Genomic DNA, 54702 nt, shown 5'->3' on the forward strand with positions numbered 1-54702 from the left:
CCGGGCTGGTGTTGGCGCGGCCCCGGCGCCCGCGACGACGTCGCCCGCGGGGGTCGCTCGAACACGAGCCACAAGGGGGCCGCGAACACCCAGCGCCGCAGGCGCTGGCAAAAGACTCAGCTCTTCACGCCGCCCGCGGTGAGGCCGGAGATGATCCGGCGCTGGAAGATCAGGACCATGACGACCAGCGGGATGGTGACGATCGTGCCTGCCGCCATGATCGCCGCGTACGGCTGCACCAGCGGGTTGTTGCCGGAGAAGCGGGCGATGGCGACGGTCACCGGCTCGGTCTTGTCGCTGGAAAGCAAACGGGCGAGCAGGTATTCGTTGACCGCCGCGATGAACGCGAGGATCGCGGTGGTGAACACGGCGGGAGCGGCCAGGGGCAGCATCACCAAGCGGAAGGCCTGCAGTTTGGTGGCGCCGTCGATCCGCGCGGCTTCTTCGAGTTCCCACGGCAGTTCGGCGAAGAAGGACGCGAGGATGTAGACCGTCATCGGCAGCACGAACGAGATGTTCGGAATGATCATCGCCTGGTATTCGCCGATCCAGCCGAGGTTGGTGAAGAGCTGGAACAGCGGGGTCACCAGGACGACCACCGGGAACATCGAGGCGCTGAGAATCAGTCCGGACACCACGTACTTGCCGTGGAAGGTGAGCCGGGCCAGCGCGTACGCGGCCAGCACGCCGATCCCGAGCGCGATCACCGTCGTGATGGAGCCGATGACGAGGCTGTTGACCAGCGCCTTGCCGAAGTCGTTGCCGCGGCTGGTGTCGAACGCGTTGCGGAAGTTCTCCAGCGTCACGTGGGTCGGCCACGGAGTGTTGTCGAAGGTGTAGTCGGGATCGCGGAACGCGGTGACCGCCATCCAGTAGAACGGCGCGAGCCCCCACACCAGCACGATCAGCGCGCCCAGGTACAGCCGTACCGAGCCGATGCGTTTGGTCCACGGCACCGGCGCCGCGGCGGATTCGCTCGTCACGGCCTGCTCCGCCGTCTGCACGGACATCAGTGCGCCTCCCGCTGTTCTTCCTGGGTACGAACCGCGTTGGCGCCCAGGATCTTCACCAGCACGAACGCCACGGCGAAGATCAAAAGGAAGGTGATCGTGGACAACGCGGCCGCGCTGTTGGGGCCTTGCCGGACCTGATCGACCACCAGGATGGACACCGTGCGGGTGGCGGGGTTGCCCAGCGTCATGATCGCGGGCAGGTCGTACATCCGCAGCGCGTCCATGGTCCGGAACAGCACCGCGACCAGCAGGGCCGGCTTCAGCAGCGGCAGCGTGATCTGGGTGAACCGCTGCCAGGCCGACGCGCCGTCGACGCGAGCCGCCTCGTAGACGTCGGCCGGAATGACTTGCAGGCCTGCCAGCAGCAGCAGCGCCATGAACGGCGTGGTCTTCCAGACGTCGGCCGCGATCACCGCGATCCGGGCGGGCCACGGGTCCGAAGTCCACAGGATGTGCGTGCCGAGCACGCGGTTCACCACGCCGTCGTACTGGAACATGAATTCCCACAACCGCGCGGTGACGGCGGTCGGGATCGCCCACGGGATCAGCACGGCCGCGCGCAGCAGCGCCCGGCCACGGAAGGTCTTGCCCATCACCATGGCCATGCCGAGGCCGAGCGTGGCCTCCAGCGCGACGGTGACGACCGTGAAGAACAGCGTGACCCCGATGGCCAGCCAGAATTGCGAGCCGAGATTGCCGGTCGGGCACGGCACCGTCTCGCCGGTCGCGATCTGGCACTGTTGCAGCAGCCAGTGCGTGTAATTGTCGAACCCGGCGTTGCCGCCTTCGACGAACATGCCGGTCGCCGGGTCGAGTCCCGAGTCCTTCTGGAAGGACATCCACAGCGCCCGGAACACGGGATAACCGATGACGACCGCGAGCGCGATCAGGACGGGGGTGACGAACAGCCAGGCTTTCCCGGAGCGACGCAGCTCCGAGGCCAGCCTGGCGGCGAAGCCGCGCCTGGCCGGAACGAATTCGTCTTTCGGCACGCTAGTCGCCGTTCCCGAAGGATCCGACACCGTTTCTCTCCTGCGGGTTCGTCGGGTCCGTTGCGTTCAACCGCTCACGATCCAGCGGTTTCGATGCCCTTTTGCATACCGGTGATCGCGTCGTCGACGGACTTGGTTCCGTTCAACGCAGCATAGGCGTTGTCCTGGATGGCCTTGCTCACGGCGGGGTAGAACGGCGTCACCGGGCGCGGTACGGCGCTGGCGATGGAGTCCTTGAGCGCGGGCAGGTACGGCATCTTCGCGATCAGCGCCGGGTCGTCGTACATGGACGCGCGCACCGAGGGCAGCGCGCCCGCGGCGACGATGTGCTGCGCGTCCTCGCTGATCAGGAAGCGCAGGAAGTCCAGCGCGGTCGCCTTGTTCTTGGAGTACGCGCTGATCGCCGCGTTGTAGCCGCCGAGGGTGGAGGCGCCGACGCCGTTCTCCCCCGGCAGGGGGGCGACCGCGAACTTGTCCTTCACGGCGGAGGCCTCGCCGCCGACGTCACCGAAGGTGGACGGCCACGAGCGCAGGAACATCAGCTTGCCCGTCGCGAAGGCGTTGCTGGACTCGGGCTCCTTGAAGGTGATGGCCTCTTTGGGGATGTCGCCGTTGTTGTAGGCGTCGACCAGGACCTTCAGTCCGGCGCGGGACTGCGGGCTGTTCACCGTGGGGGTCTTGCCGTCGGCGCCGACGAAGCTGCCGCCGTAGGCGTTGATCACCTCGGCCGCGTTCACGGTCAGACCCTCGTAGGGCGCGAACTGACCCGCGTAGCAACCGATGTTCTGCTGGCGCGCGATGGGGCACTGGGCCAGCAGCTCGTTCCAGGTCTTGGGCGGGTTCGGCACCAAATCCTTGCGGTAGAACAGCAGGCCGCCGTTGGTGTTGCGCGGCGCGGCGTACAACGTGTTGTTGTAGGTGGCGCTGGCGACCGGCGGGGACAGCAGCGCGCTGGTGTCGATGGCGAAGGAATCCTTCAGCGGCTGGATCCAGCCCTTGGCGGCGAACTCGGCGGTCCACGGCACGTCCAAGGCGACCACGTCGTAGTTGGACTGCTTGGAACGCATGTGCTCGACCAGGTCGTCGTACTGCTGCGAGGCGTCGTTCGACTGCTCCTTGAACGTCACCTGCTCGTCCGGGTGCGCGGCGTTCCAGCGCTCGATCAGCTGCTTCACCGCGCCGGTCTCGGTGGTGTCCTTGCCCTCGACGTAGGTGATCGGGCCGCGACCGGTGAGATTCTGGCTGATCGGGCTCCCGCTGCTGTCGCTGGAGCAGGCGCTGGTGAACGTCGCGGTCAGCAGCCCGACCGACGCGAGGGCCACCGCGGCCCGCGGTACGAGCGACGAACGTAGGGACGTCACCTTCTTCACAGCCATCGCAAACACTCCAGGATCGTTCGTGAGCGGCAGCACACCCTGCCGGTGCACAAGGCAAGATACATGGTGCCGATCCGGCGTGCGGGACAGTGGCTGGAACTCGCCCACTAGGCTGGGGCGCGATGTCTTCGCCCAACGCGGTTCCCGATCGGATGCTCACCCGCATCGGTGGGCTGCTGCGCAAGGCCGAGTGCACGGACAACGAACACGAGGCCGAGGCGTTTCTCGCCGCTGCTCAGCGGCTGGCCACGAAGTCGTCCATCGACCTCGCCGTGGCGCGGGCGCACATCGCGGGACGCGAGCGCAGGCCCACACCGGTGCAGCGGATCATTCCGATCGGCGAGCCCGGCAAACGCGGGTTGCGCACCTATGTCCAGCTGTTCGTAGCGATCGCGGCCGCGAACGACGTGCGCTGTGACGTCGCCCGGACTTCGACGCAGGTCTACGCCTACGGGTTCGACTCCGACATCGACACCTGCGAGGCGCTCTACGCCAGCCTGCTCGTGCAGATGGTGCGCGCGTCCGACCAGTACATCAAGTCGGGGGCCTACCGATCGGCCACCGTCGAGAAGATCGTGGTGGAGAAGCGGTGGGGTCGCCAGGTGCGGCGCCGGGTGCAGGCGCCGGTCGCCGGTGTGACGGCGCGGCTGAATTTCCAGATGGCGTTCGCCGCGCGGATCGGGCGGCGGCTGTCGGAGGTCAAGGCCGAAGTGGAAGCCGAAGTGTTGCCGCGCGACGCCGAGGTGTCCGGGACGGCGCTGGCCCTGCGGAACAAGGAGATCGAGCTCACAGACTTCTACGCGAAGACGTCGGAGGCGCGCGGCACCTGGCGCGGGCCGCAGGAGTCGGCGGGACATTCGGCGGCGGCGCGGGCGGCGGGGGACCGGGCGGGGCGGGCCGCACGGATCGGTAACTCGCCCGAACTGCCCGCCGCGCGTAAGAAGTTGAACTCTTCCGAGGGCGGTTGACCGGCGTGGACGTCACGGGCCGAACCGGGCGAGCGGCTGCCGCGCTTCGGTCTGCGCAACTCGGCGACCGGCCGATGCCGCCCGTGGGATCGGCCGCGCGGCGATGACCGTCCGTGACAACCAGCGTGCCAAGGTCTACGACGCCGAGCAGTTGGTACGGGGAGTGTTCGATCGCGCGGACGAGCACGGTGTGCGCACCGTCGAACTCTATGGTTCGCAGCTCACGTTGCCGATCGAGCGCCGCTTCGCCTCGGTGGAATCCGTACAGAGTTATACGGACAAGGTGCTGGCGCTCAATTGGGTGCGGGCGCGCTGGGAGCGGGCCGCCGTGGCGGTGCGCGTCCGTTCTCGCGCCGGAACAACGGCCGCGCACTACGAGGCGGCCGGGAACGTTCTGGCGGTTCCGCTGCACACCGGCGGCACCGCGTGGGCGCTGCGGGAACTGGTGATCCTGCACGAACTGGCGCATCACCTGGAATCCGACCACGGGTCGGTGGCCGCGCACGGCCCGGAATTCTGCGACCGCTACGTGGAACTGGTCGACGGCGTCGTGGGCCCGGAAGCGGCGCTGCTACTGCGTACCACCATGCTGGGCTGCGGCGTGCGGATCGGGTGAGCCCGCCGCTCACCCTGCGAACAGCGAGCGAAGTGCCGTCGGCTGGGTGCCGTCGCGCTCTGCGTGCGGCGATGGTGTCCGCCGCGGTGCGCGATCGGATCCACCGTCGGACAGACGGCGTCGAACGCAACGGTTCTCACGCTATTGCGCGGGCGAGACCAGGGCAGCGACCCGCGCGAATCGATCCTGCCACCACGCGGTGCGATCGGCATCCGGCTGCCGATGGCTTTCCAGCAGTTCCGGTTCCGGCTCGGGTGGGGTGCGCAGAACCGGGAGGTAGCCGTCGACCGCACGCAGGGATCCGCGCGTCACGTCCCCGGTGAGCAGGCTCAGCGTGCCCAGGCCGCAGGCGAAGTCGAGTTCGGGCAGCGCGCCGGCCAGCGCCAGCTGTGCGGCTAGGCCGACGCTGGTCTCCAAGGCGGAGGAGACCACGCAGGGCAGCCCGGCTGCCTCGGCCACCTGCAAGGCGCGGCGGACTCCGCCGAGCGGCGTGCATTTGAGGACGGCGATGTCGGCGGCCCCGGCGACCGCGACCCGCATCGGGTCCTCGGCGCGGCGGATGGATTCGTCGGCGGCGATGCGCACGTCCACGCGGCGGCGCACCGCGGCGAGTTCCTCGATGGTGCGGCACGGCTGTTCCACGTACTCCAGCCCGCCCGCGGCCTTATCGATCAGCTCGATGTGGCGCACCGCGGTGTCGATATCCCAGACCGCGTTGGCGTCGACACGGATCGCGCCGTTGGGGCCGAGCGCGTCGCGGACCGCTTCCACCCTGGCCAGATCCTCGGCGAGCGATTCCGGGTGGTCGGCGACTTTCACCTTGGCGGTGCGGCAGCCGGAGCGGGCCACGATCGCGTGTGCCTGCCGCGGGTCGACCGCGGGCACGGTGCAATTGATCGGAATGCGGTCCCGCACCGGTTCGGGCCAGCCGGTGGTCACCTGCTCCACGGCGGTGGCCAGCCACGCGGCGGCCTCCCGGTCGTCGTATTCGGGAAACGGACAGAACTCGCCCCAGCCGAGCGGCCCGTGGATCAGCATGCCCTCGCGCACCGTGATGCCACGGAAGCGGGTGCGCATCGGAATGGCGTAGACGACGTTCTGCGCTGCGGAGTCGCTCATCGCCGACCAGCTTATGCGGCTGCGGCGGCCGATCGCGGGATTGCGCATGCGGACTCGAGTAGTTTCCCCGAGTCGGCCCGGCGCGCGAGACGGGATCGTTGGCGTCATGATCCACACCGGCACCCCGCAGCCTTGGCCGTACGGCACGCCGCCCGTTGGGCAGCGGCCGGTGCGGACCTGGGATGTCGTACTCGCCGTCGTGCTGTACTCCGTTGCCGTAGTTCTGGGTGCGGCCGCCGCCTATTTCACCGTCTTCTTCGCCTTCGCCTCAGATCCGTGCGGTCAGGACAACTGCCGCACCGAATACCTCGGCTGGGCGTTCGCGGTGTCGTGGGGCGGGACGGCGACCGCGATCGTCGGGGTTACCGCGATCCTTGTTCTGGCCGCGATCAAGCGTTGGTACATGTGGTACTGGCCGGTGCTGGCGATGGCGCTCATCGTCCTGTCGTTCGCCGGCGGCGTCGCGCTGGCTTCCCAGGTCTACATAGGCGCTTGAGATGCCCTGCGGCCGTTGACCGGTCATGCTGAAGCAATGGCGTGGCACATCCGGCGACGAACGGCCGATGCCTTGCGCGTGGCGCTGGGGTCGGTGATCGTCCTCGGATTCGGCTGGGTGATGGCCGCTTTCGTCCCGCTCTACGAAGTGCTCCTGCGCGACGGACACGAGGGCCGAGGCGTCGGGTATCTGCCGTGGGCGCAGGTCATCGCCTGGGCGGGCATCGTGGCGTCGGTGCTCGCAGCGGTCGTCTCGGCCCTGGAGAAGGTGCGCGACCGGAGGCCGATCGCTTGGACTCCGCTGATCGCGGTCCCACTGATCCTCGAATCCTGGCTGGTCGGCTTCCTGATCGCGGTCGTGCTGGTCTCGTATTGATCTGCCGCTGCTCCGCGTTCGATCTGCCCAGGTGTGGGCAGTTTTCGAGCGGAGGGTGCCGGTCGATCTTCTTCATACTGACCGGGTGGGTCTGGAAATAGAACTTTGTGTGGTGGGACTCGGTCCGACGGGTCGCGCGCTGGCGCATCGGGCGATGCGCGCAGGGCTCTATGTCACGGCGATCGATTCGCGGCCGGAGCGCTTGTGGACGCCTACTTATGCCTGCTGGGTCGACGAATTGCCGCAGTGGTTGCCGTCGAGCGTGATCTCCGCACGTGTCGAAGCCATGACGGCGTGGGCCGGCACCGAGCACCGCATCGAACGGCCCTACTGCGTGCTCTCGAACCAGGGACTGCGGGATGCGTTGCCGCTCGACGACGCTACGGTGCTGGCCGGCCGGGCGACTCGAGTGGACGCGCACGAGGTGGAACTCGCGGACGGCAGGATCGTTCGCGCGGCGGTGGTCGTCGACGCCCGCGGGCTTCATCGGGTCGAACAGCGCCGTGCGGTGAGCGCGCACGGAATTTTCGTGTCCGCCGAAACCGCGGCGCCGATGCTCGCCGAGGGCGAGGGACTGCTCCTGGATTGGCGCCGCGACAATGGTGCGGGCCCGGACGAGCCGCCGTCGTTCCTGTACGCGGTGCCGGTGGGCGATGGCACAGTGGTTTTCGAGGAGACCAGTCTCGGCCTTCGTGGCGGTATGCCCCAGCACGAACTGCGCAAGCGTTTGCGGAATCGGCTCGCCGCGCATGGCGTCCAGGTGACCGGTGCGGAGCCGTGCGAGGCCCCGCACTACCCGCTGGATCAGCCGCCACCGAAGAAGGGGTCGGGCGCGGTGATTCCCTTCGGCTCGCGCGGCGGCATGATGCACCCGACTACCAGTTACAGCGTGGCCGACTCGCTGGCGCTGGTGGACACCGCGGTCAGTGCGGTGTGCGATGAGCGCGATCCGGTTGCCGAATTGTGGCCATGGCAGGCTCGGCTGGTCTACTGGATGCGGATGCGCGGGCTGTGGGGTCTGGGCCGGCTCACCACCGACCAGTCGATCGCGATGTTCGAGTCCTTCTTGCAAACCTCGCCGCGCGGACAGCGGGCGTTGCTGTCCGCGCACGACGACTACGCCGCGCTGGCAGCCGTGCTGTTCGACACGGTCGCACGCGTGCGTCCGTTCCGGTGGCGCTACGACCTGGTCGGCTGGACCAACCGGAACCGCTGGGCGGGATACGCCTTCGAACGGCAGGCACACCGGAGGAGTGGTCGTCCTCGCGGCGGGCCGGCCGAACTCCTCGACGTATCCACTGTGCCCGGGCGGAATCCGTAGACGGCGTTCGAGCATCAGCGTGTGCCCGATCATTTCTTCTGCGCCAACGGCAGATTCGGCCGTGGACTCGGATGGGACAGAAGCGGATCAGCCCAGCCGCTCCACGATGGTGGCGTTCGCCAGACCGCCTGCCTCGCACATGGTTTGCAGGCCGTAGCGGGCGCCGCGGTCCTGCATGGCGTGGACCAGCGTGGTCATCAGGCGTGCGCCGGACGCGCCGAGGGGGTGCCCGATCGCGATCGCGCCGCCGTTGACGTTGACCTTCGCCAGGTCCGCACCGGTGTCGTGCGCCCAGGCCAGGACCACCGGCGAGAACGCTTCGTTGATCTCGATCAGGTCGATGTCCGACAGCTGCAAACCGGCCCGCTGCAAGACTTTTCTGGTCGCCGGGATCACCGCGGTGAGCATCAGCAGCGGGTCGTCGCCGGCCACCGCGAAGCTGTGCAGCCGGGCGAGCGGCTTCAGCCCGAGTTCCTTCGCGCGCTCGCCGGTCATGATGAGCACCGCCGCGCTGCCGTCGCTGACCTGGCTCGCGCTCGCGGCCGTGATCGCCCAGCCGATCTGCGGGAAGCGGGCGGCCATGGCCGGGTCGTAGTAGGCGGGACGGAGTGCGCCCAGCGTCTCCAGCGTGCTACCGACCCGGATGCCCTCATCGGTGGCGAGTCCGTTGATCGGCGCTAGTTCCCGCGCGAACAGGCCGTTCTTGGTGGCGAGCGCGGCCTTCTCGTGGCTGGCGAGCGCGAACTCGTCCAGCTGGGTACGGCTGAGTCCCCATTTCGCCGCGATCAGCTCCGCGCTGATGCCCTGCGACACCAGGCCTTCCGGGTAGCGCTCGGCGAAGCCGACGCCGGAGATGTCGTCCGATCCGACCAGATTGGCGCCCATGGGAATCCGGCCCATCGACTCCACGCCCGCGGCGACCACGATGTCGTAGGCGCCCGCGATCACGCCTTGCGCGGCGAAGTGGATCGCCTGCTGGCTGCTGCCGCACTGCCGGTCGACGGTGGTGGCCGGGACCGATTCGGGATATCCGGCGGCCAGCGCGGCCCGCCGTGTCATATTCGCCCCCTGCTCGCCGAACTGGGTGACGACGCCGCCGATCACGTCATCGATGAGGGCGGGATCGATGCCGCTGCGGTTCACCACCTCGCGCAGGCTGTGGGCCAGCAGATCAACCGCATTGACGTCGTGCAGTGCTCCGTTCGGCTTGCCTTTGCCGATCGGCGTGCGTACCGCTTCGACGATCACCGCGTCTCTCATGGTGCTTCCTTCCGGACCGAGAGCCGGGCCGCCATGCCTGGCTCTATCAACACATAGTCAGATTACACCTGGCAATAGTCGACACAAGTCAGCGCCGGTATGATGTTCGTCATGGCAGCAGTGATGGAAGGACCGTTGGCCGATCTCAGCGCGTGGAAGGCCGAGGAATGCTCGATCGCCAAGGCGATGGACATCGTCGGTACGCGCTCGGCGGTGCTCATCCTGCGCGAGGCGTACTACGGGACCCGGCGGTTCGACGGGTTCGCCAGCCGGGTCGGCATCACCGACGCGGCCGCCGCGGCCCAGTTGCGCAAGCTCACCGAGGCGGGCTTGCTGGCGAAACGGCCTTACCAAGAGGAAGGCAAGCGCACCAGGCACGAATACGTGCTCACCCGGATGGGACGAGATCTACTGCCCGCCGTGCTGGCGCTCATGCAGTGGGGCGACGCCTACTTGCAGCCGGGGCCTGCCCCACTGCTCTTGGTCGAGGAGTCGACCGGCGCCCCGGTGCGGGTGCAGGTGCGCAGCGAGTCCGGCCGCGAGATCGAACTCGAGGAACTGGGCGTACGGCTCAACGAGGAGTACGCCCAGCAGCGGCGCGAGCGCCGTCGAGTGGACGCGACAGACTGATGCCTGCTCGCGGCGCTGTGCCGAGCGCGCCGTCAACCTGCGGTGCCGGGACCACACCTGAGCTGCCGAGCCGCCGGCGGCGACCGCCTCGCGCTGGATCGAGCCGAGAGCCGAAGCCGTGCGGCCCACCCGGCGGCGTGCTCAGTTGAGCCTGCGTCCTTCGGTGTCGAAGAAGTAGACGTGCTCCGGCGCGGTGGCCAGCCGCAGCCGGGCGCCCTTCGCAGGCGGATTGCGCCAATCCGCGCGCGAGACGATGGTTTCCCCGGCGCCGTCGGTCCCGCCTTCGGCGACGGTGCGGCCGTAGATGTAGGCGTCGGAACCGAGTTCCTCCACCACGTCGACTTCCATCTCTATGCCGGAGCCATTACCCAGTTCGAAATGCTCCGGGCGGATACCGACCGTCACGGTGTTCCCCGCCTCGTCCGCGACCGTGCGCGGCAGCGCGATCGCGTGCCCGCCCAGCTCCACCCGGCTATCGGTGACCGGAAGCGTGAACAGGTTCATGGCAGGCGAACCCATGAACCCCGCGACGAACACGTTGGCCGGATCGCGGTAGAGGTCGCGCGGAGTGGCGCACTGCTGCAACAGGCCGTCCTTCAGCACGGCGACCCGATCGCCCATGGTCATCGCCTCGACCTGGTCGTGGGTGACGTACACCGTGGTGGTGCCGAGCCTGCGCTGCAACTGCGCGATCTGGGTGCGGGTCTGCACGCGCAGCTTGGCGTCCAGGTTGGACAGCGGCTCGTCCATCAGGAACACCTGCGGCTGCCGCACGATCGCGCGGCCCATCGCCACCCGCTGACGCTGGCCGCCGGACAGCGCCTTCGGCTTGCGATCCAGGAAGGGCTCCAGGTCCAGCAGCTTGGCCGCCTCCAGGACCCGCTTCTCCTTCTCCGCCTTGGCCACCTTGGCCAGCTTCAGCGCGAAGCCCATGTTCTCCGCGACGGTCATGTGCGGGTAGAGCGCGTAGTTCTGGAACACCATGGCGATATCGCGTTCCTTCGGCTCGGCGTGCGTGACGTCGTTCTCGCCGATCAGGATGCGTCCGCCGTCGACCTCCTCCAGCCCGGCGAGCATGCGCAACGAGGTCGATTTCCCGCAGCCGGAGGGACCGACCAGGACGAGGAATTCGCCGTCCTCGATCTCCAGGTTCAGCCGATCCACCGCGGGTTTGGCGGAACCGGGGTAGAGCCGCGTCGCGTTGTCGAAGGTCACAGTGGCCATGACGAATTCACATCCCATCCCGGCAGGAACGTGCCGGACGATCCGAGTAAGGGTGCGGCGATCCTATCGGGCGGGCCGGCGACGAGCCACGTCAGCGGGTGCGCGCCTCGAAGAACGCGCGCGGGACGTCGACGAGCATGGTGTCGATCTGCTCCTCCGTGACATCGCGTTCGAGCACGTAGGGGAACACATCGTCGAACAGGTGGGTGTAGTGCCACTGCGGCAGGGCGGCCATGGCGGCGGGCTCGATCCAGTCGATGTAGCAGCTCGCGTCCTGGGACAGCACCATCCGGTCGGTGTAGCCGCGGCGGACCATCTCGATCAGGGTGTCGGCGCGGGCTTCGAAGGTGGTGTCGAGGTTGATGCCGAAGCGGTCCATGCCGAGCACGAAGCCGGCGTCGGCGAGTTCGGCGAGGTGATCGCAGTCGGTGGTGTCGCCGCTGTGCCCGAGCACGATGCGACCCGGGTCGACGCCTTCCTCGTCGCACATCACGCGCTTCACGTCGAGCCCGGCGCGTGACTCCGGATGGGTGTGCACCGTGATCGGCACGCCGGTCTCGAGATGGGCCCTTGCGACCGCGCGCATGACCCGTTCGACGCCCGCGGTCAGCCCTTGCTTGTCGATCGCGCACTTGAGCATGCCCGCCTTGACCCCGGTGCCCGCGATGCCGTCGCGGATGTCGCCGACGAACATGTCGACCATCGGGTCGGGGACCTGCGCGCCGACGATCTCGTTCAACGCGGGGCCGCGGTAGTGGAAGAAGAACGGGACATCCCCGTAGGTGTAGATGCCGGTGGCGACCACCAGGTTCAGCGGCACCTGCTCGGCGATCCGCTGGATCCGTGGGATGTAGCGGCCCAGCCCGACCACCGTCGGGTCGACGATCGTCCGCACCCCGGCGTCGTAGGCGACCCGCAACCGTCGCACGGCATCGGCGATGCGTTCGTCCTCGGAGCCCCATTCGGCCGGGTAGTTCTGCTGGACGTCCCCGGTGAGCACGAAGACGTGCTCGTGCATAAGTGTCACTCCGAGCTCGGCGGAATCGATCGGCCCGCGCACGGTTTCCAGCGTCGACACAGCGATTTCTCCTCATCTGAGCTGCGCATTCGCAGGAATCGTACGAACCGGTATGTGAGGTGGGCCATATTCGCCGGTGCTGAATCTTCGTACAACTTTCGTGCGCATCGCACAGAAGGACGCGGCTCAGGCCGCCGGGCACGGTTGCAGCACCGCCGGTCCGAACCAGCGGGCGGCTTGCAACGCCAGATGCAGGTGCAGCGTGCGATCGTGATCGTCGAAGTCGTGGCCGGTCAGGTCGAGTGCCTGCCGCACCCGGTACTGGACGGTGTTGCGGTGCACGGCCAACTCCTGCGCGGCCGCGGCGTAGCTGCGGTTGTTGGCCAGGAAGACGCGCAGGGTTTCGCGCAGCCAGAGATTGCGCTGGTTGCCGGTCGCGAGTTCACCCAGGCAGTCGGCCACGTACTGGCGCAGTTCTTCGATATCGCCGCCCAGCAGCGCGACGGCCGCCACCTGGTCGTGCGACACCGCGCGGGGCGCGTCGGGACCGGCCAGCAGCACGAGTTCGCGCACCCGATCGGCTTGCCGCAGGCTGCGGCGGAATCCCACGACGCCGGAGCCGCGGCCGCCCACCGCCACGCGCACCGGCAACGCCAGTGCCGACAGGGCACGCTCGATGGCCTCGGCATCGATGGTCGTGTCCCGAGCGATCGAGAACCACAGCCGCACTTCGCGTTCGTCGGTCGGCACCAGCAGCGCCCGGCGGGGGTGGCCGAGCAACGGAACCAGCGCCGCGCGCACGGCGTCCAGGACATCCACCGCGGCCCGTGCGGACAGCTGCGGCTCGGTCCAGGCGTTCACCGCGACGTGCCGGCCCGACAAGGGATAGCCCAGCACTTGCTCGGCCTGGCCGATGTCGTCGGCCGAGCCGTCGAGCACCCGCGCCACCCATTCCTGACGCAGGCCGCCGCGACTGCCCACCCACCGGTCGCGTTCCTGCTCGTAAGCGATGCCGACGTGCTCACACACCCGGTCGATGTACACCGCGGAGCGATGGACGATCCTGATGATCGCCGCCGCGCTGTCGGAGCCACCCAGTTCCGCCGCGTAGCGCATCGCGATGTCGAGGAACCCGGCATGTCCCACCCGATACGCCCGCATCAGCGCCGACAGCGGGACGTCGCGCTGCGCGAGCGTGCGCGCGTACACCAGCGCCCGCGCCGGGGCGTGCACGTCGTGCTCGGCGGCGTCGTTCTGCACGAAGTCGAGGACGGACATCAGATTGTCGGTGGTGCCCGCCTCGAACAGGCCCCGCAGCCGGGTATCCAGGTCGAGCGCCGCGACTTGCGCGCGCATCACCGCCGACAGCTCGGCGATCAGCTGATCGCGACCGCGCAGCATCGTCGAGACGACCGCGCGAACCACTTCGTTCTCGCCGTCGGCCACTCCGACACCTCCCTTCGCCGGGCTCGGCATCGGGTCTCAACCTAGCCCGCGCCGGACGCGCCGGAAGCATCGTGCGGCGACCTGCGGGAACCCCACCGCGCCGGTAGCCTCGGGGCGGGGGCGGGCCGAGCGACGAGGAGTAATGCCATGAGTCGTCCAGTTCGTATCGGAGTTCAGCTACAACCGCAGCACGCGCCGGAGTACCGGCTCATTCGTGACGCGGTGTTGCGGTGCGAGGACGCGGGCGTCGACATCGTGTTCAACTGGGACCACTTCTACCCGCTCACCGGCGATCCCGACGGCGCGCACTTCGAGTGCTGGACGATGCTGGGCGCGTTCGCCGAACAGACCGAACGGGTGGAGATCGGCGCGCTGGTCACCGGCGGCGGCTACCGCAATCCGGATCTGCTGGCCGATATGGCGCGCACCGTCGACCACATCAGCGGCGGGCGGCTCATCCTCGGCATCGGCGCGGGCTGGTTCGAGAAGGACTACGACGAGTACGGCTACGAATTCGGCACCCCGGGCAGCAGGCTCGAGTTGCTGAAGGAGACCCTCGCCCGGATCAGCGCTCGGCTGCCGAAGCTCAATCCGCGCCCGACTCGCGACCTGCCGATCCTGATCGGCGGCGGTGGCGAGAAGAAGACCTTGCGGCTGGTCGCGCAGTACGCCGACATGTGGCACACCTTCGCCGACCTGGACGTGCTCGCGCACAAGAACAAGGTGCTCGCCGAGCACTGCGCCGCCGTCGGCACCGATCAAGCGCGCATCGAGCGCTCGGTGCAGTGGCCGGGTCTGGAGAAGGCGCCCGCTTTCGTCGAGGCGGGGGTGACCACCTTCACCATCGGGGCCAGCGGACCGGATTACGACCTGAGCGAGGTCGCGAAGGCCGTGCGGTGGCGCGACGAAGTCAACCCGGAACCGGTGAGCGGGCTGGCCTGATCCGGATCGCCCGGCGACTGTTGCGCGAGGGCGGTGTGGAGTTCGAATCACCGTGATCGCAACTCTGGACCGCCGCAGCGGCATGGATTCCGGCAATTCCGGCCCTGGGGTAGCCGTGAGTTAGCAGAATTCCGCCGCTAGGGTTGTCCGTCATGGCTGTTCTGCCCGCTGTTCGGTCTCGTGCGTTGATCGCCGTGATATTGCTTGCCGTCGGTCTCAGCGCGACGGCGTGTGGTTCCGGCTCCGACGACACGAGCACCGAGCGCAACCTCTGCGCACCGCCCGGCCCGGCCGCCGCCTCCGCCGCGCCGACCAACCTGGCCTCGTCGGCCGCCGCGGGCAGCGACCGCTACACCACCGCGACCACCGCGCCGCTGACCTCGATCGACGTCTCGAAGCTCGGCTTGATCACGCCCGGCAAGCTCAGCGTCGGCACGCTCTCGGACGCGCCGCCGAGCATCTGCGTCGACCGGCAGGGCACGTTCACCGGCTTCGACAACGAGCTGCTGAAGGCGATCGGCGCGAAGCTCGGCCTCCAGGTGGAGTTCTCCGGCACCGAGTTCGCCGGGCTGCTCGCCCAGGTGTCCGGCGGTCGCTTCGACGTGGGCTCGTCCAACATCACCACCACCGACGCGCGCCGCCAGCTGGTCGGCTTCACCAACGGCTACGACTTCGGCTACTTCTCCCTGGTGGTGCCGAGCGGCAGCGCCATCAAGGGGTTCGCCGACCTGAACCGGAGCACACGGATCGCGGTGGTGCAGGGCACCGTGCAGGACGAGTTCGTCGTGAACCAGCTGCATCTGGACCCGGTGAAGTTCCCCGACTACAACACCGCCTACGCCAACTTGAAGTCCGGCCAGGTGGACGCCTGGGTGGCTCCGTCCGCCCAAGCGGAAGGCGCGATCAAGCCGGGCGACGGAACATCGGTGTCGCAGAACACCTTCAGCCTGGACAACTTCGTCGGCTACGCGGTCGCCAAGAACAACCAGCCGCTGATCGACGCGCTCAACAGCGGCCTGGACGCGGTGATCGCGGACGGCACCTACGCCAAGCTCTACACCGACTGGGTGCCACGGGAGCTGCCGCCGGGCTGGAAGCCGGGCTCGCGGGCCGCGCCCGCGCCGCAGCTGCCGGACTTCGCGGCGCTCGCGGCGGGCAAGAAAAAGGACGAGACGGAGCAGAACGCGCCGAAATCCACGGTGCAGCAGTTGCGGGAGACGTTCTTCGACTGGTCGCTGTACCGCAAGGCATTTCCCGATCTGCTGAAGACCGGCCTGCCCAATACCTTGATCCTCGCGGTGGTCTCGGGTGCGCTCGGCACCGTGATCGGCATGCTGCTCGCGGTCGCCGGTATTTCGCGGACTCGCTGGTTGCGCTGGCCCGCGCGGGTTTACACCGACATCTTCCGCGGTTTGCCCGCCGTCGTGATCATCCTGCTGATCGGTCTCGGCGTCGGGCCGGTGGTGCGCAACCTCACCGGCAACAACCCGTACTGGCTCGGTGCGGTCGCGCTGGCGTTGCTCGCCTCGGCCTACATCGGTGAGATCTTCCGCTCCGGCATCCAATCGGTCGAGGCCGGGCAGTTGGAGGCGGCGCGCGCCATCGGGTTCGGTTACCGCCAGGCGATGACGCTGGTGGTGATCCCGCAGGGCGTGCGCCGGGTGCTCCCGGCTCTGATGAACCAGTTCATCGCCCTCATCAAGGATTCCTCGCTGATCTACTTCCTCGGCCTGCTCGCCACCCAGCGCGAGCTGTTCGCCGTCGGCCGCGATCTCAACGCGCAGACCGGCAATCTCTCGCCGCTGGTCGCCGCCGGTCTGGCCTATCTGCTGCTCACCATCCCGCTCACCCACCTGGTGAACTACATCGACCGCCGGATGCGGACCGGCCGACCCGACCGGCCGATCGACCAGGTGGAGGCGGCCACGATCACGGAAGGGCGCGGATAGATGAGTGCCTCCCTCACCGGTACCGGACTGCATCTGACGCTCGGACACAACCACGTGCTGCGCGGGATCGACATCCACGTCGACGCGGGCAAGACCGTCACCGTCATCGGGCCGTCCGGGTCGGGCAAGTCGACCCTGCTGCGGGTGCTGAACCGGTTGTACGAGCCCGATCAGGGCGACGTGCTGTTGGACGGCAAGTCAGTGCTCACCGAGAATCCGGACCGGCTGCGGCAGCGTATCGGCATGGTGTTCCAGCATTTCAATCTGTTCCCGCACAAGACCGTCGCGGAGAACGTCGCGCTGGGCCCGCGCAAGCTGCGCGGCCTGTCCAAGGACCGAGCACGGGCGCTGGCCGTCGAGCAATTGGAGATCGTCGGTCTGGCCGACAAGGCCGATTCCCGTCCCGGGAACCTGTCCGGCGGGCAGCAGCAGCGCGTGGCCATCGCACGGGCGCTGGCGATGCAGCCGGAACTCATGTTCTTCGACGAGGCCACCTCGGCGCTGGATCCCGAGCTGGTGAAGGGCGTGCTCGGTTTGATGACCGACCTCGCCTCCGGCGGCATGTCGATGGTCGTGGTCACCCACGAGATGGGCTTCGCCCGCACGGTGTCCGACAGCGTGGTGTTCATGGATCAGGGGCAGGTCGTGGAGACCGGTACGCCCGACGCTTTGTTCGACGACGCGCGGACCCCGCGTTTGCAGAGGTTCCTCGCCCAGGTGCTCTGAGCCGGCAGCACATTCGGGGCAACTTTCATTGATGCGCATCTGCTAATGTATTTGTCATCACGATTCCAGCTATCCGCGCGAGGAAAGAGGGAAATTCGATGACCACAGCACACGCCCAGCACACCGGCCACGACCATGTGCACGGCCCGGACTGCGGGCACACGGCGTTCCAGCACGGCGATCACATCGACTACGCCCACGATGGTCATCTGCATCGCGAACACGCGGGTCACTATGACGAATGCGAGCGGTCCGAACACTGCGAGTGCCGCGATCACCCGCACCGGCACGGTCCGAACTGCGGCCACGAGGCCGTCCAGCACGGCGACCACGTCGATTACCTGCACGACGGCCACCGTCACGCCGCCCACGACGGTCACTTCGACGAGCACTGATTCGCGTCGGTCTCCGGTTCTAGAGTCGGGCGGGTGATCGACGAACTCGAGATTCGTACCGGAGCGGGAACCTTCGACGTACTGGCCGCTGGCGCTCCCGGCGGACGGGAAGTGCTGTTGCTGCACGAGTTCCCCCAATGCGCACGGGAGTGGGAGTTCCAGCTCCGCGTGCTCGGCGGCGGCGGGTGCCGCGTCGTCGCGCCCGACCAGCGCGGGTACTCGCCGGGAGTGCGGCCGGAGCGAGCCGCCGACTATCGGCTCGCGGAACTGGTCGGCGACGTGGTCGCGATAGCCGACGCGCTGGGGTGGGAGCGCTTCGACCTGATCGGCCACGGCTGCGGCGCGCGGGTCGGATGGGCAGTGGCGGCGGAGCTGCCGGAGCGCGTCCGCACGTTCAGCGCGGTGTCGCATCCGCATCCTTCCGCGCTCCAGCAGGCGATAGCCGAGGACGAGGATCAAGCGTTGCGGTCCCACCATGTGATCGCCCTTCGGCAGCCGCGCACCGCGGAGCGGGCTCTGCTCGCCGACGACGCCGCCGCGCTGCGCCGGATCTTCGAGTGGAAGATCCCGGAGGAACGCGTCGAGGATTACGTGGGTCGGTTGTCGCGGCCCGGCGCGCTCACCGCCGCGTTGAACTGGTATCGCGCCATGGACCTCGCCGGTCCGACCGGCCCGGTGTGCGTTCCCACCTTGTACGTATGGGGCACCGAGGACGCGACCTTCGGCTCCACCGCGGCGCTGGCGACCGGAAAGTACGTCTCCGGCCCGTACCGATTCGAGATGCTCGAGGACGTCTCGCACTGGGTTCCGGAAGAGGCGCCCGAGGCGCTGACCCGCCTGCTGATCCAGCACCTGCTCGCCCATCGCGGGTGAATGCCTCGGCGGCGCTGTTCATCCCGCCGTTCCCCGCACACGGTGTGCGGACGGAGGGAAAGCTGAGTCTCGTCCACCGACAAGCAAGGGAGGTGAACCGTGGAGGTCAAGGAAGTCAATCGGCGAACCATCGCCCAGTTCCGAGCGGGCGGCGAGATCGAGGGCATGCAACGCGACCGTCTGATCTTGCTGACCACGATCGGCCGCAGAACCGGCGCCCCGTACACCACCCCGCTGATGTTCCACCACGACGGCGACCGCCTGCTCGTCGTCGCTTCCAACATCGGTGCGCCGAAACATCCCGACTGGTACGCGAACCTGCGGGAGAACCCGCGCGTCACCGTCGAAGTGGGCGAGGAGAGCTATCCGGCGCTGGCCACCCCGTTGACCGGCGACGACCGTGCCCGCACCTGGGCGATGCTGAAGAACGCCTACCCGTTCTTCGCCGAACACGAGATGCAGACGTCCCGGGTCATCCCGGTGGTCGCCCTCACGCGGGCGTGACGAGCACCGGACTAGCGGCGGGCGCGCGTGTCGGCCGCGTCGACTCGCCGGTCGGCGACCAGGTCGAGCAGGGCGGTCAGATTGTCGGGGTCGGTGGGGTCAACGGCCCCTTCCGGTAGAGCCAGTTCGGTGAGCCGTTGGCCACGGTGGAAGGCGGCGGGGCGCAGCGGCGGCGCGTCGTCGGGTTGCCCGAGGATGGTGGCGAGGTTTCCGTCGTTGTCGTAGACGGCGTAGTAGCGCATTGGTGGGCTCCTCAGAGGCCGGTCGAGGCGGTCATCCAACTGGTGTTGCTGGTTCTCCTGGTCGCGAATCGTGATGGGTGACGGCGTTCGAGCTTATCCACACGTTCGAAGCTGAGTGTCGGTTTGCGCACTAGTTGCGTTACCCATTCTCGCGCGGTTTCCGCGGCATCGCTGCACGTAGACCGGTATATGGAGACCGCGCGGGATGGTTTGCCCGAGTTAGGCGCACACGGTGGCGAAGGCCGCCCAGAGCACCGGGGAATGCTCGATCCGGCCGGTGTCGCGCCATGCGCTGAGACGGTCGCGCTGCCACTCGGCGATGGCGGTCACGGGGTCGGGTCGCTCGTGCGCCTCGTCGATGGCGCAGATCGTCTCCTGGAGCGGGTGGGCCTGCGCCGGTGCGCCCGCGATGCGCTGAAAGGCGAGATCCGTGGGCAGCGGCCACCGGCTGGCGGTGACCAGTTCCGCGCCGCCGGTGATCATCGCGGCGGTCAAGCCGAGCGCTTCGCTGAACCGCAGGTCGCCGCCGCTCTCACAGGCGATCAGCGCGACCCGGCTCGGCATCGGCCACAGTCGTTGTCCGGCCACAGGTTCCGATTCGATGGTGTGCGTTCCGAGCAGGAGGTCTTTGGCCGAGAGCGGCCGGTGGGTGCGGGACGGTTCCGCGAAGCCGACGGCATCGGCGGTGCAGGCGAGATGCAGTTCGGCGTCCTCACTGCGACCGGATTCGGGCGCGGCGGCGGTGACGTGTCCGACGTAGAGCAAGCGGCTCGCGCCCGCGCGCAGGACGGAGCCGAGCCAGTCGCGATCGACATCCGTGCGCCGGAAGGCCTCGACCGGGTCCGCTACCGCGGGGCGCAAGCGGTCGTTCGCGGTGTACATCGCCATTCGTTGTGCGAGGGGGGCTTCAGCGGTCATCCGGCCCAGCACCGAGCCGAGCGTCGAATCGGCGCGGAAGCCGGGAACGCGCGGATCCAGCACCGCGACGACCGGCCGCGCGGCGGTCTCGGTCCAGGTGCGGGCGACCCGTCCGGGCGCTTGCGCGACGCCGGCAGGCGCGAGCAGGCTGACGTCGGCGATGTCGATCAGCCGGACGTCGCGATCCGGCGCGACGAGTTCCCACGGCACCTGGGCGACACGCGGTGACGGTTGCAGCCGGATATGCGGGCGCACGCCGCGCTGCCACAGCTCGTAGAGCTGTGCGGCCAGGCCATAAGGCAAAAGCGCTCGCGAAAGCGCCTGTGCGACGGCATATTCCCGTTCGTAGTCGGCGAACGCGCCGGTGGTGAGCGCCTGCTCGAGACCGCCGGGCTCGGCGGGGCGCGGCAGCGCGTCGGTGAGCAGTCCGACCGCCCGCATCGCCGCGTCCTCCGGGAGCACTCCCGCGCCGCGAGGCGCGCTGTCGTCGACCCATCGCCACGACACGTAGATGTCTCCCGCGTCCGCCATGCGGACCAGCACCGTCGGTCGCGTCATACCGTCAGCACCCGATCGTCGCGGATCACCCGGCCGTAGCGCTGTTCGGCGGCGGCGATGAACGGCGCGAGCGCGATTCGGCCTTCCGCGGCAAGTGCCAGGCGCGGTGGCGGAGCGACCGGCAGACCCGCTCCGGCCGCGACCTCTGCCAAGGCGGCGCCCAGTTGCAGGGCGGCGTTGCCGGGATGATCGGTGAAGTCCTCCGGCGGGTCCAGCAGATCGAGCGGAAGCCGTGTGGGAGTCGCCCGTTCGGTGCGATCGAGCGCCAAAGCTGTCCCAGCGCATTGTGTTTCGACCAAGTCGGCGACGAGGGCACCGTTGCCGGAAAGGTAGGCGAAGCGGAACGCAAGCCGCATCGCGGGGTCGGCGATCTGCCGGTTCCACTGCTCGCGCTGCGTACCGTTCGGCAAGGTGTGGCGCACGGCGTCGATGGCCAGGGCGGCGGGAACGGCGATCCCCACAGCGCGCCCGAGCAACTCCGCGGGCGGCGACTCGGACGCGTCGATCGCGCCTTCCAGCAGCGTCGCGTGCCAGAAATCGAGCTGGGCGCAGTGCAGGCCTAGGCCACGCTCGGCATAGACCGCGAACGCGGCGGCGAGCAGTTCCTCGCACGCTGCGACCCGCCCGGACTTGAACGCCACGGTGGCGGAACGAATGCGCAGGTCGGCGGCATCCAGTACGGCGCAAGACGTGACGAAATACGAGAGGCTCCGCCCGTAGAGATCCTGGGCGTCCGCCAGATCGCCGCGGCCCTCGGCGAGAAATCCCATGGTCTTGAGTCCGACCCCGGCCCTATACCCCAGCCCGGCCTGCTCGAAATAGGCCTGACTGGATCGCAGCGGCGCCTCGGCCTCGTCGTACCGCTCGAGGCGGACGAGCATGGTGGCGAGATTCTGTTCGGTCTCGGCGACCGCGTTGCGGTCGCCCGCGGACTCGAACGCGGCGAGCGCTTGCCGCGTGAAATCGACGGCCAGGTCGCGGCGTCCGGTCTCGAAGTAGGTGGCGGCGAGATTCATCAGCGGATGGCCCGCCAGTTGCGGCGCGAAACGCCGTGCCGCGTCGAGTGATTCGGTGGCGATCTCGGCGGCGTAGGCCCAGTTCTGCCGGTGCAGTGCGACGGCGGTCAGGGAGAGCAGGCAGGCCACGCGCAGCACACCGAGATCGGTGTCGGTGTTGTCGGCGAGCAAGGCGCGTGCTTGTTCCAGCGCCGCCTGCGCCGCGTCGAGATCGCCAAGATGCTGGAGCGCTTGCGACATGTTGACCAGGGCATTCGGGCGCAATCGCGGTGCGTGTTCGGGCATCTCGGCCAACGCCGAGCGGTAGAGGGCGAGCGAGGCGGCGTGGTCGCCGAGTTCGTCGGCCATGCTCGCGGCGTTGATGATCGCGCCGAGCCGGATATCGCCGGTTGTTCGTTCAGCGGCGTCCTCGAACAGGCGTTTCGCCTCGGCGGGGTCGCCGCGGGTGTATGCGGCGGCGCCAGCGGCGAGCAGTTCCCGGCCGTCGTCCGGAGTCGCCTCGGCCATATCAGAAGTCCGAATCCGATGCGGCAGCCGCGATTTCCGCCAGCAGGAGCGAGTCGGCGGGGTTGCCGGATGCTTCGTCCGCGCGGTGCAGCCGCGTCGTGACCAGGTCGCGAATCCGAGCTCGGCGCGTCGCCGCGTCCGGCTCCTGTTCGTCCACGCCGACGCCCGGGACGTAGATGTGCACGGTCACGCCCGCTTCCGCTCCGGCCGGGGCCGTGCTCTCGGCCCGCCAGAGCTCGCCGTCGCGGATCAGCGGCACGTCGGCGGCGTCTGCCTGAGTGCGAATTACGGCCCTAGGGTGCAGGTGCGGTGGTATGTCCGTTGGCGAAAGTGGGGCGGCGACCGCGCTCACCCGCACTATCGTGGTCCCCGCCGCGCGAACCACTTCCCAGGACACGGCGCGCTCCGAGGCGTCGAGCAGGCCCGGCGGGCAGCGATGCCAGTCCCAGCCCGCGCTGCCCCTGGCCAGGACGAGAGCGCCGGGCGCGACGATGGTGGCCGGTCCGGCGGCGAGCGCGTAATCCTCCGCGCGGCCGAGTGCCGGTGCGGCCGTGCGTTCTTCGGGAGTCGCGTCGGCGCCGTCGACGATCAGATCGCATTCCTCGCTCAGCGTGGCTATCTCGTCTTCCAGCAGGTCTTCGTCCAGCGGGGCGATGCCGTCCAGAGTCGACGCGGGCCACCAGCGTGCCGCCCAGCGGGCGTAGCCGAGCCGCCAGGCGCGCGCGGCGAGGTCGGGCAGTGCGGGCTCGGCCGTGTATTCCCCTTCGCTGCCGCTCGTCTCGTCGAGAGCGATGGCCACCTCTGGGCCGTACACCGCCCAGATCCACTCCTGTGCGAGGTCGAGGTCGTCGAGTACCGCCGCCGGGGTCGTCTGCCCGCTGAGCAGGCTCCACGTCAGATGCCCGCCCGCCACCTCGAGCACGAGCACGTCCACCCCGGCCGCGCCGTCCACGACGGTCGGGGCGTCGTCCGGCGCGATGATCCACAGGCCGTCGCGGCGGCGGATGCGTACGGTCGTCATCAGCTCGCCTTCGTTTCCGCCGCGTCCGGCTCACCCGCGTTCGCCCGCACGCTCAGCGCCCGCTTGACCCGCGTGCGATGGTCCAGGATCACCGAACGCGCCACACCGTCGAGCAGATCCCACAGCTCGTCCGGATCGTGGACGGCGAACTCCCGGACATCTCTGCCGTGCAAGCGAACCCACAAGCGCCGCAGGTACGGCTGCCACGGCGTGATCAGCTCGGCGGCGATGGCGGCCAGCGGACCGGTGGGCCGCTCGGCGGACACCACCAGCCGCCGCGCCTGCAACACGTATGCTTCCCGCTGCCAGCGGCTGTTCACCACCTGATGCGCCGTGGATTGCGTTGTTTCCGTGGCTGTTTCGGCTAGACGTAGCCGCGGTCGGTCCGTCGACCGTTCACGACGGTGCTCGATGGGCGCCAAACCGGTCGCCAGCGCGGTCCCCGCCGTCGCTGTTACGCGCAGCGACTCGTCCAGCAGCGCCCACGGTGCACAACTCCGCGCGATCTCGGCGTCGACCAGCTCGGGGATCGGCGGCAGCTCCGCACGCTCGGTGGATGCCTGGAGCACGGTGAACACCCGCTCGTACACGGTGCGATCGAACGGGAGCCCGAGGGTCGATTTCGAGGCCGAAGAACCGATCGCGGGGCGCGGCGGCACCGGATGCGTGGTCAACCCGAGTTCCTGAGCGGACGCGTCCTGCCACAGCCGGATCCCCGCGTGCGTACCCGCATGGGCGGCGATCATCCGGTCCAGGGTCTCCTGTCCGTCGGCGTCCTCACCGAGTCGTGCGGCCGCACAGGCTTCCAGCAGCTCGTCCACCTCCGCGTCGTGGTCACCGCCCGGCGGGCCGGTGAGCGGACGCCGCCGCCAGGCCAGCTCGAGCAGACCGGCCAGCTCCCGTTCCCGCTCGCGGTCGGTGAGGTATTCCTTCAGCGCTTGCGTGGTGCGTCCGGCGGTGTACTCGTGGATCTCGCGCAGTGCGTCCTCCGCGACTCCGCGCGCCCGCGCCGGATCCGGCATACTCGAGGTGGTCGCCAGCTCGAAACAGCGCTGGAAATACAGGTCCTGCGGGTGCCCCTCGGTGATCCGCAGCGTCCGCCGCACCTGCTTGAGCACCGTGAACCAGGCCGCCGTCGCACGCAGTACATCGGCCGCCGCCTGAATGCGCGCCTCCAACAACACCGCGCCATCCGCCGTCAGGATCGGCCCCGCGCACAACGGATGCTGCACGGGCCGGATCACCAACGGGTCGAGCACGAGCTTCACCGTCCGGCGCAGCGGACCCCCGTGCGGGCCGCTGAGCGGTTCGACACCCTCGAGCCTGCGCCACACCTCATCGAGCACCATGGCGCGCGGTCGTCGCATGCGTGCAGTGTATTGCCGCGACTCTCGTCCCGGCGGGTTCGCGGCAACCTCACGATGGATTCCTCGGCGTCGGTCGAACACGAACCGGCGCCGCAAGCAGTCGCGCTGCTACCTGTGCGGAGTACTTATCTATTCAAGGGCTCCGAGGTAAGCCGTCACCACCAGGAACGGACGTTTCGTATCGGAAGCCGAATTGTCCGCACTCACTGTCGGTTTCAGATCTGCCAGTCGTAACATTCAGCCGCTGACGGCCGAAGAGAACCCTGAACAGGAGGAGATTCTATGAAGAAAGTGTTGACTACCGCTGTACGCGTCGCGGCGGCCGGTGTTTCGGGTTTGGCATTCGTCGCAATTGTCGGTTCCGGGACCGCCCAAGCGGCGCCGCAGGATTGCGTCGTCGAGCGAGACCTTTTCGGTGCGTCGGCGACTTGCCAACCCGACGGAGGAAGCAACTACGTCTTGCACGTCGACTGCTTCGGCCTCTACGCCAGCGGGCCGTTCCCGCAGTATGGTGTCGGCTCCTACCAAGCGCTCAGCTACCCCTTCACGCCGAGCGGTCAGCGCGTCACCACGGGATGCACGGGAATGGGTCCCGGTGTGGTGGCGGTGGCGACCAACGCTTACGTCGAGATTTATCGCGGTTAGGTTCTGTCTCGAAGTGGTGTGACTTCGAACTGGGTGTGGCTTACCACACACCATTGAATCCGGGGCCTAAGGTCTGACTCGGTCCGCCCATCGGGGGCAGCTGAGTGGAGGGATTCGAAGATGAAGTTCGAGAAGATCACCGCTGCCGTTTTCCTGGCCGTCTCGGCCGTGGGTATCACCGCGGCGACCGCCCATGCGGAACCGGCCATAACGGAGCAGCCGACTGCGGGGTACACAACTTCCGGTGTGGATCAGGGAATCCCCTACCGGATAACTGTTTCGCCAGTCGACGGCGTCGTTACCACTACCGTCGAGAACGGCAGGTTCGAGATCGCGCAGAACGGTGCGGTGGTGCTCGAGTCCGGCGACGGAGCGGCCCTGACCGAGGTGCCGCAACAGTACGCCGTCGACGGGCATTCGATCGCGATCGCGCAGCGCATCGGCGCGGACGGCCGCACCCTGACCTCGACACCGACCGCAGAAGATACCGCGCAGCTGAAGGACATCAGCTCCTACGACCGGCTCAAGGAGCAGATCAACAAGAACCTGCCCGGCGTCGTCGCCGGTGCCATCGTGGGCGGGCTCCTCGGGGCGTGCGTGATCCTGGTATGGGGAGTCAGCATCCCCATCGGTGCGCTGATCGGTGGAACCATCGGCGGATACGCCATGGGCGGCCCGGAGTTCCTCGATGCCGTACAGGGGTTCGTCGCCAACCAGGGCAGGTGAGATAGCGGCCGACTCGACACGGCCGGTCGCCCGCGGACCCGGCCGCACTGTACGAGCCCTCCCGCTGTGCACGACCGCGACGAGGACATCACTGGAAGGTTCGCAGTCTGCGACGCCCATGTTGTGCCGATGACACCAGATCTAGTGACACTAGATTGTCAAGCAATGCTACAGTCGGTCTATGGGGATCCAGACGCGACGAGAGCGTGAGCGCGCCGAGCGGCACCGGCTGATCATCGACACCGCTCGGGAGTTGGCCGAGTCGCAGGGGTGGGACGCGGTGACTGTGCGTAGGTTGGCGGAACGGATCGAATACAGCCAGCCTGTGCTGTATTCGCATTTCGCGGGTAAGGACGAGATCGTGTCGGCGGTCGCCGAGGACGGTATCGCGGAGATGGCCGCGTGGAGCCGCGCGGCGTTGGAGTCCGCGGGCGGCGAGCCGCGCGCGGCGTTGGCGGCGGTGGCGCGGTCCTACCTCGAGTTCGCTGCCGCGCGGCCCGCGCTCTACGACGCGATGTTCCTGATGAAGGTGAACCTCGCGTTCGGCGAGAATGCCTCGCAGCCGCTGCGGGACGCGTTCGCCGTCATGTTCGCCGCCTTCTCACCGTTCGCGGGCGAGCACGATCCGGAGACCTTCACCGAGGTCGGCTGGAGCGCCCTGCACGGCTTGGCGACCCTGGATCGCGGCGGACGTCTGCGACCGGCTCAGCGGGACGCCCGTGTGGCGGTGTTGATCGACCAGTGGACCCGGTAGAGCTCTGCCGTGGTGAGCGGGCCGATCCGGGAGTCGTCGTTCCTGGCCCGGCCCGCGCGTATTCGAACCGAGTCATGCCCAGAACTATTGTCCCTCGAAGACTCTGACATCCCTGATTTCGTCGCGTAGTTCCGCACACGGGTGATGACCCGATTCGCGGTTTCGGCGAGCCGCGGTTTCCGTCTCCGGTGCGCCGAATTCAGGTCGGGCCGGAAACGACCATTTTTGCTCCATCGCATCGCGCGGTATGCGGCATAGGAGTGCTCTCTGCGGGTGGCCTCGGTGTGCGGCCGTGATGCCGCCGCCTGAGCTGCGGCGGCGTCGCCGGGCAGCAGGTCGGCTCACCGGCGTCGGGGTGGGGGCGCGTCGGGTGCCGTCGATCGCCGACCCCGACGCGGTCGGGCTGGCCGCAACCCGGTCGACGAGGAGCGGGACCGTCAGGAGCCCCCAGTGGATCCCGCAGGCCGAAGACCTACCGACGTTCGGTGACCGGCTTGCCGGGCGACGGTGTCCGCTCGGTCGCAACGCGCATGTGCGGCTTGCTGATCCGAGCGGGACCCTGCGGTAGCGATCTGAAATCTAGCAAAGCTAGACAAGATAGCGAGCGAATGTTACCGTTGCTCCAGTTCCTAACAATGCTAGAATTTGGAAAGGCAGCCGAGAATGCTCATCGTCACCGGCCAGATCATCGCCGCCGCCGCCGTTGTCTCCAATGCCATCGTCTATGGCACCGATGTCTCCGTGGCCATGATCACCCGATCGGTCTACCGCAAGCTCGATGACGCGACCGTGACCATGAGTGCGGGATGGGGTCACTACTACGGCGACAGACGCATGCCGGTCGTCGGCGTGGTCGGTGTGGTCAGCGCGGTACTCACGCTGCTGATCGCGCTGTGGGCCGGGCAGATCGGCGCCGCTGTCGCGGCGGGGATCACGGTGGCGGCACTGCTCACCTGGCTGGCCTTCTACGTCCGCATCGCCAAGCCGATCAATTCCCAGCAGACCGCCGCCGCGCGAAGCGGCATCATCCCGCCCAATGCCCGTGCCCTGCAGGACAAGTGGGACAGCATTCTGAAATACCGGGTCACCCTGCAGTTCGTCGCCATTGCCGGACTGTGCGCCGCGCTGATCCTGTTCTGACCTCAGAGCACGCGGCAGGCAACAGCTTGCGCTTCCCGCGCCCGACAACTCACAGCTGATCGCCGGGCGCACATCTGATATCGAATCCACCAAGGAGTAACCGACATGACCTTCACCATCAACGAACAGCAATTCCTCGCCGAGGCCGGGATCGGTCGGCTGGCCACGGTGTCGCCCGACGGCGTCGTGCAGAACAACCCGACCAGCTATCGGGTGAACGCCGACGGCACGATCGACATCGGCGGCATGCGGATGCGCGCCAGTCGAAAGTACCGCAATGTCGAGGCGGGCAGCCGGGTCTCGTTCGTCGTCGACCAACAGGTTTCCTTGGAGCCATACGTGATTCGCGGCATCGAGGTACGCGGCACCGCCGAGGCGCTCGATGACGAGGAGCCACCGTTCCCTCCCCAGGAACGCGCGATCATCCGAATTCACCCCGAACGGGTCATCTCCTGGGGCATCGACGGCGGACCCTTCGACTTCACCAGTCGCCGCGCCGAGTAGCCAGGAGTGCCGATCGGCGTAGCGGGTGTGCGAGTGGGGCGATCGTCGCAACCTCCCGAATCGGGAGTGTTGCGACGATCGCGTGAGCCCGCCATATCCGGGCCGTAGAGCCTCGTTCCCCACTGGTCGGGCGCGCCCTCGCCGTCGGCGGCGCACCAACCGAGTGTTGTCCGAGGCAATCGCGGTGGCGGCGCCGCCTGACGGCTTGACCCTCACGCAGCGTGAGGCCGGAGGGTGGGGTGCATGAGTGATTACTACAACGCGTTCGAGATCAGTCCCGTGCCCGCTCCCGGCCCGGACGCGGTCCCGCCGGGGCCGTTTCGTGGCATTTATGGAATGCCCGCGTTCGTGACTATCCCCACGAGCGATTTGGCGGCGTCGGTGGATTTCTGGATTCGTGGGCTCGGGTTCTTCGAGCTGTTCAGCATTCCCGGCAGAGTTGTGCATCTGCGCCGGTGGGCCTTTCAGGACGTACTCCTCGTCCCGGCGGGGAGCGTTCCGGGGCAGGCGCCGGCGGTGAGCTTCAGTTTCGCGTGCGTGCTCAGCCAGATCGATTCCCTTGTTGAGAACTGTCGTGCGTTGCGCCCGAACTCGGTCGAAGGTCCACGGGATACCCCGTGGAACACCCGGGACGTGGAGGTGATCACCCCCGAGAACGCGCGGATCGTTTTCACTGCGGCGAAGCCCTTCGATCCGGCCAGTCAGGAGGCGCGGAATCTCGAGGCCGTCGGGATCACCCCACCGGGTGTCGGTCGCGGCGACAATGTTGAGCATGCCTGATGCCACTGACGCCGATGGCCTGACTGTCGGTCAGGTCTCGACGCGTCTGGGCGTGACGGTCCGCGCGCTACACCACTGGGATGAGATCGGTCTGGCGCGCCCGTCGCTGCGGACGGTTGCCGGATATCGGCTCTACACCGCAGGTGATCTGGAACGCCTGCACCGCATCGTCGTCTACCGTGAGCTCGGTCTCGGCCTGGACAGGATCCGGGCCATCTTGGACGATTCGGCCGCAGACGTGCCCGGCGCATTGCGCGCGCAGCGCACCCAGATCGCCGAACGGATCGACCGGCTCCAGCAACTCGGCGCCGGACTGGATCGGATGATCGACGCCCACGAGCGCGGCCTGCTGCTGACCGTGGAGCAGCAGGCCGCGACCTTCGGCCCCCAGTGGCAGCCGGACTGGCCCGCCCAAGCCCGTCAGCGCTACGGAGACACGACGCAATGGCAGCAGTACGCCGAACGCGCAGCCTCTCGCGGTCCGGAAGAATGGCAGGCCATCGCCGACGCCATGGCCGATATCGAGCGCGCCCTCGGGGATGCGATGGACGCCGGTGTCACGCCTGGGAGTCCGGAAGCGAATCAACTCGTCGAGCGGCACCGCGAAGTGTTCGCTTCGTACTTTCCCCTCACCAGGCAGATGCAGGTCTGTCTCGGCCGCAGGTACGAGGCTGACCCGGGATTCGCCGCCCACTACGACGGCATCCGCGCAGGCTTTGCCACGTGGTTCCGTCGAATCATCGACGCCAGCGCGCGCGCCCACAACATCGACCCGGACACCGCGAACTGGGAGTAGAGCGGGGGCGGAGTCATCCGAAACGGATGAACGATCGCACGGGTTGTCAGAGGCCGCGCAGACCTTTGCCGAAGACGACGGTGCCCATGATGAGCAGCACGATGGCCAACACCAAGTGGCTGTTGGCCTGGAGCCGATTGCGGAGGCGTTCGAGCGGGGTGCGTAGCCGGTCGGCGGCGAGGATGTAGCCGAGAATCACGGCCAGCACGCTGGAGGCGGCGAGCAGAGTGAAGACGGCGACGGCGACCACCTGGCCGCCGATGCTGGTGTCGCTGGAGCCGATGATCACGCCTGCCGACAGGCACAGCAGCAGATTCTTCGGGTTCACGGCCGACAACAAGATCCCCAGCCCGGTGGCCCTGGCGACAGTGAGTCGGTCGACCGCGCGCATCCACCCGGGTACCTCGGTATCGGTGCGCGACCGCCACTGTGCCACGGCCAGCGCGAGGAGCAGTATCCCGAGCACGATCTTGACCCATGCGCCCGCCGTCGAGGGTTGCCGATCCGCCGAACCACCCAGCGACCCGGACAGCAGCGCCACAAGCGTTGTCGCCGCGAGGATGCCCACGACCCAGCCGAGCGCGAACCCGCGACCGGCTCCGCCCGCGTGGGCCGACAGGATCATCAAGATCGCCGCGATGATCGGAATCGGTGAGATCGCGACCCCTACCGCGAGAGGCAACAGATCGCCCAGGACAGCGCCCATCTTCCGAACCCTAGAGCAGCCACCGGGCCGTTCAGGGGATGCGGACCTTTGTCGGCGGCCTTCGTAACCACCCTGTGCCCCTGGGCGAGGCTCCGCCGTGGCGATATCACCCTGGAGAGAGGAGGACAGATGACCCGCCTATTTCGACCGCCAGAAGCTCGGTGCCGGTGCCCCCACCACGCAGCGGTCCGGCAGTTCCAGGGTTGGGCCGCCCAGTGGGAAATAACGTAGAAGTTGTCAACGATGGCTCGACACGAAGGACAGTGAGGACGATGGCACGTAGTTGGAAGGACGTGAAAAATGACGTGCATGCGCAGGGACTCATTGATCCGGCGCATGTCGCCGAGGCAAAGCTAGAGATCGAAGGGGCGCAGCGGGCTTATCGGCTGGTGCAGGTCCGTAAGGCTCCTGACAGGCTCCCCGGCAGCACCGGAGGGACTCCTTCCGGAAAACCTGGCGGCAACCGGTAGGCAGCGACCAAAACTGCAGGAGATACTGTTGGAGTTCGATATGTCGAAGCTGACCCCCGCGGAACGCGATTTCGTGGACGGAGCTCTCGCCAGCTGGGTGGGAGTCTCGACGAACGCGTCGATCCCCGTGCGCGCACTGGGGTTCGCCGATCGTGATCGGTTCGATGACGAAACCGCCAGGCTCCGTCACGCTGTCCGCGACGGCGCCATGCTGACCGAGGTCGAGACTGCCAGGGTGCTGTTTCTGAGCGAACTGGCATTCGGCAGCGACCTGTTCGGCGCGGGTGTCGAGTTTCAAATCGTCAACGGAATACGCGACGCCGAAGCGATCACGATCCTGCGTTCCTTGCAACGGAAGCTCCATACTCGTGCTGGAGCCAAAGCGCTGTTCGAGCCCGAACTTTATGCACCCGAATAATTCTGAGCCTCATGGTCCGTCGTACAGTTTCTCGTTCATCGCCCGTGTGGGCGGCTACCTCGCGATACTGGACGCCCACGGCGTCGCATGGACTCGTCTGGAATCGGATGACCCAGGCCATGTTCTCTACGACGATCCCTACCAGGTCATCGTCACCCCTCGCTGATTCCGCCTCGGACGTATGTGGTTCGCATGGTGGGAAGACCACGAGTGGCACATGGTTGCGGCAAAGCCCGAGAAGCCCCTCCAGCATGTGCCACTCGCGGGACCTCTTCCTGTTGGCGTTGAGCGTTCATGGTCCGTCGTAGAGGCGCTCGTTCGGCAGCCGACGTAGGCCGGTCGTGTCGCCGGGAAGCACCTCGACGGAGTCGACGAACTGTCGTCGGTGCTGCTCCTGGAGGAACCATAGTGCTGATGTGAGGCAGGCGGCGAAGTCCAGGCGGTGACCGTCGATCACCACCGCCAAGCGCACGTCCGGCTGCTCCGGGTGCGGCGATACCTGCTCTCGGGTGTGGTCGAGGGCGGGTTGGCGTTTGCGCCGTACGGCAGATTCCGTGCGGGCGGCTTGCATGAACACTCCTTGACGGTGGACTTCGGGAGGAGCGACGGGCGTACCGTCACCCTCCGATTTCCTGATTCTGTACAGCGCCGCTATGTAGGTGGCGCAGGTCATGGGCGGGCAATCTTGGTGATGGTGGTAGGCCGTGCGCGCGGCCTCGTAGCTTTGCATCGGCCAGTGCGGGTTGTTGTGGTCCAACCACGAAAGCGTCCGCGCGAGGACGTTGGTGTCGTAGCACGGTCCGCTCGGGTCGGCCTCGGCATCGCCGTTGGCTGCCATCCTGTTTCGAACACCTCCCGCGAAACGGCGGCACGGAGCCGCCACGGAATTTCGGAGTTAAGTGCGTATGGCCGCCGCCCTTTAGATGGACGGGCAGCGGTTACGCCGGAATCAGTTCCGCGTGCACCCACGGCTCGCGGCGCGGCTCGGTGAGGTCACACATGTGCTGGACATCGGCGTCGGATGGGAGCGGTCGGCTCGCGGCCAGGTCCAGATAGAGCTTTTCGGCGTAGGTGACGCGGTACTCCAGGATGGCGGCGCTCACGAAGAAACAGATCGCGAGCCACGAGACGACGCCGAAGGCGATGAGCGCGGGCATCATCGCGTTACCGGCCATAGCGCGGAGCCGTAGCAGTCTGCGACCCCACGTCGGACCATGCCCGCACGGCATCGACGACAGCAAGGCCGGACGGTAGGAAGGCGTTCCGAGCCGGGACAATCCATTGCCGGATGGAGCCGTTCGGGCTAGGGGAGGGGAGTGCGATAACGGCTCCCTCTCGCGCGATGCTCACGTCCCTGCGGAACGTCTCGGCGAACAGTTTGACGTCGTCGTCTTCGATGTCGGGACTGATGAGGAACGTCCAGCGACCCGAACGCGGGTGTCCGACAATAGGTCCGAGCGCGACGCCTCTGCTCTGCATGTGCGCTTTCACCGCTCGCCCCAACCTGCTGGGCATCGTCACCGCCCACACCGATCCGGCGCGCAGCACGATCCGGCCGAGTTCCGGTGGGTCGATCACGGCGTTGAAACCGCAACTCCTGCGGTAAAACATGCAGCGGGACAGCGGCGTGTCCCCGAACGCATCCTGTTGGTCCATCAAAGACCTCTGCTCACATCGAATGACGGTTAGGTGTGCGCCCAGCCCCGTGCCCCTACCGATTCCGAGTGCGGAGGACTCCTCCACCCCTACTGGGCGCACTGTCCAGGACATCATGAGCAGGCCAAGATGGCATTGCCATTTCGGATTTCACGAAAAACTCTGCTAAACATGCAGGACAACAGCCATACTGGCAAAGTTGGATGTCCAAATTGGCAATGACAGAGCGCCAAACTGAACACATCTAGGGGGAACAGAATGGTAGGAAGCACGGCCCGAAAAGCTCTACCCCGTAGGGCATTGGGCCGGTACCTCCGCGAGCAACGCAACGGCCAGGGCCTCAAGCTGGCGGACGTCGCCGGGCTCATGGAGTGGAGCATCAGCAAGCTCGGCCGCATCGAGCGCGGCGAAGAAGGCAAGCTGCGGAGAGCCGATGTCCAGCAGCTATGCGAAATTCTGGGCTTCAGCGACGACCGAACCGCCGTCATGGTCGGACTCGCGCAGCAAGCTGATGTGAAGAACTGGTGGCACGCTTTTGGTGATCTCATCCCCGATGGCTTCGTGATGTATGTCGACATGGAGTCGTCTGCCCATGAGATGACGATCTACCGTCCGGACCTGGTTCCAGGCTTGTTGCAGACGGCCGGCTACGCCCGGGCACTGGACCGGATCTACTTCCCGCATGATTCGGAAGACGAGCAGGAGCGGCGGATCCGACTCCGAATGGAGCGGCAGTCCATCCTTACCCGGAAGACGAAGCCGACTCGCATCGACGTGGTGCTACACGAATCGGTGCTGCACACGATTGTTGGCGATCCGGCGACCATGGCCGCGCTGCTGCGTCACCTGGCGGACATGAGTACTCGACCCAACGTGAGCATCCGGATCTTGCCGTACACCGCTGGCATTCCGATCGGCGTACCTATCGGCCCGTTCGTGATCCTCGACTTTGCGCCAGATGTAGAGGGCGTTACCGAACCGACCGTGATCTACGTCGAGAACTTCACTGGAGACTTGTACCTTGAGCGTGAAGAAGACGTGAACAGTTACCGTGAAGCGTCTGCAACGATCCAGCGTGCTGCGTTGGACGCCGTGACTAGCCGGGACATGCTCCGGCGGGTAGCAAGGGAGTTTTCGTAGTGACCGTTGATTTGTCCGGGGCGCGTTGGTTCAAGAGCAGCCGCAGCTCGGGAGGCAAGGAATGCGTCGAGGTGGTGTTTCTTGACGGTGGTCACGTCGGCGTCCGCGACTCGAAGAATCCGACCGGCCCCGCACTGGTGTTCGCACCCGGCGAGTGGGACGCGTTCACCGCTGGCGTGAACGACGGCGAGTTCGAGCGCTCGTAGGAGTAGCAACAACTGCGGCCCGGCCCGCTGTCCTGGAATGGACAGGAGCCGGGCCGCTTTCGTTGAGATTGGCGGCGCTGTGTGGCGGTGTGTCGCGCTGTTAGGTGACCGCGGATCGGGCAGGGCATGCGGACGGTTCAGCCGTGTGGACCGGGCGGTCGAAGTTTGCGTGCTGGCGACTATGCGAGGCGCACATCCGCGGTCGCGAGTCCGAAGATCTTGCGCCCTGCGGATTTGGCGACGATGACGATGACGGCGGTCCTGGTGTCGGGGTCGACCGACTTCACGCGCCCGGTGAACTCGACACTTCCGGCGGAGGCGGCTTCCACGATCGTGTAGTTCGAGAGCCGGACCGCGTACCTGGTCATCGCGCCCGGGTCACCCAGCCACTCGGTGACGAAGCCTGCTCCCAAACCCATCGTGAGCATGCCGTGCGCGATCACGTCCGGAAGGCCCGCGAGAGCGGCGATGTCGTCGTGCCAGTGGATCGGGTTGGCGTCTCCAGCGACGCCGGCGTAGTTCACCAAATCGCCCCGCGTCAGCCGCGCGATCCGTGCGGGAAGCTCGTCCCCGACCGAGATGTCCTCGAAGCGGATGCCGGTGCGCGGAACTCGCGTCCGGACGGTCGTGGACTGATGTGGGCGGGGCTCCGAAACCGGATGTGTCACCGTCTGCCTGTCCGCCGCTGCCTGGCCTGCGGTGGCGGTTCGGGAGGGCACGTCGATACCGTGCATGACCACGCGCTCGATCGCGCCGCTGATGCCCGCGTCGACGTCCTCGCCGGTGATGCCGACGACGGTCGTGTGCATGACCTGCACAACCCGGCCTGTCTGGTCGGTGAAGGTGTTCTTGACGGTGAGCAGATCCTTGCCCGCTATACGGCGAACCGAAGCGAGCTCGACATCGCTGATCAGCCGGTCACCGGCCACCACCGGGTGGTGCAGCTCGAAGACCTGGTCGGTTTGAACGAACACGTCGTAGCCGGTGATGACACTCTCGAAAAGCTTGCGGTTGGCGAGCATCGCGGCGATCGAGATGAATGTGGTCGGCGCGACCAGGCCCGCGTACCCGAGCTCGTCGGCAGCGTCCTCGCTCCAGTGCGCGGGGTGGAAGTCCTGCACGGCTCGCGCGTACTCGCGGATCTTCTCCCGACCCACCTCGTAATAGTCGTCCACGCGATAGTGATGGCCCACTTGCCCGGCCACATCGAATGTCGCTTCCACCAAGCCGCTCCTCGCTTCAGATTCCTACCAGCCGCCCAATCGGGTAATCGCAGAACCCGACTGCATCGAATGGACACCACTCTTTCACGACGCACGGCTAGGTCCGACAGGACAAGTCGAGGATGCCGACCGTCGGTACTCCGAAGTGTTTCGTGCGTGACTCCACGTCGCTTCGTGATCAGCAGCGGGTAGTCGCACGTCCTCTACCTGCGTAAACGCCGAAACCTGGGATCGGTAGGGCGCGAATCGTTCCTACCTTTTTCTCAACGGCCCGACAGGAGGCCGGAGGAACAGAACCAGGGGCGCCGCCCCTCGAACGACAAGGACACAGACCATGAACACCACTTCGCTCCGCATCGCCGCCGCCGCCATCGCCGCTGCCGCCGCAGTCGGCGTGCTCACCGGATGCGGTGACAGCAAGGGCAGCTCGCCCGCCGCGCCCTCCTCGGCGCAGCCTGCGGCCCCGGCGGGCAAGTCGGTCGCTTCGGTCGACGGCAAGGCCTTCGACGCGAAGTTCGACACCACCTGCGCCAAGCAGGGCGGCACCCTGGCGCTCGCGCTGACCGACATCGCGAACTCCGCCTACGGCAACCTCTCGGTGAGCGCGACCATCACCGACGCGAACACCGTGCAGGCGGTCGCGATCGCGGGCAGCAAGGGCGGCGACAACGGCCTGCCCTACGCGGTCGGCTTCGGCAACGGCATGCCCGGCGGCTCCGCCAAGGTCGTCAAGGACGGCAACACCTTCAAGGTCACCGGCGAGGGCGTGGGCGCCCCCGACTTGACCAACCCGCTGGCCGGGCCGAAGACGTCGAAGTTCGACATCACCTTCGCCTGCTCGTCCATCGTCGGCGCCTGATCGCCGCATGCCCTCCGATCCGCCCCCGTCATCCAGGCGACCTGCCGGGATGACGGGGCGCGGTGAAATCTCGACTCTCACAAAGGAAGTGCCATGAAGAAGATCCGTTCGACCGCCCTCGCCCTCGGCGCCGCCGCGATCGGCTACTACGTCTACCACGCCGTGACCTACGTCCCCACCAGCGAATGGGAGCCCGCGGGAATGGGTTGGCTCGGCGTCGAAATGGCGCTGCCGATCATCGCGCTCACCCTGATCCCCATCGTGTTCGCGTTCACCGGCGAAGGCATCCTGAGCGCGCTGACCGGACGCAACAGCGCGGAGTTCCGCGACGGGCTCACCGGCCTCGGCACCGTCCGATCGGTGCGGCAGACCGGCGTCACCGTCAACGACCAGCCGCAGGTCCACGTCGAGTTCAGCGTGGAAGGCTCGGACGGCAAGATCTTCCATTCCTCCGCGAAGATGATCGTGCCGCTCACCGAACTGGCCCTGCTGCGCGCCGGGGTGGTGCTGCCCGTGCGTTACCTGCCCGGCCGGACCGACAAGGTCGAGGTCGACCTGTCCGGCGACGCGGCCGCCGCGCAGCACGCGATGAACGAGTCCCTGATCCGCAAGGGCATCACCACGCGGCACAAGCTCGACATCGCCGAGCGCGGCATCGCCACCCAGGCGGTGGTGCAGTCGCTGTCGGTCACCGGCAATATCCGCGACGGACACTCCGAGGTCGAACTCGGACTGGTCGTCACCCGGCCCGATGGCTCGAGCTTCGCGACCCGCGTGACGAAGTTCCTCGCACCGGCCAGCGTCGGCCGCGTGCAGGTGGGCCGGGTACTGCGGGCGCACTACCTTCCCGAGAACGAAAGCGAGGTCGTCATCGCCCTTCCGGTGAACGCCTGATGGGTGAGCCGGACGAAGCCGCCTTTCGACACCGATGCCGCGTCGATTCGAGATCATCGAATCGGCGCGGCACTCGTTTGTTCCCAGCTCTGGCGGCCCGGCAATTTGAGGGTTACCTAATTGGGCGGTTGTTCACTTTGCCGTCCCTTCCGGATTGTCCGGATGGTTTACCGTGCGGCCATCGGCCAAACCCAGGAGTCACCGTGAGTCTTCAGCCACTCGCCCTTTTCGTGAAGCACGACGGACAGTCGTCGCGCGCTGCCGTGACATGTGAGTACAAGTGCGCGAACGCGTGCTTCCACGAGGCGCCGAACACCTCCTCGGGCGCCTACTTCGGTGACATCGTCAGCTCCCTGAACCGGCGCGGACTGATCAAGGGCGGTGCGGCCGCCGTGCTCGCGGTGGGTGCGGGCAGCGTCCTCGCGGCCTGCGGCGACGACAGCGAGCCGACCACAGTGGGCTCCACCTCGCCCGCGGGCCCGCCCGGAACCGGCACCGACTTCGCCGCCGTCGCGCCGAACAAGGAAGACGCCGTGGTGATCCCGGACGGCTACGAGCAGTCCGTCGTGATCCGCTGGGGCGACCCGCTGTTCCCGGACGCGCCCGCCTTCGACTTCGACAAGCAGACCGCCGCCGCGCAGGCCGAGCAGTTCGGCTACAACAACGACTTCGCCGCCCTGCTGCCGATCGAGGGCCAGGCCAACGGCTACCTGCTGGTCGTCAATCACGAGTACACCACCAGCCCGCACATGTTCCGCGGCTACAACAAGGACGCGCCGACCGACGAGCAGATCGCGGTCACCATGGCCGCGCACGGCTTGTCCGTGGTGGAGGTGAAGGGCGAAGCCGGTTCCGGCAAGCTCGTTCCCGCCTTCGGCAAGTACAACCGCAGGATCACCGCGAGCACCGAGTTCAAGCTCACCGGTCCGGCCGCGGGCAGCGACTTCGTGAAGACTTCGGCCGATCCGACCGGCACCAAGGTGCTCGGCACCTTCGCCAACTGTTCGGGCGGCCTGACGCCGTGGGGCACCGTGCTGTCCGGCGAGGAGAACTTCCACGGCTACTTCGCCAACGCGGACAAGGTGACCGAGTCGGCCGCCGCGGCGCGGCTGAAGCGCTACGGTTTCGCCGCGGGCAAGACCACCAACCTGTGGGAGCGCGCGGACAAGCGTTTCGATCTGGCGCAGGAACCCAACGAGGCCAACCGATTCGGGTACGTCATCGAGGTGGACCCGTGGGATCCGAACTCGACGCCGATCAAGCACACCGCGATGGGCCGGGTGAAGCACGAGGCCGCCACCATCTACGTCACCAAGAACGGCGACGTCGTCTCCTACACCGGTGACGACGAGAAGTTCGACTACATGTACAAGTTCGTGTCCTCGCGCACGATCCAGCCGGGCACCGGCGCGGCGAGCATGCGGCAGAATCTGACCATCCTGGACGCGGGCACGCTGTACGTCGCCAAGCTCGCGGGCGATCACGCGGACAAGATCGACGGCACCGGCGCCAAGCCGTCCGACAAGGGCTTCACCGGCACCGGCCAGTGGATCCCGCTGCTGGAGACCGGCGCGGACGGCAAGGGCAAGTCGCTGGTCGAGGGCATGAGCGCGGAAGAGGTGGCGGTCTTCACCCGCCTGGCCGCCGACAAGGTGGGCGCGACCAAGATGGACCGCCCGGAGGACTTTGAGGCCAACCCCTACACCGGCAAGGTGTACGTGGCACTGACCAACAACGACAACCGCGGCGCGGACGGCAAGCAGGGTCCGGACGAGGCGAACCCGCGCAAGCTGAACAAGAACGGCCAGATCCTGGAGATCGACGACAACCACACCGGCACCACGTTCACCTGGTCGCTGCTGCTGGTCTGCGGCGATCCCGCGGCGGCCGACACCTACTTCGCCGGATACGACAAGTCCAAGGTCAGCCCGATCTCCTGCCCGGACAACCTGGCCTTCGACCCGTACGGCAACTTGTGGATCGCCACCGACGGCAACGCGTCGAAGTCGAACGACGGATTGTTCTCCGTGGTGCTCGACGGCCCGAATCGCGGCCAGACCAAGCAATTCCTCACCGTCCCGCGCGGTGCGGAGACCTGCGGTCCGGTGGTCAGCGAGGCGCGGGTCATGGTGTGCGTGCAGCATCCCGGCGAGGCCGACGACGCCACTCCGGAGAACCCGTTGTCGCACTGGCCCGACGGTGGCACGGCCCAGCCCCGCCCCTCGGTGGTGGCGGTCTGGAAGAAGGCCGGCGGCCGCATCGGGGTCTGATACCACAGCCGCGGCACCCCCGGCCCCCTGCAACCACGGCCACCCTCCGCGGCTTTCCCCACGAGTGGAGCCGCTACTCGACTGGGCGGGTAGCGGCTCCGCTCCTACCCGCTGCCGGTGCCGCTCATGTTGGCGTAACCGGCGAAACTGCCCTGGGCGCCGCTGTAGACGTTGAGGTCGACGCGGCCCGCGATGCCCGGAATGGTGCCGCTGTCGGTGGTCTGCCAGAACGTCCAGGTGGACCAGCCGCCGGGGACCTCGGGTTGGGGGTTGCCCCGATAGTCGGCGATCCACAGCGGGTACTCGGCGAACTCGTCGGTGTCGGCCATCGCGGTACGCCAGAAGTTGGGGTAGGTGTAGACGATCGGGACGCGGCCGGTGAGCATTTCCACGGTGTTCAGATAGCGGCGGGTCCAGTCGATCAACGCCGCGGGGCCGAGACCGCCGGTGTTCTCCAGATCCAGCACCGGCGGCAGATCGAGCGGCCCGTTCTGTCCCAGCGCCACCACCGCGTACAGCGCGGCCTGCGGTTCGGGCGGCAGGTTGGGCCGGGCGTAGTGGTAGGTGCCCCGAGCCATTCCGGCCGCGCGCATCAGCAGGCTGTCGGGCACGAAATACGGGTTGACGTAGCTGAGCCCCTCGGTGGCCTTGACCATGGCGAAGTCGTGGCCGGAGCGTTTGACCGCGAACCAGTCGATCACGGTCGCGTCGGTGTGCTGCCACGAGGAGACGTCCGGACCGGTCGGCGCGGCGGTCGCGGGTAGCGTGGCGGCGAAGATGCCGGACAGCGTGATCAGTGACAGCGCCGCGCCGCGGCGAGTGGTCGACCTCCAGATGTCCATGCCGCAGGACGATAGCCATTCGCTCTGGCTGTTACCAGTGTGACGGCTGGGGTGTCAGAACTGTTCTGAGCTTTCACCCCATCCAATCCAGCACCGACGCCGCCGTCCACGACTGCTGCATGCTGCCGAGCGGTTCGCCGGTGAACGGCTCGTAGTACTCGGCGAAGCTGCCGTCGCTGGCCTGGCGCAAGCCCTCGGCGCGCAGCATGAACGACCGCTCGGCCCAGCCACGCCGAGCGAAGACCCAGGAGAACAGCCAGCTCATCACCGGCCACACCGGCCCGCGCCAATACTCGCGGGAACGGAAGTCCTTGGACACCGGCGAGGTCGATGGCGGCAGCGCGTAACGCAGATCCGGATGGCCGCAGAAGCGCGGACCCTCGAACAGGCGCAGCAGAGCGCGCTCGGTGTCGCGGGGGAGGCCGCCGCACAGCAGCGGCGCGAACATCGAGAGCGTCTCGGTGTTGATCCACCGCTGCAACCGCACGTCGAAATCGCGGGCCGCGCCGGTGCGGGCGTCGGCCGTCGCGACGACGCCCGCGCGGAACCGGTCGGCCCACGCGTAGAGATCGCGCACGTCGGCGTGGGGTTGCTTGTACTCCTCGCCGATATTGGCCAGCACCTCGCAGGCCAGCGCGAAGATTCCGGTGACGAACACGTCCTCGACGGCGAAGCTCATGGTCGAGGCGAGCTGATAGTCGTCATAACCCGCTCGGCGCATCTGCTCGACCAGCCACAGATAGCGGTCGTATTCGCGGTCGGTGGGGCGCTGGGTCGGGTCGGAGACCACCAGCACGTCCTCACGGCGATAGGGCGGCAGATCGCCGGGGACCACGTGCTCGTAGGCGCGATCCCAGCGCGGCGAGTTGTCCATCCCGGACTCCCAGCCGTGATACAGCGTGATGCGGCCGGTCTCCTTGGGGTCGCGGGCATGCGCCAGCCAGCGGTGCCAGCGCACCAGATCCGGCCAGCGCCGGTTGAGGAACTCCTCGGCCACGGACCTGGTGCTGCGGCCGTGCCTGCGGGAATGATCCAGGATCCGCTGTACCGCGATGGCGTGCACGGGCGGCTGGGTGATCCCCGAGGTGTCCGGGCCGTCCGGCGCGTTGGCCGCCAGCTTGCGGCACTCCCAGCGGGCCGGGCCGGGGAAGTAACCGTCCACGCCGTTGGCGAAGACGATGTGCGGGATCATGCCGTTCTTCCACTGCGCGGACAGCAGGGTGTCCAGCTCGACCACGGCCCGCTCCACGCTCAGCGGCGCGAGCCCGACCGCGACGAATGCCGCGTCCCAGCTCCACATGTGCGGGTACAACCGGGGCGCCGCGCTGGTCATCGTGCCCAGGTCGTTGCCGCGCAGCAGGTAGGCAGCGCGGGCCGCGAGCTGAGTGGGGGTGAAGCCCGGATGTGCCATCCCCCTATTCTGCGATGTCACCCGCAGATATGCCCGCTCAGCGGTGTCCGTTTCGTCTCCATCCGATCGGCCTGTGGCCGCTTCGTCTTCGGCGGTTCTCACTTTCGCATGCCCCGTCCGTGATTCGCTGCTCGAGATTCTCGCCCCGAACCAGCCTGCATCGCTAGTCGTTCGTCCAGTGCTACGGGTTTTTACGCCTTCTTCACCCAGCCGGTTACGGTGGGGCCCATGACTTCCGCCGCGACCACGAAACCGACCGCGTTGATCACCGGCGCCAGTCGCGGCCTCGGCGCCGCGATCGCCAGGGAGCTCGCGCCGACCCACGACCTGCTGCTCGGCGCCCGGTCGGCGGAATCGCTGCGCGGCATCCTGACGGAGTTGCCCGACGCGCGGGGCTGGCCGGTCGAGTTGACCGACTACGCCGCCGTAACCGCGGCGGTCGAGCCGATCCGGAGCCTGAACGTGCTGGTGCACAACGCGGGCATCGCCGATCTCGGCACGATCGCGGAATCCACCGTCGAACAGTGGCGAAACACGTTGGAAGCCAACGTCATCGCGGTTGCCGAACTCACCCGGCTGCTGCTGCCCGCGCTGCGGGCGGGCCAGGGTCACGTGGTGCTGATCAACTCGGGCGCAGGGCTGCGCGCCAACGCGGGCTGGGCCTCCTACGCGGCGAGCAAGTTCGGCCTGCGCGCCTTCGGCGACGCGCTGCGCCAGGAGGAGCCGGAGCTGCGGGTGACCTCGATCCATCCGGGCCGAATCGACACCGATATGCAGCGGGCGATCATCGCGGGTGAGGGGCGCGAGTACCGCGCCGAGGATTTCCTCGCCCCCGAGACCGTGGCGTACACGGTGCGTTCCGCCATCGACACCCCGCGCGACGCGCACCCCACCGAGGTCGTGCTCCGGCCGTACTGAGCCCGGAGTCACCCGGCGGCGCTCTTTCGGCCGAAGCGCTCGCTGGGCTGTCGGCGCGCACGTCGCCGATGGCTTGTTCCGTCGGTACTGATCCCGTACGGGTCCGACGGCGCTGTATCGGCCCACGCGTTCCCCTCGCGACTGTCGCACGCACGTCGCCGATCGGCTTGTCGCCCGTGCGATCGACCTGCTGATCGACGGGGAGACGGGTGGCCACCGACCTGATGACGCGCTGTCGCTCACCGCCGTGCTCTCGTCCCTGTGATTTGCCCAACGGACCACGCGGGTTCAGGTTCCCGTCAAGTTCGCTCGTTAGCGTCCGGCCCCATCCCCGAGGGTTCGTCGCGGGGAGGTTCGAGCGAGCAAGAGGGATCGGGTTGTGGACAGACGTCGCATGCTGGCGTTGCTGACAGCGGGCGCGGCGGTCGCGCTGACCGGATGCGCGGTGGCCGAGGGCGACCCGATCGACAGCGGTTCCGCGGGCGGCGTGCCCCGGCCGCCCGCACCGCCGTTGCTGCCGCCTCCGCCCGGCGGACCGAAGACGCCGATCCCGGCGGGCACGATCACCGCGCTGCCGGGGCCGGGCAGCAGCATGGCGCTCACCGTGGACGACGGAGCCAGTCCCGAGGTCGTCGGCGCCTACATCCGATTCGCCAAGGACACCGGCGCGCGGTTCACCTTCTTCGTGACCGCCTACTACGACTCGTGGGCGATCCACCGGGACGCCTTGCGGCCCTTGGTCGAATCCGGGCAGATCCAGCTCGGCAACCACACCTGGGATCACCCGGATCTGACCAAGCTGTCCGCGTCGGCCGTCGCCGGGCAGCTGGAGCGGGCGAAGACCTACCTGCGCCAGAACTTCGGGGTGGACGGCACCCCGTACTTCCGCCCGCCGTTCGGCAGGCACAACGCCACGGTCGACCGGGTGGCCGCCGACCTCGGCTACACCGTGCCCACCATGTGGTACGGCTCACTGTCCGATTCCGGTGTGATCACCGAGGAGTATCTGATCGAATGCGCGCGGCGGTATTTCCAGCCGCAGACGATCGTCATCGGGCACGCCAACGCACCTGCAGTCACCCACTGCTACGGAAAGCTGGTCGACATCATCAAGGAGCGCAACCTGTCCATGGTCACGCTCGACGACGTGCTGCTCCCGCCGCGCTGACCCGCCGTCAGGCGACGATGTTCACCAGGCGCCCCGGCACCACGATCAGCTTGCGCGGCGCCTTCCCGTTGAGCAGCGCGTCGATCTTCTCGTCGGCCAGCGCCGCCGCCTCGATCGCCGCGTTGTCCGCGTCGGCCGCCACCTGAATCCGGCTGCGCACCTTGCCGTTCACCTGGATCGGGTATTCCACCGACTCCTCGACCAGCAGCGCCGGATCGGCGACCGGGAACGGGCCGTGCGCCAGCGAGGCGGTGTGACCCAGGCGGTCCCACAGCTCCTCGGCGATGTGCGGGGCCAGCGGCGCCAGCATCAACACCAGCGGCTCCACCACCGAGCGCGGCGCGCCGTCCGGGTAGCTCTTGGTCAGGTGGTTGGTCAGCTCGATCAGCTTGGCGCCCGCCGTGTTGTCGCGCAGCGCGGCGAAATCCTCGTCCACGCCCGCGATCGTCTTGTGCAGGAGGCGCAACGTCTCCTCGCTCGCGGCGGCGTCGGTGACCCGCACCGCGCCGGTCTCCTCGTTCACCACCAGACGCCAGGCGCGCTGCAGGAACCGGTGCGCGCCGACGACGTCCTTGGTCGCCCACGGGCGCGAGGTGTCCAGCGGACCCATCGCCATCTCGTAGAAGCGGAAGGTGTCCGCGCCGTACAGATCGCACATCTCGTCCGGCGAGATGGCGTTCTTCAGTGACTTGCCGATCTTGCCGTACTCCTGGCGCACCTCGATCTCGGCGCCGGTGGGGTCGGTCCAGAAGAACTTGCCGCCGCGCTCGACCACCTCGGCGGCGGGCACGTACGCGCCGCGCTCGTCGGTGTAGGCGTGCGCCTGGATGTAGCCCTGGTTGAACAGCCGCCGGTACGGCTCGCTCGCGGACACGTCACCCAGATCGAACAGCACCTTCTGCCAGAAGCGGGCGTACAGCAGGTGCAGAACCGCGTGCTCGACGCCGCCGACGTACAGGTCTACGCCGCCCGGGTCGTTCGGCCCGCCGACCTCGGCGCGCGGGCCCAGCCAGTACGCCTCGTTCTCCTTGGCGCAGAACGTCTCGGTGTTCGTCGGGTCGGCGTAGCGGATCTCGTACCAGGAACTGCCCGCCCACTGCGGCATGACATTGGTGTCGCGGCGGTAGCGCTTCAGCCCGTCGCCGAGATCCAGCTCGACTTCCACCCAGTCGGTGGCCTTGGCCAGCGGCGGGGAGGGTTCGGAGTTCGCGTCGTCCGGATCGAAGGTCACCGGGGCGAAATCGTCCAGCTCCGGCAGCACCACCGGCAGCATGGATTCCGGCAGCGCGTGGGGTGCGCCCTGCTCGTCGTACACGATCGGGAACGGCTCGCCCCAATAGCGCTGGCGCGCGAACAACCAGTCGCGCAGCTTGTATTGGATGGTGCCCTTGCCGTGTCCGTCGGCCTCGAGCCGGGCGATCATCGCCGCTTTGGCCTCCTCGACGGACATGCCGTCGAGGTAATCGGAGTTCACCAGCGCGCCTTCGCCCGCGTGCGCGCCCTGCTCCAGGTCGCCGCCGCTGATCACCTCGATGATCGGCAGCCCGAGGACGGACGCGAATTCCCAGTCGCGGTGGTCGTGCCCGGGAACGGCCATGATGGCGCCGGTGCCGTAGCCGCTGAGCACGTAGTCGGCGATGAAGATCGGCACGGCCGCGCCGTTGGCCGGGTTGATCGCGTGATTGCCAAGGAAGACGCCGGTCTTCTCCTTGTTCTCCTGACGCTCCAGGTCCGACTTGGCCGCGATCGACTTGCGGTAGGCCGCCACGGCTTCGGCCGGTGTGGCGGCGCCCTCGTTGGTCCACCTGGGGTCGGTGCCCGCAGGCCACGCGGCGGCGGTCAGCTTGTCGACCAGCTCGTGTTCCGGCGCGAGCACCACGTAGGTGGCGCCGAACAAGGTGTCGGGGCGGGTGGTGAAGACCTCGATCTGCTCGCCGTCGGCGTCGAACTTCACCTGCGCGCCCCGGGATCGTCCGATCCAGTTGCGCTGCATGGCCTTGACGTTCTCCGGCCAGTCCAACCGGTCCAGGTCGTCGACCAGGCGATCGGAATAGGCGGTGATGCGCATCATCCACTGCCGCAGGTGCTTACGGAACACCGGGAAGTTGCCGCGCTCGCTGCGGCCGTCGGCGGTGACCTCCTCGTTCGCCAGCACGGTACCCAGGCCAGGACACCAGTTGACCATCGAATCGGTCTGGTACACCAGGCGATACGAGTCCAGCAGCGCGCCGCGCTCGGCGGGCGGCATCGTGTCCCAGGACTTGCCGTCCGGAACGGCCCGCGCGCCGGAGGCGAACTCGGCCGCCAGCTCGGCGATCGGGCGGGCCCGGTTCAGCTCCGTGTCGTACCAGGCGTTGTAGATCCGCAGGAAGATCCACTGTGTCCAGCGGTAGTACTCCGGATCGGTGGTCGCGAACGAGCGACGCCGGTCGTGGCCGAGCCCGAGGCGGTCCAGCTGACGCTGCATCGTGGCGATGTTCGACTCGGTGGTGTCGCGCGGGTGCGCGCCGGTCTGTACCGCGTACTGCTCGGCGGGCAGGCCGAACGCGTCGTAGCCGAGGGCGTGCAGCACGTTGCGCCCGTGCATGCGGTGGTAGCGGGCGAAGACGTCCGTGGCGATGTAGCCGAGCGGATGTCCGACGTGCAGGCCCGCGCCGGACGGGTACGGGAACATGTCCTGGATGAACAGCTTGTCGGCCGGTGTCGGACCGGCCAGCGGTCCCACCGGGTTCGGCGCGTGGAAGGTTCCGCGTTCGTCCCACGTCCGCTGCCACCGGCTCTCGATGCGGCCGGCAAGCTCCGCGTTGTACCGGTGCTCAGGTACATCGCTTTCGGTTGCACGTGTGTCTTGCACGGTCCTGCCTTCTTGTGGTCGCCGATCCCCGACAAACTTCGTCTATCAGGGTAGAACGTCGCATCGGCAGGACCGAAGATCGGGCTGGCCCGCGGTTGCGGCCGGGTTCGCCGGACGAGGCGCCCGTCGGCGGGCGCGCGGCACCGATGCGCTAGCCTGCATGGGTGTTCGTCGTCGCTCTCGTCCTGTTCGTGCTGGCTGTCGTGGCCGTCACAACCGGAGCACTCGGGCTGACCGGCCGGTTGCCCCGGAATCGTTTCTTCGGTGTCCACACCGAGGCCGCGCTGTCCACGGACGAGACGTTCCGCGTCGCCAACCGGGTCGCCGCTCCCACCTCGATCGCGGCCGGGGCGCTGCTGTTCGCCGGTGGTCTCGTCGGGCTGGTCGCGGGCGGCTTCGTCGCGCTGGCCGTCGCGGCCTGCGCCGCCGTCGTCGCGCTGTTCACCCTCGGCGCCGGTGCGAACGCCGCCGCGCAGGCGGCCGAAGCCATCGCCCCGCCGCCGCAGACCGGTGGTTGCGGCAACTCCTGCGGCGCCTGCTCGCTCCGCGACGCCTGCCAGCCCGCGAGCTGAGGCCGCTCACCCCGCGTCCGCGCACTCCGCGATGTCTGTCGGCCCATGAGTCGAGGCCGATGGCCCGCGTCCGCCCACTCCGCGACGCCTGCCGATCCGCGAGCTGAGGCCCATCACCCCGCGTCGGCGCACTCCGGCGGCGGGACGCTGCGGGACAACGGACTGTCGACCGGCGTGAAGTAGAGCACACACAGCAATACCGGCACCGTTCCGAGATTGCGCGCCACGTGCGGGTAGCGCGGCCCGCTCGGTTCCCGGAAGATCCGCGGGCGCCGGTAGGTGACCGGCGCGCAGTCCGCACCGGGATGATCCAGCGTCCCCCGCGCGACCAGCACGAACAATGTCCCGTCGTGGTAGTGCCACCCGCTGCTGCCACCCGGCTCGATGAGCGTCTGGCGCAGCACGACCGCCCACCGTCCCAGAGCGAACCGGAACAGGACCCTACTGGCCGTCCCATGAGCGGGCGCCGCGTTCACCTCGAAATCGGACCACACGCTTCGATCGAACCATCCCTCCTCCGCGGAGTTCCGATAGCTGCTCGGATGAGTCGTCCGTCCCCCGATCTACGACGACTGACACAGCAGCGCCGCAAACGGGCCGACGGTCGGTGAACTCAAACAAACCTTTCGCGAAGGGTGCCCTCCGCAGTGAGAGCCTGGAGTACCGCGTCGTCGGACGCCGGGTCGCCGACGGCGATGCGTGCGCTGCCGTCGGCGTAGGACTTCGCGGCTATGCCCGCGCGCCGCAGCGCCGTGTTCGCACCAGGGCCGGGTACGTACAGGAAGTTCGCGTGGCTTTCCGGTATCGCGAATCCATGAGCCAGTAGTGCGCTGCGGAGTGCGTCGCGCCTTTCGGCGATGCGCAGGGTGCGCGCGGCGAGTTCGGGTGCGGCGGCGTACGAGGCGGCGACCGCGGCCACCGCCGCCGCGCTCATCCCGAAGGGCAATTGCAGCGTGCCGATTCGCGCGATCAACTCGGTCCGGCCGAAGGCGTAGCCGATACGCAGCCCGGCCAAGCCGTACGCCTTCGAAAAGGTACGTAGCACAACAAGGTTGGGATGCTTCGCGATCAGCGCCCGTGGGTCGACGTATGCGGTGGCGCCGAGGAATTCGACGTACGCCTCGTCCAGAACGACCGGGACCCGGCTGGGAACGTCGGACAGGAATGCCTTCAGCTCGTCGGCCGGGATGACCGTTCCGGTGGGATTGTGCGGACGGCACACCACGATCAGCGCGGTGCGACGGTCGACGGCCCGCCGCATCGCCCGCAGATCCTGGTTCCCCGCCGAATCCAGCGGCACCGGCACCGCGGTGACGCCGGCCATCTCGGCCATGATCGGATACCCGTCGAACGTCGGTGCGCTGTAGACGATCTCGTCTCCCGGCGTGGTCAGGGTCTGCAAGATCTGCAGTGCCACGCCGGTCGCCCCCGACCCGACCACCACTTGGTCCGCCCCTACACCGAGGTGCTGGGCGATCAGCGTCGGCAGGCGGCGCGGCAGGAACTCCGGGTACCGATTGGCCTGAGCCAGCGTCATGTGCACGGCTCGCAACACCGAAGGCAGCGGCGGGAACGGATTCTCGCTCAGAGCGAGGTCGAAGCGGGGTGGCACCCGGTGCGTCCGGTACCGGTGCGACGGCCGGGTGCCGTCGACGACGCGCACGCTCATCGCGCGGCTCCCCAGCGGACGGCGGCCGCGCCCGCGAAGTCGCCCGCGTGCGCGAACGCCGACATCAGGACCAGCGATCCGTTGGGCAGCCGTCCCGCCCGGTTCTCCACGTCCAGGGTCACCGGAATACCTGCGGCGAAGAGGTTTCCGCAGGAATCGAAGGTGTCGGGGTGACGGTGCGGCGGGAGCTCCAGCGCGTCGTGCCAGTTGCGCAGGAACAGCCGGTTCGGCTGGTTGGTGACGAACGTGTCGACGTCGCGTCCCCGCACGCCGATCCGATCGCACACCGCCAGGGCGACTTCGGGAACGAGCCGATTGCCCCTGGCGAACACCTTGGTGATCTTGGACTCGGTGAAGCTGACGCAGCCCTGGCCCTCGCCCGGCTCCCAGTACTTGCGCTCGCCGTTGGTGGAGAAGTCCATGTCGCCGGCGAATTCGGGATAGGTCCGGCATTCGATGTCGAGAATCGGCGCGCTGTCGTCCTTGCGGAGCAGTCCGACACCGCAGCCGTCACCGGGCACCGGAGCCTGCGCCAGCTTGCGGATATCGGTCTGGGTGAACACCGGTCCCGCGCAGTTCTGGGTCGCCGCGATCAGCGCGGTGCGTGCGGGCGTGGTCTGCAGGATCATCCGGGCCATCGCCATCATGTGCACGAACGCCGCACACCCGCCGTTGTGTACGTCGTAGACGTACGAGGGACGGATGCCGAGCCGTCGCGCCACCTCGGGCCCGCAGCCGAGCACCGGATTGTCCGGCAGTTGGGTGTGCGTGATCAAGACGTCGACCTCGGCGATCGCGTCGGCGCCGTTGCGTTCGATCAGCGGTGCGACGGCGCGCTCGACCATGTCCACCGCGGTCTCGTCGCGCGCGACGTGGTGGCGGCCCTTGGGCGAGCGGAACATGACGTTCTTCGCCATCCGGTCCGAGCGCGAGAACTGGGTGAAGTACTCGGTGCCGACCGGCTCGCCCGGTAGGTACGAGGCCACGTCGACGAGACTGACCTCAGGGAGATGTTGTTGCGTGGTGGTCACTCGAGCCTCACTTCATCCAGTCGGGCTTGATCGGCAGGCCGTGCGCGGCCCGGTACTCGCAGATGGCTTTGAGGTTGTCCATCTCCAGTTGATGCCCCGCCGAGAACATCTCCCAGAAGTCGCCGACCCACACCGGCCGGTTCGGGGGAGCGGACTCCGGGTACGGGTTGTCGTCGTAGAAGGGGTGCTTGCAGTTGACCCACAACACCACCGACCCCGGCTTGTGGAACACCAGTTGCGCGTCGACCACGCGCAGCAGGTAGATCATCCACAGGTGTTGTCCCTGGTCCCAGGCACAGTGGTAGTCGACGGTCATGGCGTCGGGGTTGGCGACGGTGCGGGTGAAGATCTCGGTCTCCGAGCCCAGCCGGTCATAGGCCAGCCAGAGTCCGGGTTCGTCGGTCTCCACGAACCCGCGCAGGCTGTAGGTCCACTCCTCCAGCGATCTGGTGTCGGCGAGGTATTCGTAGACCTCGCGCGGCGGCGCGTCGATGTACGCCTGCACCGGACAGTATTCGCCGAAGATCTGCTCGTGCGGATACACCGACCGCAGCATGTCCATGATGATCGGCGTGGTCGCGTCTTTGTCGGAGTTCTCGATGCGGAGCACGCCGGGCACGGCCTGTTCCGGGATATCGCTGAGGGCGGGGAGGGAACTGGTGGTCACGGTGATACTCCTTCGGGTAGGCGTCGGCGGGCGCCGCCGCGTGGGGTTCATCGAAGATCGCGGGATTGCTCCACGGCGTTAATGAAGGGCAGGAACGGAGGAATCTCGTCGGGATCGCATTCGATCGAAAGGAACGACGGTCCTTCGGTTTCCAGGCAGCGACGCAGTGTGGCGGCGAGCTCGCCGACGGTGCGCACCGAGAACGCGGGCAGACCGGGGAACATCGCGGCGATGCCCGCGCCGAGGTCGGCCGGGCGGAATCGGTTGAAGCTGTATCGGTCCCGGTAATACAGTTGCTCCCTGGTCACGCACATGGCATGCGCGTTGTTGTTCAACACGACGAAGGTGACCGGAAGGGCGTGCTCGATCGCGGTGTGCAACTCCATGCCGTGCATGTAGAACGAGCCGTCACCGGCGATGACCACCGTCCGCCGGACGCCGTCGGTCCGCGCGTGCCGCGCGAACGCGGACCCGATGCCCGCGCCGAAGGCGTAACCCATTCCGCCCATCCCGAGGGCGACCACGAACCGCCCGTCCCGCGGCACCCGGAGGTGGTGCACGACCGACGCGCCGGTGTTGCCCGCGTCGGCGAACACGTCGGTGCCCTCCGGCAATGCGGCATCGATCGTCTCGACCACGTCCCGGTACCGCAGACCGGGGCCCGAGGAGTCGGGCACCCGCAGCGAAGTCAGCGGTTGCGTCGCGTGCACGCGTTCGGATCCGGTACTGCCGTCGTCCAATTCGTCGGCGAGCTCGGCGAGTGTTCGCGACAGATCGGTACTTGTCGCATGGATGGCGGGCAGATACGGTGGCGCCACGCCGATGCTCGCGACCGTTCGCTCGGCGAGCGCGGCCTCCGAGCCGGCGCGGGTGGTGACCGGCAATCGGGTGCCGACCAGCAAGCACAGGGCCGAGGACCGGATGGCCGCCGCCAGTTCCGGGTGCCCCATGGTGCCCGCGACGCCGCAGAAGGCCGGATCGGCGTTGTCGTAGACGTCCTTCGCGTCCGGCGCGACGCCCACCGCGGCATCCAGGGCGGTGGCGAGGCGGGCAAGCTCGTCGCGCGCGTCGTCGCGCGCGACCTGATCACCCGCGATGATCACGATCTTCCCGGTGTGCCGGGCCGTGGCGAGCGCGGCGCGAACACTAGCGAGTCCGGCCCGGTCGGACCGATGTGTCCTGGTGGCTGGACAGAGCGGCGCGATCGGGCCCGCGTCGGCCTGCTGCACGTCTTTGGGCAGCAGCAGCACCGCCGGGCCGCCCCGGCGGGCGGCCTGCACCGCTCTATCCAGCCGATTCGCCAGGTCGGCAGCGGTTTCCACCCGTGCGCAATAGATGCTGACCGCGCCGAACAGACGGACCGCATCAATGGCGCCCGCGCGTCCGCTGGTGTCCTGGAAGGCGCCGTTGCCCTCCAGCGCGGTCGGGGGCTGCCCGACCAGGGCGAGTACCGGTACCCGCGACGCGAACGATTCGGCCAGCCCGGCGACGAGATTCATCGCGCCGCCGCCGGAGGTCGCCGCGACCACGCCCAATCCGCCTGTGCCACGGGCATATCCGTCGGCCATGGTCGCCGCGGAGAACTCGTGTTTCGCGACCACGCCGGTGACGTGGTCCGGCGCGTCGAAGATCGCGTCGTACAGGTCCTCGATATTGGCGCCGTCCACTCCGAAGATGTGGCGCACGCCCAACGCCGAAACCGCTTGCACCAGATGGTCCACGACTCGAGTCCGCATCCGCACTCCCTTCCGCTGACGAAATTTCGACTGCGTACACGAGTGATACGGACCCGGTCGCCGAACGGTTCAACGGTGGATCAGAAGATGTGCCGACCAACCTTGCGTGTACGTATACATCTACGTATAGTTGAGCCATGCCCAACAAGACGATCTACGTGGCCGATGACGACCTCCCGCTCTTCCAGCGCGCGCAGGAGTTGGTCGGCGGCAACCTCTCGGGGGCGGTGGTCACGGCGCTGCGCCGGTTCATCGAACTCGAGGAGGGGCGGCTGGAGGGCTATGACGAGATCGTGCTCAAGGTCGGTCGCGATGGTGTGCGGCAGGTCCGCTTCTCCGGAGTCCTGCTAGGGGAGTGGCACGAGGTGAACGATACGCGGATCGAGCACGTCCAGGTGTATCGCAGCCGCAAGGGCAAATTCGTGATGCACGCCCAGTATTCGAACTGGGACGAGTATCCCGCCGAGGCGGGCACGAATTGGCTCAAGGACTGGCGAGACCCGAAAAGCTGGCGGCGTTTGCTCGGCGTCGGTCAGCAGGACTGGGGTGACTTCATCTTCGTCGTGGTGGACTCCCTCGACGAGTTGAAGGACCGACTGCCCGACAAGCTCTACCGGCGGGTGGCCGACGTGGCCGAAGGGCCGAAGATCGAGGACCTGGATATCTAACCGCCGCAACCGAATCGACTGACGCCGCGCCCCAAAAGGGGAGCGGTGTGGATAACACATGCTCATATGCGCATAGTGAAATGTATGTCAGAAAGGAAAGACCATGGTGAACGGCCATCGCGTGCCCGCCGTCTCGGTGCGCGGCCTGCGGAAATCGTTCGGCGAACAAGTCGTGCTCGACGGGATAGACCTCACCGTCCCGGAGGGAACGGTCTTCTCGCTGCTCGGGCCGAACGGCGCGGGCAAGACCACCACCGTGCAGATCCTGACCACACTGATCCCTCCCGACGCGGGCGAAATCCGGGTAGGCGGCCATGATCTCACCGCCGAGCGCAAGCAGGTGCGCGCGCAGATCGGCGTGACCGGGCAGTTCTCGGCGGTCGACGAACTGCTCACCGGCCGGGAGAACCTGCTGCTGATGGGCGATCTGCATCATCTGTCCCGGCGGGACAACCGCGGGCTGGCGGCGGATCTGCTGGAGCGCTTCGACTTGGTCGACGCGGCGGACAAGACGGCGTCCACCTATTCCGGCGGCATGACCAGGCGACTCGATCTGGCCATGACGCTGGTCGGCGATCCGCGCATCATCTTCCTCGACGAGCCGACCACCGGGCTCGATCCACGCAGCAGGCGCGCGATCTGGGACATCATCCGCGGGCTGGTCGACGATTACCGCGTCACGGTCTTCCTCACCACCCAGTATCTGGAGGAGGCCGACCAGCTCGCCGATCGCATCGCGGTGCTCGACCGGGGCAAGCTCGTCGCCGAAGGCACCGCGGCGGAGTTGAAGCGGCTGGTGCCTGGCGGCCACATCCGTCTGGAATTCGCCGATCGAGCCGCCTTGACCGCTGCGGCCGACGCGCTCGGCGCCGTGGCCCCGCCGCCGGACGACGACGAGGACCTCACCCTCGCGGTGCCCAGCGACGGCGGCGTGAAATCCCTGCGCGCCGTGCTGGACCGGCTCGACGACGAGCGAATCGAGGTCGAGGGCCTCGCCGTGCACACCCCCAACCTCGACGACGTCTTCCTCACCCTCACCGGCCACCCCACGACCGAAAAGGAACCCGTGCGATGAGCATGTCCTACGCCCTCGCCGACTCGGCGACC

57 protein-coding genes (1 of these 57 running past the window's edge) are annotated in these 54702 nt (G+C 67.8%); 31 read left to right on the plus strand and 26 right to left on the minus strand.

Annotated features, from left to right (window positions below; all coding sequences use genetic code 11):
* Positions 1-116: 116 nt before the first annotated feature.
* Genes ACIA5H_RS09580 through ACIA5H_RS09590 form a run of 3 tightly spaced genes read right to left on the minus strand, consistent with a single transcriptional unit; the run spans position 117 to position 3381 of the window.
* Complete coding sequence (locus tag ACIA5H_RS09580; RefSeq protein WP_355071192.1) at positions 117-1010, minus strand: carbohydrate ABC transporter permease; 894 nt, start codon at positions 1008-1010, stop codon at positions 117-119.
* Positions 1010-2035 (minus strand): carbohydrate ABC transporter permease, encoded by a 1026-nt coding sequence (locus tag ACIA5H_RS09585; RefSeq protein WP_379249453.1) that lies wholly within the window; start codon positions 2033-2035, stop codon positions 1010-1012. Before ACIA5H_RS09585 ends, ACIA5H_RS09580 begins: the two co-directional genes overlap by 1 nt.
* A gap of 44 nt (positions 2036-2079) precedes the next feature.
* The gene (locus tag ACIA5H_RS09590; protein WP_356963088.1) at positions 2080-3381 is read right to left on the minus strand and encodes an ABC transporter substrate-binding protein; all 1302 of its coding nucleotides are present in this window, start codon (positions 3379-3381) and stop codon (positions 2080-2082) included.
* Positions 3382-3503: 122 nt separating this feature from the next.
* Between ACIA5H_RS09590 and ACIA5H_RS09595 the strand changes: the two genes are divergently transcribed.
* Both ACIA5H_RS09595 and ACIA5H_RS09600 read left to right on the plus strand, forming a co-directional pair.
* Positions 3504-4349: a DUF2786 domain-containing protein gene (locus ACIA5H_RS09595; RefSeq protein ID WP_355071196.1), complete on the plus strand. Its 846-nt coding sequence runs from the start codon at positions 3504-3506 to the stop codon at positions 4347-4349.
* Positions 4350-4452: 103 nt separating this feature from the next.
* Positions 4453-4965 (plus strand): TIGR04338 family metallohydrolase, encoded by a 513-nt coding sequence (locus ACIA5H_RS09600; RefSeq protein WP_379249449.1) that lies wholly within the window; start codon positions 4453-4455, stop codon positions 4963-4965.
* Positions 4966-5106: 141 nt separating this feature from the next.
* Here ACIA5H_RS09600 and ACIA5H_RS09605 read toward each other — a convergent pair whose 3' ends face one another.
* Entirely contained in the window at positions 5107-6084 is a 978-nt protein-coding gene (locus tag ACIA5H_RS09605; protein ID WP_397075156.1) for an o-succinylbenzoate synthase, read from the minus strand.
* 106 nt (positions 6085-6190) lie between these two features.
* Here ACIA5H_RS09605 and ACIA5H_RS09610 point away from each other — a divergent pair, with 106 nt between their 5' ends.
* The 3 genes from ACIA5H_RS09610 (at position 6191) to ACIA5H_RS09620 (ending at position 8276) form a co-directional block, all read left to right on the plus strand.
* A complete protein-coding gene (locus ACIA5H_RS09610) occupies positions 6191-6580 on the plus strand; it encodes a hypothetical protein (RefSeq protein ID WP_397075158.1) in 390 nt (129 codons plus the stop codon).
* 36 nt (positions 6581-6616) lie between these two features.
* Positions 6617-6955 (plus strand): hypothetical protein, encoded by a 339-nt coding sequence (locus ACIA5H_RS09615; RefSeq protein ID WP_355071203.1) that lies wholly within the window; start codon positions 6617-6619, stop codon positions 6953-6955.
* Positions 6956-7040: 85 nt separating this feature from the next.
* Complete coding sequence (locus ACIA5H_RS09620) at positions 7041-8276, plus strand: lycopene cyclase family protein (RefSeq protein ID WP_397075160.1); 1236 nt, start codon at positions 7041-7043, stop codon at positions 8274-8276.
* 87 nt (positions 8277-8363) lie between these two features.
* On the opposite strand, the gene ACIA5H_RS09625 is transcribed toward ACIA5H_RS09620, so the two are convergent.
* A complete protein-coding gene (locus ACIA5H_RS09625) occupies positions 8364-9536 on the minus strand; it encodes a thiolase family protein (protein WP_379249441.1) in 1173 nt (390 codons plus the stop codon).
* A 99-nt stretch (positions 9537-9635) separates the two neighbouring features.
* Here ACIA5H_RS09625 and ACIA5H_RS09630 point away from each other — a divergent pair, with 99 nt between their 5' ends.
* Positions 9636-10166, plus strand: coding sequence for a winged helix-turn-helix transcriptional regulator (locus ACIA5H_RS09630; RefSeq protein ID WP_379249439.1), 531 nt, complete (start codon positions 9636-9638; stop codon positions 10164-10166).
* A 141-nt stretch (positions 10167-10307) separates the two neighbouring features.
* Here ACIA5H_RS09630 and ACIA5H_RS09635 read toward each other — a convergent pair whose 3' ends face one another.
* The 3 genes from ACIA5H_RS09635 to ACIA5H_RS09645 all read right to left on the minus strand — a co-directional run bounded on the left by ACIA5H_RS09635 (position 10308) and on the right by ACIA5H_RS09645 (position 13854).
* Complete coding sequence (locus ACIA5H_RS09635) at positions 10308-11390, minus strand: ABC transporter ATP-binding protein (protein WP_397075164.1); 1083 nt, start codon at positions 11388-11390, stop codon at positions 10308-10310.
* Between the two features lie 91 nt (positions 11391-11481).
* Complete coding sequence (locus tag ACIA5H_RS09640; RefSeq protein ID WP_356963081.1) at positions 11482-12468, minus strand: phosphotriesterase-related protein; 987 nt, start codon at positions 12466-12468, stop codon at positions 11482-11484.
* A gap of 126 nt (positions 12469-12594) precedes the next feature.
* The gene (locus ACIA5H_RS09645; RefSeq protein WP_397075167.1) at positions 12595-13854 is read right to left on the minus strand and encodes a PucR family transcriptional regulator; all 1260 of its coding nucleotides are present in this window, start codon (positions 13852-13854) and stop codon (positions 12595-12597) included.
* A gap of 147 nt (positions 13855-14001) precedes the next feature.
* Between ACIA5H_RS09645 and ACIA5H_RS09650 the strand changes: the two genes are divergently transcribed.
* The 6 genes from ACIA5H_RS09650 (at position 14002) to ACIA5H_RS09675 (ending at position 19243) form a co-directional block, all read left to right on the plus strand.
* Positions 14002-14796 (plus strand): LLM class F420-dependent oxidoreductase, encoded by a 795-nt coding sequence (locus ACIA5H_RS09650; RefSeq protein WP_355071212.1) that lies wholly within the window; start codon positions 14002-14004, stop codon positions 14794-14796.
* 152 nt (positions 14797-14948) lie between these two features.
* Positions 14949-16745, plus strand: a complete 1797-nt coding sequence (locus tag ACIA5H_RS09655) for an ABC transporter substrate-binding protein/permease (RefSeq protein WP_356963077.1) — start codon at positions 14949-14951, stop codon at positions 16743-16745.
* The gene (locus tag ACIA5H_RS09660) at positions 16746-17471 is read left to right on the plus strand and encodes an amino acid ABC transporter ATP-binding protein (protein WP_355071216.1); all 726 of its coding nucleotides are present in this window, start codon (positions 16746-16748) and stop codon (positions 17469-17471) included.
* A 98-nt stretch (positions 17472-17569) separates the two neighbouring features.
* The gene (locus tag ACIA5H_RS09665) at positions 17570-17866 is read left to right on the plus strand and encodes a hypothetical protein (RefSeq protein ID WP_355071217.1); all 297 of its coding nucleotides are present in this window, start codon (positions 17570-17572) and stop codon (positions 17864-17866) included.
* Positions 17867-17899: 33 nt separating this feature from the next.
* On the plus strand, positions 17900-18739 hold the full coding sequence (locus tag ACIA5H_RS09670) for an alpha/beta fold hydrolase (protein ID WP_379249430.1): 840 nt from the start codon (positions 17900-17902) through the stop codon (positions 18737-18739).
* A 99-nt stretch (positions 18740-18838) separates the two neighbouring features.
* The gene (locus ACIA5H_RS09675) at positions 18839-19243 is read left to right on the plus strand and encodes a nitroreductase family deazaflavin-dependent oxidoreductase (RefSeq protein ID WP_397075171.1); all 405 of its coding nucleotides are present in this window, start codon (positions 18839-18841) and stop codon (positions 19241-19243) included.
* An 11-nt stretch (positions 19244-19254) separates the two neighbouring features.
* Here ACIA5H_RS09675 and ACIA5H_RS09680 read toward each other — a convergent pair whose 3' ends face one another.
* From ACIA5H_RS09680 to ACIA5H_RS09700, 5 genes are all read right to left on the minus strand, one after another.
* Positions 19255-19485 carry a hypothetical protein gene (locus ACIA5H_RS09680; protein WP_355071223.1) on the minus strand — a complete coding sequence of 77 codons (231 nt, stop codon included), beginning with the start codon at positions 19483-19485 and terminating at the stop codon, positions 19255-19257.
* A 219-nt stretch (positions 19486-19704) separates the two neighbouring features.
* Entirely contained in the window at positions 19705-20961 is a 1257-nt protein-coding gene (locus ACIA5H_RS09685) for a CHAT domain-containing protein (RefSeq protein ID WP_397075174.1), read from the minus strand.
* Positions 20958-22484 carry a tetratricopeptide repeat protein gene (locus ACIA5H_RS09690; RefSeq protein ID WP_379249424.1) on the minus strand — a complete coding sequence of 509 codons (1527 nt, stop codon included), beginning with the start codon at positions 22482-22484 and terminating at the stop codon, positions 20958-20960. Before ACIA5H_RS09690 ends, ACIA5H_RS09685 begins: the two co-directional genes overlap by 4 nt.
* A gap of 1 nt (position 22485) precedes the next feature.
* Positions 22486-23505: a hypothetical protein gene (locus ACIA5H_RS09695; RefSeq protein ID WP_397075177.1), complete on the minus strand. Its 1020-nt coding sequence runs from the start codon at positions 23503-23505 to the stop codon at positions 22486-22488.
* Positions 23505-24854, minus strand: a complete 1350-nt coding sequence (locus tag ACIA5H_RS09700; protein WP_397075486.1) for a hypothetical protein — start codon at positions 24852-24854, stop codon at positions 23505-23507. Before ACIA5H_RS09700 ends, ACIA5H_RS09695 begins: the two co-directional genes overlap by 1 nt.
* A 300-nt stretch (positions 24855-25154) precedes the next feature.
* Between ACIA5H_RS09700 and ACIA5H_RS09705 the strand changes: the two genes are divergently transcribed.
* The 7 genes from ACIA5H_RS09705 (at position 25155) to ACIA5H_RS09735 (ending at position 30217) form a co-directional block, all read left to right on the plus strand.
* Positions 25155-25517, plus strand: coding sequence for a hypothetical protein (locus ACIA5H_RS09705; RefSeq protein WP_356963064.1), 363 nt, complete (start codon positions 25155-25157; stop codon positions 25515-25517).
* A gap of 120 nt (positions 25518-25637) precedes the next feature.
* Positions 25638-26243 (plus strand): hypothetical protein, encoded by a 606-nt coding sequence (locus ACIA5H_RS09710; RefSeq protein ID WP_379249421.1) that lies wholly within the window; start codon positions 25638-25640, stop codon positions 26241-26243.
* A 181-nt stretch (positions 26244-26424) separates the two neighbouring features.
* On the plus strand, positions 26425-26997 hold the full coding sequence (locus tag ACIA5H_RS09715; RefSeq protein ID WP_397075180.1) for a TetR/AcrR family transcriptional regulator: 573 nt from the start codon (positions 26425-26427) through the stop codon (positions 26995-26997).
* A 663-nt stretch (positions 26998-27660) separates the two neighbouring features.
* Complete coding sequence (locus ACIA5H_RS09720) at positions 27661-28137, plus strand: DUF1772 domain-containing protein (RefSeq protein ID WP_397075183.1); 477 nt, start codon at positions 27661-27663, stop codon at positions 28135-28137.
* Between the two features lie 105 nt (positions 28138-28242).
* A complete protein-coding gene (locus ACIA5H_RS09725) occupies positions 28243-28641 on the plus strand; it encodes a PPOX class F420-dependent oxidoreductase (RefSeq protein WP_397075185.1) in 399 nt (132 codons plus the stop codon).
* Between the two features lie 336 nt (positions 28642-28977).
* On the plus strand, positions 28978-29421 hold the full coding sequence (locus ACIA5H_RS09730; RefSeq protein WP_397075188.1) for a VOC family protein: 444 nt from the start codon (positions 28978-28980) through the stop codon (positions 29419-29421).
* The gene (locus ACIA5H_RS09735; RefSeq protein ID WP_397075190.1) at positions 29414-30217 is read left to right on the plus strand and encodes a MerR family transcriptional regulator; all 804 of its coding nucleotides are present in this window, start codon (positions 29414-29416) and stop codon (positions 30215-30217) included. The genes ACIA5H_RS09730 and ACIA5H_RS09735 overlap by 8 nt, the downstream gene beginning before the upstream one ends.
* A 46-nt stretch (positions 30218-30263) precedes the next feature.
* Here the strand turns inward: ACIA5H_RS09735 and ACIA5H_RS09740 are convergent, their stop codons facing one another.
* Complete coding sequence (locus ACIA5H_RS09740; RefSeq protein ID WP_397075192.1) at positions 30264-30923, minus strand: GAP family protein; 660 nt, start codon at positions 30921-30923, stop codon at positions 30264-30266.
* 543 nt (positions 30924-31466) lie between these two features.
* Here ACIA5H_RS09740 and ACIA5H_RS09745 point away from each other — a divergent pair.
* The gene (locus tag ACIA5H_RS09745) at positions 31467-31811 is read left to right on the plus strand and encodes a hypothetical protein (RefSeq protein ID WP_397075194.1); all 345 of its coding nucleotides are present in this window, start codon (positions 31467-31469) and stop codon (positions 31809-31811) included.
* 292 nt (positions 31812-32103) lie between these two features.
* Here the strand turns inward: ACIA5H_RS09745 and ACIA5H_RS09750 are convergent, their stop codons facing one another.
* The 3 genes from ACIA5H_RS09750 to ACIA5H_RS09760 all read right to left on the minus strand — a co-directional run bounded on the left by ACIA5H_RS09750 (position 32104) and on the right by ACIA5H_RS09760 (position 33467).
* A complete protein-coding gene (locus ACIA5H_RS09750; protein WP_379249406.1) occupies positions 32104-32649 on the minus strand; it encodes a hypothetical protein in 546 nt (181 codons plus the stop codon).
* Positions 32650-32749: 100 nt separating this feature from the next.
* Positions 32750-32986 (minus strand): hypothetical protein, encoded by a 237-nt coding sequence (locus tag ACIA5H_RS09755; RefSeq protein WP_397075197.1) that lies wholly within the window; start codon positions 32984-32986, stop codon positions 32750-32752.
* The gene (locus tag ACIA5H_RS09760; RefSeq protein ID WP_397075199.1) at positions 32976-33467 is read right to left on the minus strand and encodes a DNA-directed RNA polymerase subunit beta; all 492 of its coding nucleotides are present in this window, start codon (positions 33465-33467) and stop codon (positions 32976-32978) included. Before ACIA5H_RS09760 ends, ACIA5H_RS09755 begins: the two co-directional genes overlap by 11 nt.
* A 300-nt stretch (positions 33468-33767) precedes the next feature.
* On the opposite strand from ACIA5H_RS09760, the gene ACIA5H_RS09765 reads away from it, so the two are divergent.
* A complete protein-coding gene (locus tag ACIA5H_RS09765; protein ID WP_397075201.1) occupies positions 33768-34607 on the plus strand; it encodes a helix-turn-helix domain-containing protein in 840 nt (279 codons plus the stop codon).
* Complete coding sequence (locus ACIA5H_RS09770) at positions 34607-34813, plus strand: DUF397 domain-containing protein (protein ID WP_397075203.1); 207 nt, start codon at positions 34607-34609, stop codon at positions 34811-34813. Before ACIA5H_RS09765 ends, ACIA5H_RS09770 begins: the two co-directional genes overlap by 1 nt.
* A gap of 179 nt (positions 34814-34992) precedes the next feature.
* Here ACIA5H_RS09770 and ACIA5H_RS09775 read toward each other — a convergent pair whose 3' ends face one another.
* The gene (locus ACIA5H_RS09775) at positions 34993-36039 is read right to left on the minus strand and encodes a fused (3R)-hydroxyacyl-ACP dehydratase subunits HadA/HadB (RefSeq protein ID WP_397075205.1); all 1047 of its coding nucleotides are present in this window, start codon (positions 36037-36039) and stop codon (positions 34993-34995) included.
* Between the two features lie 331 nt (positions 36040-36370).
* Here ACIA5H_RS09775 and ACIA5H_RS09780 point away from each other — a divergent pair, with 331 nt between their 5' ends.
* The 3 genes from ACIA5H_RS09780 (at position 36371) to ACIA5H_RS09790 (ending at position 40059) form a co-directional block, all read left to right on the plus strand.
* The gene (locus ACIA5H_RS09780) at positions 36371-36895 is read left to right on the plus strand and encodes a lipoprotein LpqH (protein WP_397075207.1); all 525 of its coding nucleotides are present in this window, start codon (positions 36371-36373) and stop codon (positions 36893-36895) included.
* Positions 36896-36988: 93 nt separating this feature from the next.
* Positions 36989-37789, plus strand: a complete 801-nt coding sequence (locus ACIA5H_RS09785) for a hypothetical protein (protein WP_397075209.1) — start codon at positions 36989-36991, stop codon at positions 37787-37789.
* Positions 37790-37992: 203 nt separating this feature from the next.
* Positions 37993-40059, plus strand: coding sequence for a PhoX family protein (locus ACIA5H_RS09790; protein WP_397075211.1), 2067 nt, complete (start codon positions 37993-37995; stop codon positions 40057-40059).
* Between the two features lie 104 nt (positions 40060-40163).
* On the opposite strand, the gene ACIA5H_RS09795 is transcribed toward ACIA5H_RS09790, so the two are convergent.
* The gene (locus ACIA5H_RS09795) at positions 40164-40901 is read right to left on the minus strand and encodes a glycoside hydrolase family 25 protein (RefSeq protein ID WP_397075213.1); all 738 of its coding nucleotides are present in this window, start codon (positions 40899-40901) and stop codon (positions 40164-40166) included.
* Positions 40902-40974: 73 nt separating this feature from the next.
* Positions 40975-42312: an MGH1-like glycoside hydrolase domain-containing protein gene (locus tag ACIA5H_RS09800; RefSeq protein WP_355071273.1), complete on the minus strand. Its 1338-nt coding sequence runs from the start codon at positions 42310-42312 to the stop codon at positions 40975-40977.
* Positions 42313-42540: 228 nt separating this feature from the next.
* Between ACIA5H_RS09800 and ACIA5H_RS09805 the strand changes: the two genes are divergently transcribed.
* Positions 42541-43230, plus strand: a complete 690-nt coding sequence (locus ACIA5H_RS09805; RefSeq protein ID WP_397075216.1) for an SDR family oxidoreductase — start codon at positions 42541-42543, stop codon at positions 43228-43230.
* 394 nt (positions 43231-43624) lie between these two features.
* On the plus strand, positions 43625-44398 hold the full coding sequence (locus tag ACIA5H_RS09810; RefSeq protein WP_397075488.1) for a polysaccharide deacetylase family protein: 774 nt from the start codon (positions 43625-43627) through the stop codon (positions 44396-44398).
* Between the two features lie 7 nt (positions 44399-44405).
* On the opposite strand, the gene leuS is transcribed toward ACIA5H_RS09810, so the two are convergent.
* Positions 44406-47252, minus strand: coding sequence for a leucine--tRNA ligase (leuS, locus tag ACIA5H_RS09815; RefSeq protein WP_397075217.1), 2847 nt, complete (start codon positions 47250-47252; stop codon positions 44406-44408).
* Between the two features lie 164 nt (positions 47253-47416).
* On the opposite strand from leuS, the gene ACIA5H_RS09820 reads away from it, so the two are divergent.
* The gene (locus ACIA5H_RS09820) at positions 47417-47824 is read left to right on the plus strand and encodes an SdpI family protein (RefSeq protein ID WP_379249384.1); all 408 of its coding nucleotides are present in this window, start codon (positions 47417-47419) and stop codon (positions 47822-47824) included.
* Between the two features lie 113 nt (positions 47825-47937).
* On the opposite strand, the gene ACIA5H_RS09825 is transcribed toward ACIA5H_RS09820, so the two are convergent.
* The 5 genes from ACIA5H_RS09825 to ACIA5H_RS09845 form a co-directional block, all read right to left on the minus strand.
* Positions 47938-48318, minus strand: coding sequence for a hypothetical protein (locus tag ACIA5H_RS09825; RefSeq protein WP_355071280.1), 381 nt, complete (start codon positions 48316-48318; stop codon positions 47938-47940).
* 119 nt (positions 48319-48437) lie between these two features.
* Positions 48438-49493, minus strand: coding sequence for an aminotransferase class I/II-fold pyridoxal phosphate-dependent enzyme (locus ACIA5H_RS09830; RefSeq protein ID WP_397075219.1), 1056 nt, complete (start codon positions 49491-49493; stop codon positions 48438-48440).
* On the minus strand, positions 49490-50524 hold the full coding sequence (locus tag ACIA5H_RS09835) for a 3-oxoacyl-[acyl-carrier-protein] synthase III C-terminal domain-containing protein (protein ID WP_355071284.1): 1035 nt from the start codon (positions 50522-50524) through the stop codon (positions 49490-49492). Before ACIA5H_RS09835 ends, ACIA5H_RS09830 begins: the two co-directional genes overlap by 4 nt.
* 7 nt (positions 50525-50531) lie before the next feature.
* Complete coding sequence (locus ACIA5H_RS09840; protein ID WP_355071286.1) at positions 50532-51191, minus strand: SRPBCC family protein; 660 nt, start codon at positions 51189-51191, stop codon at positions 50532-50534.
* Positions 51192-51238: 47 nt separating this feature from the next.
* Positions 51239-52927 (minus strand): thiamine pyrophosphate-binding protein, encoded by a 1689-nt coding sequence (locus ACIA5H_RS09845; protein WP_379249380.1) that lies wholly within the window; start codon positions 52925-52927, stop codon positions 51239-51241.
* A 137-nt stretch (positions 52928-53064) separates the two neighbouring features.
* On the opposite strand from ACIA5H_RS09845, the gene ACIA5H_RS09850 reads away from it, so the two are divergent.
* The 3 genes from ACIA5H_RS09850 to ACIA5H_RS09860 form a co-directional block, all read left to right on the plus strand.
* Positions 53065-53595: an EXLDI protein gene (locus ACIA5H_RS09850; protein ID WP_379249378.1), complete on the plus strand. Its 531-nt coding sequence runs from the start codon at positions 53065-53067 to the stop codon at positions 53593-53595.
* 103 nt (positions 53596-53698) lie between these two features.
* A complete protein-coding gene (locus ACIA5H_RS09855) occupies positions 53699-54670 on the plus strand; it encodes an ATP-binding cassette domain-containing protein (protein WP_355071291.1) in 972 nt (323 codons plus the stop codon).
* A protein-coding gene (locus ACIA5H_RS09860; RefSeq protein WP_355071293.1) for an ABC transporter permease crosses the window boundary here: on the plus strand, positions 54667-54702 show its 5' portion. 732 nt of this gene lie beyond the right edge of the window; 36 of the gene's 768 nt are visible here — the first part of the coding sequence; it begins with the start codon at positions 54667-54669; its stop codon lies off the right edge, out of view. Before ACIA5H_RS09855 ends, ACIA5H_RS09860 begins: the two co-directional genes overlap by 4 nt.

It is taken from the genome of Nocardia sp. NPDC051900 (assembly GCF_044452545.1).
Lineage (GTDB): Bacteria > Actinomycetota > Actinomycetes > Mycobacteriales > Mycobacteriaceae > Nocardia > Nocardia sichangensis.

What these genes read in the sequence shown, in the direction of transcription:
- ACIA5H_RS09690 (WP_379249424.1), bottom strand. Translation starts at nt 22,484, where the DNA reads ATGGCCGAGGCGACTCCGGACGACGGCCGGGAACTGCTCGCCGCTGGC.
- ACIA5H_RS09725 (WP_397075185.1), top strand. Translation starts at nt 28,243, where the DNA reads ATGACCTTCACCATCAACGAACAGCAATTCCTCGCCGAGGCCGGGATC.
- ACIA5H_RS09735 (WP_397075190.1), top strand. Translation starts at nt 29,414, where the DNA reads ATGCCTGATGCCACTGACGCCGATGGCCTGACTGTCGGTCAGGTCTCG.
- ACIA5H_RS09580 (WP_355071192.1), bottom strand. Translation starts at nt 1,010, where the DNA reads ATGTCCGTGCAGACGGCGGAGCAGGCCGTGACGAGCGAATCCGCCGCG.
- ACIA5H_RS09850 (WP_379249378.1), top strand. Translation starts at nt 53,065, where the DNA reads ATGCCCAACAAGACGATCTACGTGGCCGATGACGACCTCCCGCTCTTC.
- ACIA5H_RS09710 (WP_379249421.1), top strand. Translation starts at nt 25,638, where the DNA reads ATGAAGTTCGAGAAGATCACCGCTGCCGTTTTCCTGGCCGTCTCGGCC.
- ACIA5H_RS09605 (WP_397075156.1), bottom strand. Translation starts at nt 6,084, where the DNA reads ATGAGCGACTCCGCAGCGCAGAACGTCGTCTACGCCATTCCGATGCGC.
- ACIA5H_RS09720 (WP_397075183.1), top strand. Translation starts at nt 27,661, where the DNA reads ATGCTCATCGTCACCGGCCAGATCATCGCCGCCGCCGCCGTTGTCTCC.
- ACIA5H_RS09805 (WP_397075216.1), top strand. Translation starts at nt 42,541, where the DNA reads ATGACTTCCGCCGCGACCACGAAACCGACCGCGTTGATCACCGGCGCC.
- ACIA5H_RS09800 (WP_355071273.1), bottom strand. Translation starts at nt 42,312, where the DNA reads ATGGCACATCCGGGCTTCACCCCCACTCAGCTCGCGGCCCGCGCTGCC.
- ACIA5H_RS09845 (WP_379249380.1), bottom strand. Translation starts at nt 52,927, where the DNA reads ATGCGGACTCGAGTCGTGGACCATCTGGTGCAAGCGGTTTCGGCGTTG.
- ACIA5H_RS09625 (WP_379249441.1), bottom strand. Translation starts at nt 9,536, where the DNA reads ATGAGAGACGCGGTGATCGTCGAAGCGGTACGCACGCCGATCGGCAAA.
- ACIA5H_RS09610 (WP_397075158.1), top strand. Translation starts at nt 6,191, where the DNA reads ATGATCCACACCGGCACCCCGCAGCCTTGGCCGTACGGCACGCCGCCC.
- ACIA5H_RS09785 (WP_397075209.1), top strand. Translation starts at nt 36,989, where the DNA reads ATGAAGAAGATCCGTTCGACCGCCCTCGCCCTCGGCGCCGCCGCGATC.
- ACIA5H_RS09730 (WP_397075188.1), top strand. Translation starts at nt 28,978, where the DNA reads ATGCCCGCGTTCGTGACTATCCCCACGAGCGATTTGGCGGCGTCGGTG.
- ACIA5H_RS09680 (WP_355071223.1), bottom strand. Translation starts at nt 19,485, where the DNA reads ATGCGCTACTACGCCGTCTACGACAACGACGGAAACCTCGCCACCATC.
- ACIA5H_RS09600 (WP_379249449.1), top strand. Translation starts at nt 4,453, where the DNA reads ATGACCGTCCGTGACAACCAGCGTGCCAAGGTCTACGACGCCGAGCAG.
- ACIA5H_RS09635 (WP_397075164.1), bottom strand. Translation starts at nt 11,390, where the DNA reads ATGGCCACTGTGACCTTCGACAACGCGACGCGGCTCTACCCCGGTTCC.
- ACIA5H_RS09665 (WP_355071217.1), top strand. Translation starts at nt 17,570, where the DNA reads ATGACCACAGCACACGCCCAGCACACCGGCCACGACCATGTGCACGGC.
- ACIA5H_RS09760 (WP_397075199.1), bottom strand. Translation starts at nt 33,467, where the DNA reads ATGGACCAACAGGATGCGTTCGGGGACACGCCGCTGTCCCGCTGCATG.
- ACIA5H_RS09810 (WP_397075488.1), top strand. Translation starts at nt 43,625, where the DNA reads ATGCTGGCGTTGCTGACAGCGGGCGCGGCGGTCGCGCTGACCGGATGC.
- ACIA5H_RS09705 (WP_356963064.1), top strand. Translation starts at nt 25,155, where the DNA reads ATGAAGAAAGTGTTGACTACCGCTGTACGCGTCGCGGCGGCCGGTGTT.
- ACIA5H_RS09780 (WP_397075207.1), top strand. Translation starts at nt 36,371, where the DNA reads ATGAACACCACTTCGCTCCGCATCGCCGCCGCCGCCATCGCCGCTGCC.
- ACIA5H_RS09595 (WP_355071196.1), top strand. Translation starts at nt 3,504, where the DNA reads ATGTCTTCGCCCAACGCGGTTCCCGATCGGATGCTCACCCGCATCGGT.
- ACIA5H_RS09715 (WP_397075180.1), top strand. Translation starts at nt 26,425, where the DNA reads ATGGGGATCCAGACGCGACGAGAGCGTGAGCGCGCCGAGCGGCACCGG.
- ACIA5H_RS09740 (WP_397075192.1), bottom strand. Translation starts at nt 30,923, where the DNA reads ATGGGCGCTGTCCTGGGCGATCTGTTGCCTCTCGCGGTAGGGGTCGCG.
- ACIA5H_RS09700 (WP_397075486.1), bottom strand. Translation starts at nt 24,854, where the DNA reads ATGGTGCTCGATGAGGTGTGGCGCAGGCTCGAGGGTGTCGAACCGCTC.
- ACIA5H_RS09685 (WP_397075174.1), bottom strand. Translation starts at nt 20,961, where the DNA reads ATGACGCGACCGACGGTGCTGGTCCGCATGGCGGACGCGGGAGACATC.
- ACIA5H_RS09855 (WP_355071291.1), top strand. Translation starts at nt 53,699, where the DNA reads ATGGTGAACGGCCATCGCGTGCCCGCCGTCTCGGTGCGCGGCCTGCGG.
- ACIA5H_RS09590 (WP_356963088.1), bottom strand. Translation starts at nt 3,381, where the DNA reads ATGGCTGTGAAGAAGGTGACGTCCCTACGTTCGTCGCTCGTACCGCGG.
- ACIA5H_RS09660 (WP_355071216.1), top strand. Translation starts at nt 16,746, where the DNA reads ATGAGTGCCTCCCTCACCGGTACCGGACTGCATCTGACGCTCGGACAC.
- ACIA5H_RS09695 (WP_397075177.1), bottom strand. Translation starts at nt 23,505, where the DNA reads ATGACGACCGTACGCATCCGCCGCCGCGACGGCCTGTGGATCATCGCG.
- ACIA5H_RS09650 (WP_355071212.1), top strand. Translation starts at nt 14,002, where the DNA reads ATGAGTCGTCCAGTTCGTATCGGAGTTCAGCTACAACCGCAGCACGCG.
- ACIA5H_RS09755 (WP_397075197.1), bottom strand. Translation starts at nt 32,986, where the DNA reads ATGGCCGGTAACGCGATGATGCCCGCGCTCATCGCCTTCGGCGTCGTC.
- ACIA5H_RS09655 (WP_356963077.1), top strand. Translation starts at nt 14,949, where the DNA reads ATGGCTGTTCTGCCCGCTGTTCGGTCTCGTGCGTTGATCGCCGTGATA.
- ACIA5H_RS09750 (WP_379249406.1), bottom strand. Translation starts at nt 32,649, where the DNA reads ATGGCAGCCAACGGCGATGCCGAGGCCGACCCGAGCGGACCGTGCTAC.
- ACIA5H_RS09830 (WP_397075219.1), bottom strand. Translation starts at nt 49,493, where the DNA reads ATGAGCGTGCGCGTCGTCGACGGCACCCGGCCGTCGCACCGGTACCGG.
- ACIA5H_RS09795 (WP_397075213.1), bottom strand. Translation starts at nt 40,901, where the DNA reads ATGGACATCTGGAGGTCGACCACTCGCCGCGGCGCGGCGCTGTCACTG.
- ACIA5H_RS09630 (WP_379249439.1), top strand. Translation starts at nt 9,636, where the DNA reads ATGATGTTCGTCATGGCAGCAGTGATGGAAGGACCGTTGGCCGATCTC.
- ACIA5H_RS09615 (WP_355071203.1), top strand. Translation starts at nt 6,617, where the DNA reads ATGGCGTGGCACATCCGGCGACGAACGGCCGATGCCTTGCGCGTGGCG.